The following is a 55,306-nucleotide window of genomic DNA, read 5'->3' on the forward strand; positions in this document are numbered from 1 at the left end:
TCACGTGCAGGTTGTACTCGGGGCCGAGCTGGTTCGGGATCGTGAGCATCAGCGTGTCCGCTGACATTACCGCGTCGTCGGCGCGCAGCTGCTCGATCAGCTTGTCGGGGGTGTCGGCATACGTCTTTCCGAAGGTGGAGCGGAACCCGTCAATGATCCCGATCTGATCCTGGCCGTCGCGTCCGCGAAGGCCGAAATACATCTCGTCCTGCTCCGTGACGATGGGGAAGACGCTGCGACTCACGGAGACGCGCGGGCGACCCGTGTGGCCGGCCTCCGTGTATGCGGTGCGGAACTCGTCGATCTGGCGCGCCTGCAGGATGTGCAGTGGCTCACCCGTTGCCTCGGTGAGCAGCGTTGAGCTCATGAGGTTCAGGCCGGCGGTGCCCGTCTGGCGCGCGGTGTCGATGCTGCCAGCGCCCCACCAGACGTGATCGCGCAGCGTAGCCGACTGCGGCTCAATCGCGAGCCGGCCGAGCGGGCCCATGTTCGGGTCGCTGTCGACGAGCGTCTCGCCCTCGATCGCCCGCATGAACAGGTCGAACTTGTCGCGTGCGAGGTCGGCGCCGCGCGGATCCTCGGATCCGGTGTACCCGAAGGCCTCGTAGCCGCGTACGGCGGTCTCGGGGGATCCCCGGCTCACGCCGAGCGCGAGCCTGCCCTCGGCGATGATGTCGAGTGCTGCGGCCTCCTCGGCCAGGTACAGCGGGTTCTCGTAGCGCATGTCGATCACGCCGGTGCCGACCTCGATGCGCTTCGTGCGCGCGGCCATCGCGGTGAGCAGGGGGATCGGCGAGGCCGCCTGGCGTGCGAAGTGGTGCACGCGGACGTACGCGCCGTTCACGCCGATCTCGTCGGCCCCCTCGGCCAGCTCGATGGTCTGGCGCAGCATGTCGCCGGCGGTGCGCACCCGCGAGCCGGGGACCGGACCGTAGTGGCCGAATGACAGGAATCCGAATGCTCTCATGCTGGGTGCAACGTGCGCGGGCAAAGTGTATTCCCGCGCATGTAGTTTGGGTGGGGCAGCGACCTGCCCGTCCCGTCCCGGCACCCTGGGCCCACCCGGCCGCCAGGCCGCCCGCCGAGACGCGGCACCCTGGCACCACGCGCATGGTACCCGGGGGCGATCCCGCACCGCGAGCGCACTCGTAGCGTCGAAGCATGGACATTCAACCGAGCGGTATGGGCCTCGTTGCGCGCGTCGCGAACCTCAGCAAGCACTACGGCGCGGGCGACCACCGGGTCACCGCACTCAACGACGTCTCGATCGGGATCCGGCGCGGGCAGTTCACCGCGATCATGGGCCCATCGGGATCCGGTAAGTCGACCCTCATGCACGTCATGGCCGGGCTCGACACCCCCACCGAGGGGCGGGTGTGGCTCGGCGACGACGAGATCACGCACCTCGGCGACGCGGAGCTCACCCGGCTGCGCCGGCGCAGGATCGGCTTCGTGTTCCAGGCGTTCAACCTGGTGCCGACACTCGACGTGATGGGCAACCTGCGGCTGCCGTTCGAGCTCGACGGGCGCGGCGTTCCCGCAGCAGATCGGGATCGGATCGATGCGCTCGTGCAGGCGCTCGGACTCGCCGGCCGCACCTCGCACCGGCCGCACGAGCTGTCGGGTGGGCAGCAGCAGCGCGTCGCGATCGCGCGGGCGCTCGCCACGCAGCCGGACGTGATCTTCGCCGACGAGCCGACCGGCGCCCTCGACTCGCGCACGGGCCGCGAGGTGCTCGGCCTGCTCCGCGCCGCCGTGGTCGAGCAGGGGCAGAGCATCGCGATGGTGACGCACGATCCGATCGCCGCGAGCCACGCCGACCGCATCCTCTTCCTCGCCGACGGCCGCATCGTGTCCGACCGCGGCGCGATGACGCCGGAGCAGATCTCGGAAACCATGCTCAGCCTGGAAACGGTCGCGGCGTGAAGACCGGGGCCGGAATCCGCGAGCACGGCGCCACCGTTGTGGTGGCAGCGCTCAGTTCACTCTTCGCCGCGACGCTGATCCTGTTCACCGGGGTGCTCGGCGCGGCGCTCGATCCCGCACTGATCGCTGAGTCAGCGACGTTCCGGATCACGCTCCTCATGGTGTCGGTGGTGTTCATCATCATCGCGCTCTACGTCGGCGCGATCGTCACCGCGAACACCTTCGCGACGATCATCGCCGGCCGCACCCGCACGATCGCCCTGCTGCGACTCGTCGGGGCGAGCTCTCGCGCGGTGCGCGGCCGCGTCGCCGCCGAGGGGCTCGCGATGGGCCTGCTCGGCGCGGTGATCGGTTGGGTGCTCGCCGAGGCGCTCGTCGTCGGCGTGGTGACCTGGGGCCCGGGGCTCGGCTGGCTGCCCGAGGGGCGGGAGTACCCGATCTTCGACCCGCTCGCGCTCGGCGCGATCGCGATTGTCGCGCTCACCACGTGGGCTGCGGCCTGGGCGGGATCCCGCCGCGTTGGATCGGTCTCGCCGATCGCCGCGACCGGCGCCGCCGTCGAGCTCCGCCCCGAGGACGCGCGCGGCCGCAACGGGCGCACCGTGTGGGCGATCATCCTCGTGCTGCTCGGCGTGGTGCTCATCGCGCTCGGGCTGTTCCTCAGCCTCACGACCCCGATCGCTTTGTTCGTGTCGTTCTTCGGTGGGCTGTTCTCGTTCACCGGAATCGCGCTCGGCGCGCACGTCATCATGCCGCCCATCTTGCGGCTCACCGGGAAGGTTTTCGGAGCTGGCCCCACCGGGCGGCTGGCCGCGGCGAACGCGGTGCGCTTCCCCGAGCGCAGTTCGCGGTCGACGATCGGCCTCGTGATCGGGGTGACGCTCGTCACGATGTTCGCGGTGGCGCTCGAGACGTACGCCGCGATGACCCTGCAGGCGTTCGACAACAATCCGGAGCTTGAGCAGGCGCTCACCCAGACGCTCGCGATCACGACCGCGGTGTTCACCGGCCTCGTCGGGTTCTCCGCGATCATCGCCGCCGTCGGCATGGTGAACACGCTGTCGCTCAGCGTGCTGCAGCGCACACGGGAGCTCGGGCTGCTCCGCGCGCTCGGCTTCACCGGCGGGCAGGTGCGCCGCATGGTGATCACCGAGAGCTGCCAGATGACGCTCGCCGCGCTCGGCTTCGGCGTGGTGCTCGGCGTGTTCTACGGCTGGGTGGCCGCGCAGTCGCTCGTCGGCTCGCAGGTCGGCTTCGCCGCCCCATCGATCCCGTGGCCGATCCTTGCCGGCGTCGTGGTGTTCGGCTTCGCGGTGGCGGTCACCGCTGCGGTGGCGCCCGCGCGACGCGCGATCCGGGTTTCGCCGGTGGCCGCGCTCGCGGTCGACTAAGGGAGGGTCGGGCGGGGGCGCTGCGCCGGTTGCACGCTGCGCCAATCCGCACGGAGAAATTCGGGTTTTCGGAGGCATCCCAGAGATTGCCTCCGAAAACCCGAATTTCTCCGTTTGGGTGTGGGGTGCCCCGCGCGGCAGTGACCGTGGGTGTGTTGTGCCCCGCGCGGCAGTGGCTGCGGGACGCCGGGCGCGGCCGCGTGGTGCGCGGCGCCCGCCGCCCCGAGCACCGACCACCCCTTGCGTCTGCCACAGCCACCCCAGCACCCGCCCGGGCTAGGCTGGGGGTATGACCGTTGTGATTGATTCCAGTTTCGATCCCGTCCCCTCCCTGAACCGCTCGGTCGACGTCTCCGTCGCCGACACCGCCGCGGTCGAGGCCGCGCCGGCGCGCGCGTGCTTCGTGCCCGCCGAGGGCGACCTCCCCACGTGCGACTGCCTCGCCGGCCAGACGCGCGACGCGCTCGCCGCAGCGGGGTTCACCGGGGCAAAGAACCAGACTCTCGTGCTCCCCGGCGCGCAGTTGCGCGTGCTCGTCGGCACGGGCGCCGGCCTCACGACGAGCGCCGAGCTGCGTGACGCGGTCGCAGCGTTCACCCGTGCGGCGCGTGAGGCCGCGCACCTCGCCGTCGACCTCACCGCCGTGGTCTCCGAGCAGCTCTCCGCGCGCGACGCCGCGCTCGCCGCGACCGAGGGTGCGCTCCTCGCGCGCTACCGCTTCGAGGCCCTGAAGGGCGAGTCCAAGCACGTCGCCCTCGACGCCCTCACGCTGGGCGTCGCCGAGGCCGACCGCGCCGCCGCCCAGGACGGCGTCGACCGTGCCGTCGTGCTCGCACGCGCGGCCGCCATCTCGCGCGATCTCGGCAACACCCCGCCCCGCCACCTCACCGCGGAGAAGTTCGCGGATCTCGCGGCGAAGCTCGGCCCCGAGTACGGCCTCGAGGTGGAGATCTTCGACCGCGACGCGCTCGTCGAGCTCGGCACGGGTGGCCTGCTCGGCGTGAACGCCGGCAGCACCGACGAGCCGCGCATGATCAAGCTGCGCTACGTCCCCGAGGGCGCGAGCGACGCGACCCCGCACCTCGCGCTGATCGGCAAGGGCATCATGTTCGACTCGGGCGGCATCAGCCTGAAGCCCGCGAACTCGATGGGCAGCATGAAGCTCGACATGATGGGCGCCGGATCGGTGTTTGCCGCCATGCTCACGCTCCGCGAGCTCGGCGTGCAGTCGGCGGTGACCGGCTGGCTCATGTGCACCGACAACATGCTCTCGGGCACCGCGACGAAGATCGGCGATGTGCTCACCATGCGCGGCGGCAAGACCGTCGAGGTGAAGAACAGCGACGCCGAGGGCCGCCTCGTGATGGCGGACGGCCTCGTGCTCGCCACGGAGGAGGAACGTCGCCCGGACGCGATCGTCGACATCGCGACGCTGACCGGCAACGCCATGGCGGCGCTCGGCCTCGGCACCGCGGCGACCCTCGCCAACAACGATGACGTCGCCGCGCAGCTCAAGGCCGCCGCTGAGGCGACGGACGAGCGCGTCTGGCCGCTGCCGCTCGATCACCGCTACCGCGACCAGCTGAAGTCGAACGTCGCCGATCTGTCGAACATCGGCGGCCCGTACGGCGGGGCGATCCTCGCGGCGCTCTTCCTGAACGAGTTCGTTGCCGACTTCCCCTGGGGGCACCTGGACATCGCGCCGACGATGGAATCGGAGCGCGACGATCTGTGGCGCTCCACCGGGTCGACGGGCTTCGGCGCGCGCCTGCTCGCGCAGCTCGCTGACGACTTCGTGGCCCCGCAGGCCGCCGACGACGCGCAGGGAGCGTAGCCATGACCGGCCTGCTGCGCGATCTCGACGCGTACATCAGCGACTTCGCTGATTTCGTGACCGCCGCGCCGACCTCGTACCACGCGGCGGCGCGCATCTCGGAGCTGCTCACCGACGCCGGCTTCGCCGCGCACGACGAGGGTGCTGCCTGGTCGCCCCTCGCTGCTGGCGGGGCGGGCTTCGTGGTGCGCGACGGCGCCGTGATTGCGTGGCGGGCCGGATCCGAACTCACCGCGACGAGCCCCGTCCGGGTGCTCGGCGTGCACACCGACTCGCCTGGCTTCATGCTGAAGCCCCGGCCCGACTTCCGCGCGGATGGCTGGGCGCAGGCCGGCGTGGAGGTGTACGGCGGCCCGCTCCTCAACTCGTGGCTCGATCGGGATCTCGGCCTTGCCGGTCGCGTGGTCACCGCGGATGGCGCCGAGCACCTCGTCTGCACGGGGGCGATCGCGCGGATCCCGCAGCTCGCGATCCACCTCGATCGTGAGGCGAACACCGGCCTCGCGCTGAACAAGCAGCGCCACACGCAGCCGGTGCTCGCCGTCGGCGACAGCGCGGAGGGGGTCACGGTGGCCGGCGTGCTCGCCGACGCCGCGGCGAATGCCGCGAACGCGGCCGGCGTTGCCGCCGCGCCGTTCGCGCCGGGGGACATCGCTGGCGCTGATGTTCGCCTCTTCGATACGCAGCCGCCGCAGCGGATCGGCGTGAGCGGCGAGTTCTTCGCGTCGCCCCGCCTCGACAACCTGAGCTCGACGTTCGCCGGCCTCGTTGCGCTCCTCGAGACGGTGCCGGCGCCGGGCACGATCTCGATGCTCGCGGCGTTCGATCACGAGGAGCTCGGCTCGGAGACCCGCTCGGGCGCCGCGGGCCCGTTCCTCGCGGACGTGCTGGAGCGGCTGCGCGCGGGGCTCGGCGCCACCGCCGATGAGGCGGCACGCGCGCTCTCGGCGTCGTGGTGCGTGTCGTCGGACGCGGGGCATTCCGTGCACCCGAATTACCCGGAGAAGCACGACCCCAACGTCCGCCCGCTCGCGGGCAACGGTCCGATGCTGAAGGTCAACGCGAACCAGCGGTACGCGAGCGACGCGCACGGGGCCGCCCTCTGGGCGCGCGCCTGCGCGCGTGCCGAGGTGCGCACCCAGGAGTTCGTGTCCAACAACACGGTGCCGTGCGGATCGACGATCGGGCCGATCACCGCGGCGCGCCTCGGTATTCGGACGGTGGACGTTGGCGTGCCGCTCCTCTCGATGCACTCCGCGCGCGAGCTCGCGCACGTCGCCGACCTGCACGGCTTGGCGCGCGCGACGGGCGCGTTCTTCGCGGGCGCCTGACGCGCGGCTCCGACACACCGCAGCACCGTCCCCGGTTCGGCACGCGCCGAGCCGGGGACTTTTCTGTGTGACTGCGCATTTCGGATAGCCTGCGCGGCGGCCAGCGTGCATTCTTGTCTCATACCTTCAACCAGCGTCGCGAGAAGGAGACATTGAGTGCGCGAGTCATTTCGTTCGGCCATGCGTGAGTGGCGCACCGGCATCTGCCTGGTCACAGCTGTCGATGCCGAGCGCCGACCCATCGGCCTCGTGTGCAACTCCTTCACCTCCGTGTCGCTTGAGCCGCCGCTCGTGAGCTGGGCGGTAGACCACGGCTCGTCCGCAATCGCCGGCTGGCGTGCCGCGGCCTCCTACGCGCTGCACGTGCTCCCACCGCTCGAGCGGCCGCTTGAGCACCCGCTGATCGCCGCGTTCGCGCAGCGCGGCGGCGACAAGTTCGCCGGGCTGCGCTTCGCCCGCAACGAGAACGGGGACCCGGTGTTCCCGGAGCTCCCCACACGCTTCGACTGCGTACTCCACCAGCGGATCGAGCTCGGCGACCACGACCTCATGGTCGGGCGGCCCACCACGATCACCCACCCCGCACAGAATCGAGAATCATGAACCGCGACATCCTCAATGGCGAAGATTTCAAGCTCGGCCTCTTCTCCCCGAACTGCTCGGGCGGCCTCGCCGTCACCCGGATCCCCGAGCGCTGGAGCGCGAGCTGGGACGACAACCTCGCGCTCGCGCGCGCAGCGGAGGCCGCCGGCATCGACTTCCTGCTGCCGATCGCCCGTTTCATCGGGTACAAGGGCGAAACGAACTTTCACGGCTCCGTGCTCGACCCCATCGTGTGGGCCGCTGGCCTCCTCGCGAGCACGACGCGCATCAACGTGTTCTCGACCGTGCACACTGCCTTCAACAACCCGATGGTGGTCGCGAAGCAGCTCGCCACGCTCGACCAGATCGGCGGGGGCGGCCGCGCCGGCCTCAACGTCGTTGCCGGGTGGAACCTGCCGGAGTACGAGGCGCTCGGCGCCCCGATGCCCGAGGCGCACGACGATCGCTACGGCTTCGCCGCCGAGTGGCTCGACGTGATCGAGCGCGCGTGGGCCGCGGAGGGGAAGTTCCAGTACGACGGGAAGTTCTACCAGCTCACGGACAGCGAAACCGAACCGAAGCCGCGCGGTGGCCGCGTGCCGATCCTGAACGCCGGCTCGTCGACGCAGGGCCGCGACTTCGCCGCGCACTTCTCCGACTTCGCGTTCACGATCATTCCGGACGCCGAGACCGGGGCCGGCATCGTGCGGGCCATGAAGGAGCAGGCGCGCACCACCTACCAGCGGGAGGTCGGCGTGCTGACGCTCGGCCATGTGGTGTGCCGGGAGAGCCGCGCCGAGGCCGAGGACTTCCTGGCCTACTACGCCGACGAGAACGCCGACTGGGGCGCGGTCGACTACCTGATGGGGCTCCAGGGGATGCACGCGCAGTCGTTCACCCCGGAGATGCTGCAGACGATGCGATCCCGCTTCGCCTCCGGGCACGGCTCGCTGCCGATCGTTGGCACCCCGGAAGAGGTCGCCGAGCAGATCCGGGCCGTGAGCGATGCTGGGTTCGACGGCATGACGCTCGCGTTTGTCGACTACACGAACGAGGTGACGCAGTTCGGGCGAGACGTGATGCCGATCCTGGAGCGCATGGGCGTGCGGCGCCCCCGAGCCTAGATGCCGCTCCCGCTGCTCGCCGAGTTCCCCCTGGCCCGCGCCGCCGCGCCGGCCCGGCTTCGTGATGCCGTCGGGAGCCTCACCGGCTACGGGCACGCGGTACTCGGCGGGGAGCGGGAACGCCAGTTCGGGGTGGTGAACGGCCGGCGCATCGGGGCACTGTCGCTCGTGTACGTTGCGTACGCGACACGCGTGCGCGTCGTCGCGCCGCCGACCGGCGAGCAGGTCGTGCTCGTGATCCCGTTCGGGCCGATGCACGTCACCACGGCCGGCCACGCCGAGCGGCACACCGAGCCGTTCGTGCTCTCGGGCTCCGCCGAGACGATGATGCTGCCCGACCCGGAGGCCGGGGCGCTCGTTGGCACGGTGCCAGCGGCGGAACTCCTCGCGGCGTTCCGCGAGGGGTTCCCTGCGGCCCGCGAACTCAGCGTCGACCTCGCGCAGGCGCGGCCGATTCCGGTGCAGGCCGGCCCAGCGCTCCGCCGCGTCTGGAGCGATTTCGCCCGGCGGCCCGAGGCGGATCCCGGGCCGCTGGTCGATCGTCTCCTCATCGGACTGACGCCGCACCTGCGTGGCGGGTCGGGGCTCGGCGGCCCACCGCCCGCCTACCTCGCGCACGCCGTGCGGCACCTGCGTCGCCACCTGGGGGAGGCGGTCTCGCTCGCCGAGCTCGGCGAGGTGGTCGGGATCGGGAGCCGACAGTTGCAGCTCGCGTTCCAGGCGCACCTCGGCTGCACTGCCCAGGAGTACCTGCGGGACGCACGGCTCGACCGCGCCTTGGCCATGCTCCGGGCGGGCGGCGGGGCGAGCGGTGCGCGAAGCATCGCCGCGGTCGCGGCCGAGGTGGGGATCCCGCACAGCGGCAGGTTCTCCCAGTACTTCGCGACGCGGTTTGGGGTGCGGCCCTCCGAGATCTGCGCCTAACACGAAGCAGGGAGCGCGAAGCGCCCAGCACTGCGGAGCCCGATGGAGACCCCAGCGCCGGGCGCTTCGCAGGGAGCCGGCAGCTAGGCCATCGCCGCGCGGAGGCCGGTGAGCTGCTGCTCGAGTGCCGTGCCGTCCTCGTCAGCGAGGGCCGCCTTGCTCAGCCGCGCGAGCACGCCGGCGGCGTCGTCGCGCCCGGCGAGCGCGGGCACCACGGCCAGGAGCTTCGCGAAGCTCTCCGAGCCGTGCGCGTGCGTCTGGCCGTAGCCCTTGAGCACGCGCGCGCTCTTCGCGATCTCGCAGGCGAGGTCGTAGTTGGCCGGTGCGGTCTCGACGATGAGGTCGAGCCACGCGTCGATGGCGATCTGCTCGCGCCCGTAGCGCAGCGAGCGCGGTCGCATCGGCCGCATCGACGCCATGAACCAGAGCATGCTGTAGCCGAACACCGAGGTCGTGTTGACGATCATGCCGTCGCGCGTGATCTTGCCGACGACGCGGGCGAACAGTTTCGAGCGCGACAGCGCACGCCCCAGCGCGGTGGGGAGGGTGTCGGTGATCTCATCGACCTGGGGGTGGAGGAACTCGCGGACCTGCGTCAGCTGGCCGCTCTCGGCCTTCGCCTCGACGCGCACCCCCTCCATGCGCCGGGTGCGCAGCTTCTGCAGCGCGACGTGAATGGTGTCCTGGTACGACATCCAGAGCGCCGTGTGCCGCGCGACCTCGAGCGAGAGCACTGCCGGATCGCTGGCGCCGCGTGCGGCGTCGAACTCGGTGACGCGCGCGACGCGGTCGAGGAACAGGTCGGTGTAGTCCGGGCTCTGGTAGAGCGCGGTGCGCACGCAGCCGTGCACCACCATGGAGCGCGCGGGCTCGGCGAAGGAGGCGACGCGGTCCATGCGGTCGGCGATCTTCGGGCCGACGAGCGCACGGGGGTTACTGCTCGCGAGTTCGCTGTGGCGCCGCGCCTCGGCCTCCGCGGCCTCCTCCGCGGGGTCGCGCGGACGGCGGCGGCCGATCGTCACGCGCATCGGCCCGAGGCCCGACGGCTGCTGCGGGGGAGCCGCCGCGAGCGCGGCCTCCTCCGCCGCGGCCTGCTCGGCGGCCTCGAAGCCGAGGCCGAACGCTTTCAGCGAGCGCTCAACGGCCTTGCCCGAGCGCTTGAGCGACTCCTCGAAGGCCTCGCGGGGAATCGGGAGCGCACCCGAGCCGGCGAGCGCGCCGAACAGGGACGAGGAGATGACGCTCCCCGCCTGGGCGGCCAGCGCATTGAAGTCGGTGGCGATGAGCTGCTTCGCGCCGGCGCGCGCCGAGCCGAGGAGGCTCTCCTCGTCGACGCGGCCATCGCCGAGCGCGATCTTCTCCGTGATCGCGTACACGCGGTTCGTCGAGGCGATGAGTGTCGTGCGGTCGGGCGTGCAGAAGCCGCGCTGCAGTGCCCGCCCCGCCTCCATGAGCTCGGAGGCGATCACGACGTCGACCTCGCCCGGGGTGGGGAAGAGGCTCAGGATCGGCTCGGTGCGCGCGCTGTTCGGCGCTGCCGCGTCGCTTCGCGGGTAGAGCTCGACGTAGTACACGGTCGCGCCGGTGCGCTGCGCGACGCCGGCGACGGAGGTGCTCTGGGTGACGTAGCCGGCGTCCTCGCCGAGCGACACGATCCAGTCGGCGAGCACGCCGCCGCCCTCGCCGCCCATGGCGAGGATCGCGATGGTGATGGGCCTGCGGCCAGCGGTCCAGGTGCTCACGCGGCCACCTCGTACTGGCTCGCGCGGCGCTCGACCGGGCCGGACAGGAGCGAGATCCACGCGGAGCGGATCCTGCCGAGGGTGCGGTCGCCCCAGCTCGGGTTGATCACCACGTCGGTGCGGTAGAACGACGGGCAGAGCGAGGCCGCGTGCGCGTTCGCGCCGCAGACGCCGCAGCCGACGCAGCTGTCGATCACGGTGGCGACGGGGTCGGTGCGCATGGGATCCGGGTTCTCCTTCAGCGTGAGCGACGGGCAGCCGGAGATGCGGATGCACGCGTGGTCGCCCGTGCACGTGTCGGCGTCGACGCCGAAGCGCTGCCGCACCACGCGCTTGCCCGCCTTGATGTCCTGCTGCGCCTGCGGTTTCACGCGGCGCTGCCGGTTGAGCTGGCACTCGCTCTGCGCGATGACCACCTTGGGGCCCTCGGTTTTCGTGGTGAACGCCTCGACGAAGATCTTCTTGAGCTTCGCGACGTCGTAGGTGTGCGTCATCGTTTTCGCCCACTTCACGCCGACGCCGCGGACGGCGCGCTCGATCGGGTTGCGCGAGGAGCGCGAGCCGATCTCCGCCTGCCCGTACGAGGAGAGCACGTCCTGCCCGCCGGTGGCCGCGGCGTACGAGTTGTCGACGACGACGACCACCTGGTCGTTCTTGTTGAACACGGCGTTGCCGATGCCGCTCGTGAGGCCGTTGTGCCAGAACCCGCCGTCGCCCATCACGCCGATCGTCGAGCGGTCGGCGTCGCGCGAGTTGAGCGCGGCAGCGCCGGCCGAGCCGAGGCCGTAGCCCATGGTCGTGCCGCCGAGGTTGAACGGCTCGTTGATGCCGAACAGGTGGCAGCCGATATCCATGCTGACGTGATGCTCCTGCCCGGTTTCCCGCTCCGCGAGCTTCATTGCGGAGAAGATGGGGCGCTCGGGGCACCCGGTGCAGAGCCCCGGCGGGCGCGCCTGCACCTGCGTCGCGTCGACGCGCGGGGCGAACGGGCTCGCCGGGTCGCTGGCCGGCAGGAGCAGCGACGGCATCGCGGCCATGAGCTCCGGCGCGTGCTGCTCGAGGAACTGCGTGACGCCCTTCGTCACGACCTGGGTCGTGTATTCGCCGCCCATGGGGAGGAGGTCCTTGCCGTGCAGCTGCGTCTCGACGCCGGCCTTGCGCAGGATCGAGTGCAGGTTCTGCTCGATGTAGTCGGGCTGCCCCTCCTCCAGCAGCAGCACCGCCTTCTTGTCCCGGCAGAACTCCAGCACCTCCTCGTCCACCACGGGGTACGTGACGTTCATGACGTACATGGGGACGCGGGTGTTGCCGAACGCGTCCGAGCAGCCGACGAGCTCGAGCGCGCGGTTGAGCGTGTTGTAGAGCCCGCCCTGCACGATGATCCCGATGTCGTCGACGTCGCCGTCGAAGAACTCGTTCAGGCCGTGCTCGCGGATGTAGTGGACGGCGGCGGGCCACCGCGTGTGCACCTTCTCGTGCTCGTGCAGGAAGCTCGCCGGCGGCAGTACGATGCGGTTGAGGTCGCGCTGCGGGTTCTCGACGGCGTCCGTGATGGTCATCGGCGGGCGCACGTTGTCCGCGGCGGTGAACGAGCCCTGCAGGTGGCAGGAACGGAGCCGGAGGTCGAGCATCACCGGGGTGTTGCTGGCCTCGGAGAGCGCGAAGCCGTGCTTCACGGTGTTGACGATCGCCGAGATGTTGGGGCGGGGATCGAGGAGCCACATCTGCGACTTCATGGCGAACGCGTGCGAGCGCTCCTGCATGATGCTGGATCCCTCGCCGTAGTCCTCGCCGAGGATCACGAGCGCGCCGCCCTTCACGCCGCCGCTCGACAGGTTCGCGAGCGCATCGGAGGCGACGTTCAGCCCCACCGTCGACTTGAACGTGACCGCTCCGCGGAGCGGGTAGTGCACCGACGCGGCGAGCATGGCCGCCGCTGTGGCCTCCGACGCGGAGTTCTCGAAGTAGACGTCGAGCTCCTCCAGGATGTCGTGCGCGTCGCCGAGCACGTCCATCAGGTGCGAGATGGGGGCGCCCTGGTAGCCGCCGACGTACGCGACCCCGGATTCGAGCAGCGCCTTGGTCACCGCGAGGATGCCTTCCACGTGCAACTCGGTTCCCTCACCGGAACGGAGGAGCTTCACCTCGTTGACAAATGACCGTTCAGCCATAATCCCGCCCTTTCGTGTCACCATTGACGCGCGGTCCCCCAGTGACCGCACTCTCGAATATATCAAAGAATCAGCGATCGTCACACAAGTGAAATAAAGAATTCGCATTTCGGCCGGACGCACGAGGGCTCCCGGCCAGCCGGCCGGGAGCCCTCCACGCACCCCGCCTGGCTACCCCTCCGGGGCGGCGATCCGCGGGCGGAACGGCCACTGCGCCTCGCGCCCACCCGTGACCCCGGCCGGGCGCAGGATCAGGATCAGCACCATCACCGCGCCGAGCACGATGAGTCGGCTGCCCGAGGGCAGCGAGACGACGAGGCCACCGAGCTGCACCCCCTGTTCGAGCAGGCCAAGCCCGTGACTCAGCGCCGAGATCGCGAGCGTTCCGACGACCGCGCCCCAGAGCGAGCGGATGCCGCCGACCACGAGCATCGCGATCGTCGTGAACGTGAAATCGAGCGAGAACTGCGAGGACTGCGCCACGCCGTTGAGCTGCACCCACACGGCCCCGCCCACCGCGGCGAGCGCGCCAGACACCGTGAACGCGACGAGCCGGTGGAACGTCACCCTTACGCCCGACGCCGGCGCCGCCTGCATGCTGTCGCGTGCGGCGCGGAGCATGCGCGCGCTCCGGCTCTGGCCGTACAGCCACGCGAGCGCGATCGCGGCGAGCGCGATGAGGAGGACGGTCTGCAGGTCAAAGCTGCGCGGCAGCCCCGTCATCGACTGCCCGGCCTTCGGGCCGATCTGCTGCCAGTAGGTGAGGATCTGCACCACGAGCATGAGCAGCGCGAACGTCGCGATCCCCGCCTCAAGGCCATTGAGGCGCATGAGTGCCAGGCCGCTCAGGAACGCGAGCAGCCCGCCGACCACCGCGGCAGCGGCGAGCGCAACGAACGGGGCGGCCTGCGCGTCGCGGAGGAACGGGAAGAGCTCCGGCATGATCGACGCCTTGATGGCCGTCGGGATCGTGAGGAGCGACAGCGTCCACGCGCCGACCGCGACGAACGCGATGTGCCCGAACGAGAGCACGCCGCTGTTGCCGATGAACGTCCACATCGCGACGACGATGATCAGGTTCGCGAGCGCGTAGCCGAGATCGATCGCCGCGGTGCCTGAGAGCGCGCTCGCCCCGAACGAGAACAGCCACACGGTGGCGAGCGGCACGGCGAGCGTCCACAGCTTCGCGAGCGGTTCGGGGACGGGAATGCCGGGGATCCGCCGCGGCGTCGCGTTCGATGAGGTGTGCGGGGAGGTCATGTGCGCTCCTTCGGGGTGCGGCCTGCGAAAATGCCGTTCGGGGCGAGCACCAGCACCACGGCGACGAGGAGATAGACGAACGCGATCCGGAAGTCGTTGATCCCCGCAGGCAGGAACGACGTGAACACCGACACGGCGAAGCCGACGAGGAAGCCGCCGGCGACGCTGCCGCCGAGCTTGCCGAGCCCGCCGATCGTCGAACCGATGAGGGCGAAGAGCGTGACCTGCACGCCGAACGTCGGTCCGACGGAACCGGACTGCGCGGTGAGCACGAACGCGATCGCTGCGGCGAGGATCCCGCTCACCGCGAAGGTGAGGGCGATGACGCTGCCCGCGCGGATGCCGAGGATCCGTGCCGCGCGGAAGTCCTCCGACGCCGCCTGCACCTGCAGCCCCATGCGCGTGCGTGTGAGGAAGAACCGCACCGCGAGCAGCAGCACCCCGGCGAGCACGATCGACACCACGGTGAGCAGGTTGACGCGCAGCTCACCGATCCGGATCGAGGTCGTGAGCCCCGGGGCGATGGCCGCCGAGAGGACGTTGGTGCCGAACACGCCGTCGTAGACCCGCTGCAGCAGAATGCTGACCCCGAAGCTCGCGATGAGGAGCGTCGCGGGCGGCTGCGCGCGCAGCCACCGGAACACCGCGGCGTCCATCGTGAGCGCCAGTGCGACCGCGACGAGCACCGAGGCCATGATCGCGAGCGGCCAGGACAGCGGCCAGATGAGGATCAGCGCGTAGCCGGCCGCGGTGATGAGCTCGCCGTTGGCGAAGTTCGCGAGCCGCATGACGCCGAAGACGAGCCCGATCCCGAGCGCGGCGAGCGCGTAGACCGCGCCGGTTGAGACCGCATCGATGAGTGCCTGAATGATATTCACGAGCCGAGATACGCTTTCATGAGAAGGGCGGAGTCGCGCGCATCCTCCGGCGCGAGCGTCATGGAGATGCGTCCCTCGCTGATCACGTGCGTGCGGTCCGCCGCTGCGACGGTTTGCTGCGCGCGCTGCTCCACCAGCAGTACGGCGGTGCCGCGCTCGCGGATCGCCGCGATCGACGCGAACACCGTGTCGACCGCGGTGGGGGAGAGCCCGAGCGACGGCTCGTCGAGCGCCAGCAGCGCCGGCGCGGCGAGCAGCGCCCGGCCGATTGCGAGCTGCTGTTGCTGACCGCCGGAGAGGAGGCCGGCCTGGCGGTCGCCGAACTCCTCGAGGATCGGGAAGAGCGACAGCACCCACGCGAGATCCTCCGCGAGGCCGTCGGCGCTCGCGCGCGCCGTCGAGCCGAGCCGCAGGTTCTCGCGCACGGTGAGGCGGCCGAACACGTTGTGCCCCTCCTGCACGAGCGCGATGCCGCGGCGCGCGATTCGCTCGGTGGGCTGGCCGAGCAGCGTCCGGCCGGCGAAGTCGAGGGTGTCGGCGCTCGCGCGCACCGCCCCGACGAGCGCGAGCATGGTGGACGTCTTCCCCGCACCGTTCGGGCCGATGATGCCGACGAGTTCACCAGCGTCGACGTGGAAGTCGATCCCGGACACCGCGGCGATCCCGCGATACGAGACCCGCAGGCCGGTCGCGGTGAGCAGTCGCCCGCTGGGCTGCGCCGTCATTGTGCGCCCCCGTCCGCGAGCTGCTGCGCCGCGCTGCCGAGGTAGCTCGAGGCGAGCCGCGCGTCGGCGCGCACCTCCTCGGGCGGACCGTCGAGCACGTTCTGCCCGGCTCCGAGCACGAAAATGTGGTCGCAGCTGGAGAACACGAGCGGCATGTTGTGGTCGATGAGCAGCACGCCGACGTTGCGGGCCGCGACCGCGCGCATGGTGCCGCGCAGGTGCTCGGCCTCGCCGTCGTTCAGGCCGGCCGCCGGCTCGTCGAGGAGCACGTAGCCGGGCTGCGTCGCGAGCGCGCGTGCGACGCCGAGGCGCCGCTCGACGCCGTGGGGGAGCCGGTCGGCGTCGTGGAGCATCCACTCCCCGAGCTGCAGCTCGCCGAGCAGTTCGCGTGCGAGGGCGCGTGCGCGTGCGCGTGGCGCACCGCAGGCGATCGCGGTGACCTCGACGTTCTCAAGCACGGTGCAGCCGCCGAAGAGGTGGCCGTGCTGGAAGGTGCGTGCGACCCCGCGGCGCGCCCGCCGCTCGGGACGCATCCGGGTGAGATCGGCGCCGTCGCCGGTGACGCTGCCGCTGTCCGGCCGGTCGTAGCCGGTGAGGATGTTCACGAGCGTGGATTTCCCGGCGCCGTTCGCGCCGATCAGGCCCGTGACGCGGCCGCGTGGGATGTCGATCGTGACGTCTCGCAGGGCCTGCACCCCGGCGTACGCGCGTGAGAGGGAGTCCCCCCGCAGACGGGCTGCGTCTGCGGGGGGAGCGACATCGAGCTGCATGAGGCGGACCCGCGGATTACCGCAGAACCTTTTCGGGCGCGCGGGTTTCGAGGTGCGCGAGCTTCCCGTCGGTGACCGTGAGCACGCGCTGCGGGCGCTCGACGTTCACGTGCAGATCAGCGGAGAAGCTGGTCGGGCCGACGAGCAGGGGTACGTCGGAGAACCCGGTGAACGCCGCGGCGAGCTTGTCGCCGTCCCAGGAGCCGGCCTCGTCGTACGCGAGCTGCACGGCCTCGATCGCCGCGTTGCCCGTCGTCATGCTGCCGTTCTCGGGCCGCGCGCCGTACACTTCCTCGTACTTCGCCGATGCCTCGTTGACCTTCGGGTCGCTGTCGTCGCCCCACACGGAGGGGTAGGTCACCACGTAGTAGTCGGTGAGCCCGGGGATCGCGTCGAGCCAGAACGTGCCGTCCATGCCGAAGCCGGACACCACCGGGGTATCGATGCCGCCGTCGCGGAGCTCCTTCGCGGCCTTTCCGCCGCCCTCCCCGTAGCTGCAGTTGAAGACGACGTCCGGCGCCGTGCCGCCCGATATCTTCGAGACGGTCTCCTTGACGCTGTCGCCCTGCTTGAAGGTGTAGGTCGCGATCTCGGTGCCGCCGAGCTGCGTGAAGCGCTCCGCCGCGGTCTCGCACTGGTTCTGCGTGTACTTGATCGAGTCGTCCTTCAGGAAGACGGCGTTCTTCCACCCCTGATCCGCGGCGAACTCCGCCATGACGCTCGCCTCGCCAGGCACGGCGTTGCCGAGCGAGAAGCCGATGTTCAGGCCGCCCTCCGGGCCGTAGATCGTGTCGCCGACGCACGGCGCGATGTTGAGCACGTTGTTCTGCTCTGCGATCTGGGACGCCGGCACGGCGGTGTCGTAGTCGCACGTGACCATGAGCACCTTCGCGCCGTCGTCGATGAGGCTCTGCGCGGCCGGCGCGTACTTCTCGAAGTCCGAGCCGGTGTCGATCACGGAGAGCTCGACGGGGGTGCCGTCGATGCCGCCGGCGTCGTTCAGCTCGTCGACCGCGATTTTCATCGCGTTGAGTGCCGGGATGTCGAACGGCGACATGAAGCCGGTCTCGGCCATCACGGCGCCGATGAGGATGCTGTCGCCGCCGGCAGCGTCGCCGGTGTCCGTGTCGGGGCTTGCGCTGGGCGCTGCGGCGACGCAGCCGGACAGGGCGAGGGTGCCCGCGGCGAGAACCGCAAGCGACGCGAGAACGGATTTCCGCATGGTGTCATGCCTTCCTGTGATGGCAAGGGCGACTCGACTCTGAGGCTGCCTCACCTGATTGTGCTCTGACGGGTCAGTGACGGCAGTTGGCGAGCGGTGCCATTGGGGCGCGGTGCGCCCGGATGAACCTTGCCAGGTGTCGACAGTGACAGGACAATGTCTATCCCAGAAACGTAACGTTCGTCAATAGAATGTTTGAACTGGGGCAAAATGTGCCATGCACTGGCAGCGGCGATCGCGCTGCTGGCCCCTGGTGTGGGCGGCGTGCGGCGTGCTTCAGGCTCGTGCGCCCCCGTGCGGGTGAGGGGGGGGCGGGCAGGGCTAGGCGTTCACCGCGCGCTCGACGAATGCGAACGCCGGCTGGTCGAGGTGGGTGACGATCTCTTCGATCAGGTGGGTCGCCGGGTCGCCGGCCCAGTCGCTGCGGAGGAGCTCGCGCGGGAGCCCCGGATCGCGCATGGGGAGGATGCGCCAGTCATCGAGTGCGCGCAGGTAGTGCGCGAACGCGTCGCGCGGTGCGATCTCCTCGGGGGCGAGGCGGCGGAGCGGCTGGAAGCCGCCCTGATGCCTGGTCAGGAACTCGCGGTAGCCCGCGTGGATCGCGTCGAGGTCCCAGCTCTCGCGCGCCATGCGTGTGAGATCCTGGCCGCCGGCGTGCCGGCCGACGAACAGGTTGGTGTTGCTCGTGAGCTCTAGGTGGTCGATGAGTTCCAGTGCGTCGGCGGCCATCCGCGCGGGCGCGATCCACACCCCCTGCCCGACGTTGCCGAAGCCGAGCGTTGCGAGCCGCGAGCGGAGGAGATGGCGCTTCGCCCGCTGCTCCTCCGGGATCGAGAACGTCGCGATGCACCAGCCGTCGGCGAGCTGCGCCGGCTGGCGCGAGTGCCAGATCACCTCGTCGCCGGAGGCCAGCGAGGACTGCGCGAGCTCGGTGAGCCGGTAGCCCGTGCGGCCATCGCGCTTCTCGGGGGCGAGCCAGTCGCGCTTCTTCAGGCGCGACACCGCCGTGCGCGTGCTCGACTCGTCAATGTCGAGCTCCTCGAGCAGCGACACGATCCCCTTGATGGGGAGCCAATCACCCGCGCGCCGGGCGAACGCCCCGAGCAGGGTGACGAGCAGGGTGCGAGAAGTATTCGAACTCATGAGCGAAAGGCCTGTCTGCGAAGAGGGAGAGGATGAAACAACACAACTGTTGCGATCATCACAGAATCGTGACAGTTTGTGGGGAAGCCCAACGGAGTGTGCTTGAAAGAAGGAGTCTCCATGACGATTCACCCCACGTTTTCCCACGTTGGCGTTACGGTACCCAATTTACGCGAGGCCGTAGCGTGGTACCGCGATGTGTTCCAGTATTACCTCCTCGCTGGGCCGATTGAGGTGCTGGAGGACGACAGCCCGCTCGGGCGGGCGGCGACCGGGATCTACGGGGCGGGCTTCACGCGCTTTCAGTTCGCGCACATGGCCTCCCCGGACGGCGCCGGCTTCGAGATCTTCGAGTTCGCGGCACCGGCGTACGAGCGGCCGGCCGACAGCTTCGAGTTCTGGCGCAGCGGTGTCAACCACTTCGCGGTGACTGCGAGCGATGTCGCGGCGCTCGCCGCGGAGGTGGTCGCTGCCGGCGGGAAGCAGCGATCGGAGGTCGTCACGATCAACCCGGAGCGCGGCTTCGAGATCGTGTACTGCGAGGACCCGTGGGGCAATGTCTTCGAGGCCTGCTCGCACCCCTATCCCTACATGTGGGGCGGCTAACGGGGCGGGTCGGGGCGCCGGAATTGGCGCCCCGACCCGCCCTGACGCGGCCCGCAGCTACGCGTCGCGCAGCACTGTGGTGACGCGCGCGGTCGAGACGCGGCGCCCCTGATCGTCGTCGATCTCAACGGCGTAGACCGCGACGGACTTGCCGAGTCGGATCGCCGTGCAGGTCGCGGTGACGCGGCCCGACGCCGCGCGGCCCGTGTGGGTCGCGCTGATGTCGAGACCGACCGCGGTGCGGCCGACGCCGGCATGCTCGCACGCGGCAAGCGACGCCAGGGTCTCGGCGAGTGTGCAGTACGCGCCGCCGTGCATCGAGCCGGTGATCTGGCGGTTGCCGGCGACGGGCATGGTCGCGATGGCGCGCTCGGCGCCGATGCGTACAAACTCAATGCCGAGGCGCTCGTCGAGTTCGCCGAGGATCGTCTGTACCGGTCCGGTGTTCGTGGTGATCATGGTGTGCTCCTCACATCATTGTGCGGTGTCGCCCAGGTAGGCGACCCCCTGGATTTCAATGAGGGCCTCGGGCTGCCACAGCTGTGTGACGCCGATGCCCGCCATTGCGGGGTACTCGGATCCGGCCATCTCGCGCCAGATCCGTCCGATCTCGCGCCCGTTGCGTTGATAGTCGTCGACATCGGTGAGGTAGATGGTCACGTCGATGAGGTCGGCCGGCGTACCGCCAGCGTGCTCAAGGGTCGCGAGCACGTTGCCGAACGCCTGCGTGAACTGCTCGATGATCCCGCCGGGCACGATCTGGTAGTTCGCGTCGAGCGCGGTCTGCCCGCCGAGGTAGACGAACGGGCCGGCCTTCACGCCGTGCGCGAATCCCTTGGGGGCGCACAGCTGCGGGGGGTTGATGATCTCTGCTGACAACGTTGTCTCCTTCTGTGGTCCCGCCCCCGAACGGGTGCGGCTGCCGGGTGCGACGGGGTGACGCGGCGAGAATTTCATCTCGCACTTGTGACGTTCGTGAATATTCTGACATACTTGGCACGTGTTCGGCCACCGGATTTGTCGAACTGATCGGGGCACGGTCGCCCCACACGAGCTACAGGAGCAACGATGCACTTGGGGACGATTCGCACCGCAACCGGGCAGACCAGGGCGGCGGTGCGCGACGACGAACACTGGGTTCTTCTGGACGCCCCCGACGTCGGCGAGCTGGTCGCGGCACCCGGGTGGCGCGCGCAGCTCGCGGCGGCGCTCGCGCCGGGCAGCGCGGCGGAGCGGCGCGCCGACGGCGAGCTCGCCGCGCCCGTCGCCCGCCCGGCGAAGATCGTCTGCTGCGGGCTCAACTACCACGATCACATCGTCGAGACCGGGCGCGATATCCCGGAGTATCCGACGCTCTTCGCGAAGTTCGCCGACACGCTGACCGGGCCGAGCGACGACATCGAGATCATCGGCTCGGCGAAGGTCGACTGGGAAGCGGAGCTCGCCGTCGTGATCGGCGCACCGCTCAAGCGCGCGAGCCGCGCGGAGGCCGCGGCAGGGATTCTCGGCTACACCGTCGCCAACGATGTCTCCTGCCGCGACTGGCAGGCGCGCACGCTGCAGTGGTTCCAGGGCAAAGCGTGGGATCGCACCACGCCGATCGGCCCGGTGATCGTCACGGCGGACGCGATCGACCCGGCGGCCGGCCTCGCGATCCACTGCGAGATCGACGGCCACGAGGTGCAGCGATCCAGCACGCGCGAGCTCGTCTTCGACGCCGCGGAACTCGTGGCGTACGTGTCGCAGTTCACCGAGCTGCGGCCCGGCGACCTCATCCTCACCGGCACGCCGGGCGGGGTCGGCCTCGGTGCTTCCCCGCAGCGCTGGCTGCGCGACGGCGAAACACTCACCACCACAATCGAGGGCATCGGCACCCTGCGCAACACCCTGCGCGTCACGCCGCCCCTCGCCGACCCCGAGGAGGCACGCGCATGACGCCGCAGAACGACGCTACAACGGAGCGGTTCCTCGCCGCGATCCAGCTCACCGAGTGCGAGCCAGCAGTGTTCGACCGTGCGTTCGAGGTGACGCCGCAGTACGTCCCGTGGCCGAAGGCGTACGGGGGCGACTCGGTCGCGCAGGCCGCAGCCGCAGCGCTCCGCACGATCGGCGACGACCGGGAGCTGCACTCGCTCCACAGCTCGTTCCTGCGCCCCGTCACGATCGGGGAGCCCGTGCGCTACGAGGTCGAGCTGCTCCGCGACGGCCGAGGCTACTCGACGCGGCACGTCCGCGGATTCCAGCACGGCAAGCCCGTCTTCCTCACGACCGCCTCATTCCAAGTGCCGGAGGACGGCCCCGAGCTCGCCCCGACGGCCCCGGCGGTTCCCGAGCCGGAATCGCTGCCGAGCTCGGCGGACTACCTCGCCGCGCGCGGCGCCGACCAGTCAGCGGCGGGCGACTACTGGGCGCGCGGGCGCGGTTTCGACATGCGGCACGTGCCCGGCCCCGTCTACCTGGCCGTCGACGGGCACGCCGCGCCGCACCAGGCCGTGTGGCTGCGCGCCTTCGCGCCGCTGCCCGACGCGGAGCGCACGCACCAGCTCGCGCTCGCCTACGCGTGCGACTACACGATCCTCGAGCCGACGCTCCGAGCACTCGGGCTGCACTGGCAGAGCCCCGGCCTCGTGACGGCGAGCCTCGATCACAGCATGTGGTTCCATCGCCCGGCCAGGGCCGACGAGTGGGTGCTCTACGCGCAGGAGGCGGTGGGGGCCCAGCGCGGGCGCGGGCTCAACACCGGCCGCTTCTTCACGCGCGACGGCACGCTCATCGCCACCGTCGCCCAAGAGGGCATGATCCGCACACCATAACTTCGACCCCTGCAGCGGCGGCTCCCAGCGTTGGGGCCGCCACCCACCGCACGAAAGGACTCCGCCCATGGGCAAGCGCATCGCCGTCATCGGAGGGGGGCCTGCTGGCCTCTACTTCGCTGTCCTCGCCAAGAAGCTCGACCCGAGCCACGACATCACCATCTGGGAGCGCAACGCGCGCGACGACACGTTCGGCTTCGGCGTCGTGTTCAGCGACGAGACGCTCGGCGGCATCGAGAACGCCGATCCCGAGATCTTCGCCGCAATGCAGCGCTGCTTCGCGCAGTGGAGCGACATCGACGTCCACTTCAAGGGCGAGCGCATCACCGTCGGCGGGCAGGGCTTCGCCGCGACGAGCCGCAAGGAGCTGCTGCTGCTCCTGCAGGAGCGCGCGCTCGAGCTCGGCGTCACGATCCACTTCAGCACCGAGGCGCCCGACGTCGATGAACTGTCGCGCGACTTCGACCTCGTGATCGCGTCCGACGGCATCAACTCGCGCATCCGGCCCCACTACGCCGACTCCTTCGGCCCATCGCTCGATCCGCGCCAGTCGAAGTTCATCTGGCTGGGCCTCGACCGGGCGATCGAGGCTTTCACCTTCCACGTGAAGCACACGCCGTGGGGCATCATCCAGGTGCACGCGTACCCGTACTCCGCGACCGAGAGCACCTTCCTCGTCGAGATGCACGAGGACGTGTGGCGCGCCGCCGGCTTCGACGCGAGCGAGAGCCAGAGCTTCCCGCCCGGCGTCAGCGACGACGTGTCCGTGCAGAAGCTCGCCGAGATCTTCGCCGACGAGCTCGACGGCGCCGAGCTGCTCACCAACAACTCGAAGTGGATCACGTTCAACACGGTGCGGAACGAGCGCTGGAGCCACGGCAACGTCGTGCTGCTCGGCGACGCGGCGCACACCGCGCACTTCTCCATCGGATCGGGCACGAAGCTCGCGCTGGAGGACGCGCTCGCGCTCGCGGCGAACCTGCACGAGCACCCGGCGGACCTCCCCGCGGCGCTCGCGGCGTACGAGGAGGAGCGGCGACCGGTGGTGCTCTCCTTGCAGCGCGCCGCGCAGGCCTCCCTCGAATGGTTCGAGAACATCGGCCAGTACGCGGACCAGGAGCCGCTGCAGTTCGCGTTCAACCTGCTGACCCGCTCGCGGCGCATCACCTTCGAGAACCTCGGGGTGCGCGACGCCGAGTTCGCCGAGCTGATGCAGCGCAACTTCGCGCAGCGCGTTGCCGGCGAGGACGTGCCCGCCATGTTCCAGCCGACGCGGATCGGGCAGCTGGAACTCAAGAACCGGATCATCGTTTCGGCGATGGATCAGTACTCGGCCGAGGACGGCGTCGTGAGCGACTACCACCTCGTGCACCTCGGCAGCCGCGCCATCGGCGGCGCCGGGCTCGTGATGACCGAGATGATCGCGCCGTCGGCCGACGGCCGGATCTCGCCTGCCGACGCCGGCCTCTACACGGACGAGCAGCGGGACGCGTGGCGCCGCGTCGTGGACTTCGTGCACGCGAACTCCACGGCGAAGATCGGCGCGCAGCTCGGCCACTCGGGCAGGAAGGGCTCGACGAAGCGCATGTGGGAGGGCATCGACGAGCCGGTCGAGACCGGCGGCTGGGAAGTGATTGGGCCGTCGGCGATTCCGTACGGCCCAGGCGGCAACCTGCCGCGCGCCGCGACGCGCGCCGACCTCGACCGCATCCGAGACGACTACGCAGCGGCGACGGTGCGCGCCGCGGAGGCCGGCTTCGACCTGCTCGAACTGCACGCCGCGCACGGCTACCTGCTCTCCTCCTTCCTGTCGCCCATCTCGAACCAGCGCGACGACGAGTACGGCGGATCGCTCGAGCAGCGGCTGCGCTACCCGCTCGAGGTGTTCGACGCGGTGCGCGCCGCGTGGCCGGCCGACAAGCCGCTGCTCGTGCGCATCTCCGCGCACGATTGGATTCCCGGCGGCAACACCGACGAGGACGCGGTCGCGATCGCTGCCGCGTTCATCGAGCGCGGCGCTGACGGGATCGACGTGTCGTCCGGCCAGATCGCGAAGGAGGAGACTCCGAGCTTCGGCCGCAGCTACCAGACCCCGTTCGCGGACAAGATCCGCAACCGGGTCGCGGAGAAGGCCGGTGTCCCCGTGATCGCCGTCGGCGCCATCAGCTCGTACGACGACGTCAACTCGCTCCTGCTCGCCGGTCGCTGCGACCTCGTCGCGATCGGCCGCGGCCACCTCTACAACCCGCACTGGACGCTGCACGCGGCCGCCGAGCAGGAGTTCCGCGGGGACGCTGCCGCCTGGATCGACCCGTACCGCGCCGGCAGGCGGAAGCCGCCGACCTCGCGCACCGACGCGATCAGGCCACGCCTTGAGCTGCTCACCGGCGCGGGCGACGAGGACCAGACCCACACGAGGTGGATTGGAGGGAAAACGATTCCCGCCGCCTGATATCGAGCCACCCATCCGCACTAGGATCGCTTCGCGGGACTGAGCACCGGGGCGACGGCAGTGACGCCGTCGCCCCGCCGGCCCGCGGCACCAGACATCTCACCGAGGAGAACACTGTCATGACCACCACCGACCTCGCCGCGGCGCTCGCCGCAGGCCGCCTGCGTATCGTCGACCTCACGAACCAGCTGTCATCGTCAACGCCGACGCTGCGCCTGCCCGACCCGTTCGCCAACCTGATCGATTTCAGCCTCGAAGAAGTAAGCCGCTTCAACGAGCCCGGCCCGTTCTGGATGCATCACAACATTCACACCGGCGAACACATCGGCACCCACCTCGACGCCCCCGTGCACTGGATCAGCGGCCGCGAGGGGCGCGACGTCGCGAGCATCCCCCCGGAGCGCCTCATCGGCCCGGCCGTCGTGCTCGACTTCACCGAGCAGGTCGCGGCAGACCCCGACTACCTCGTGACCGTCGCAGACATCCAGGCGTGGGAGGCAGCGAACGGCGCGCTGCCCGAGAACGGCTGGGTGCTCTTCCGCACCGGCTGGGATCGCTTCGCGGACAGCCAGGAGGCGTTCCTCAATGCGGACGAGACCGGATCGCACACCCCGGGCATGACCGCGGAGACCGCGCTGTGGCTCGCCACCGAGACGAAGATCTCGGGGGTCGGGGTGGAGACCGTCGGCATCGACGCCGGCCGCGGGGCCGAACTCGATCCGCCGTTCCCGGCGCACTTCCACCTGCTCGGCAACGACAAGTACGGCATCACCTCGCTGCAGAATCTCGCCGAGCTGCCCACCACGGGTGCCGTGATCGTGGTCGCGCCGCTGCCGATCGTCGGCGGCGGTGGCAGCCCATCGCGCATCTACGCGTTCGTGGACGCCGCGTAGCGCGCCCCGCGCCCCGGGCGCAGCAATTTGGCCCCCGCGAGCAGCTCGCGGGGGCCAAATTGCTGCGCGCTAGCGGGTTTTCCCCGTGATGATGCGCTGCGCGACGAGGTGCCCGGAGCCGGCGCCGAGGCCCGGGCCTGGATGGGTCGCGGCACCGATGTGCCACACCCCGGCGACCGGGGTGCGGTGCCCGGCAGCCCCGGGGAATGGGCGCCAGCGGAGATTCTGATCGAGCTCAGCGGAGCCGGCGTACGGGTCGCCCGAGATCGCGTTCGGGTTCGCCGCGGTGAGATCGCTCGGGGCGATCACGTCGCTCGCGAGGACCGAGGACCGGGTGCCGGGCGCGAACTCCTCGAGCCGGTCGAGCACGCGCTCGACGTACGCCTCGCGGAGCCCGGCATCATCCCAGCCGCCGCGCACGTCGATGCGCTCCGCGGCGTCGCCCGCCGGCGCGAACGGCACCTCCTGCAGCTGCAGCCAGAGCGTCGCTTTGCCCTCGGGCGCGCGGCTCGGGTCGATGACGCTCTGCTGGCCGACCACGACGGTGGGTCGCGCGGGGAGCAGCCCGGCCTCCGCCTGCGCGCAGGCGATTCCCGTGCTGCCTGAGCCGTCGCTCAGGTGCACGAGCGGCACCTCGCGCAGTGCGGGATCCTCCCACTGGAGCGGCCGATCCAGCGCGAAGTGCAGCTGCATCGCTGCGCGGCCCGGCCGGTAGCTGGCGGCGCGCGCACGCTGCGCGGCGACCTCGGGCGCGCCCCGCAGCAGGTCTCCGTACAGGGCGCCGGGAGCGACGCTCGCGAGCACCGTGTCGGCGGCGATCGTGCCGGAGGAGGTGCGGACGCCGGTGACCTTGCCGTCGGCGACGATGATCTCCTCGGCCTCCTCGCCGGTGCGGATCTCCACGCCTGAGTCACGCAGCAGCTGTTCGAACGCGGTGAGGAACGAGCCCACCCCGCCGGTGACGACGGGAAGCCCGAACTGATGCATCGCCGCGGCGAACACGGGGATCATCATGCCGCCGGTCGCGTGATCCGGGCCGAGGCCCGAGTGCAGCCCCCACGGGGTCCACAGCGCGTCGACCTCCCAGCCGGTGAACGAGCGCCTGAGGTAGCTGCGCGCACTCGTGAGCGCGTCGCGCGCGAGCTCCTCGACGCCGGCGCTCTTGAGCGCGCGCAGCGCCTGCCAGCCCAGCCGGCCGAGGACGCGCGCCGAGCCCAGCTCGGCGCCGAGCGCCCCGAAGATGGTGGGCGCACGCGTGCCGAACTCGGCGAGCATGCTCAGGTACGCGTCCCGGTCGGCCGCGTGCGCGAAGCCGGCGGCGGTCCGCTCGGGATCCCGGTACGCGATCGTGGTGCGGCGCTCGCCCTGCACGGTGGCGGTGCTCGCGGTCACCGCGGTGTCGCTGTTGCTGTACGCGAGCCCGCGCGCGGCGAGCTCGGCCCCGAGCTCGCCGTACGCCGCGCTCGACACGAAGAGCGGGTGCCATGAGGAGTAGGTGTCGTGGCGGAAACCGGGCAGCGTGCGCTGCGCATCGGCGGCGATGAAGCCGCCGATGCGGTCAGCGCGCTCCAGGAGCACGGTGTCGATCCCCGCGCGCGCGAGTTCCGCTGCGGCGACCATGCCGTTGATTCCGCTGCCAATGACAACCGCGCTCATGAAGCCTCCGTGCTCTGGGTGGTGGTGTCATGATAGCTGCCGCCGTGGAACACGAGCGGGGCCGCGGCGGCGTGTGCGTACTGCCTGATCTGGCCGATATAGATGACGTGATCACCGGCCTCGTGGCGCGCCACCGTCTCGCACTCGAACGTCGCGAGCGTACCCTCGAGCACGGGCAGCCCGGCGAGCCCCTCGCGGAGCGCAACCCCGTCGAACTTGTCGGACGCGCCGGTGGCGAACTGGCGCGAGAGGTGCTGCTGATCGTTCGCGAGCACGTTGATCGCGAAGTGGGACGCGGTCTCGAACGCCGGCAGGCTGCGCAGGTGCCTGCCCGGGCACCACAGCACGAGCGGAGGGTCCATGGAGAGCGAGGTGAACGAGTTGGCGGTCACCCCGATCCGTTCGCCGTCGGGGGTGACCGTGGTGACCACGGTCACCCCCGTGGCGAACTGGCCGAACGCGCTCCGGAGATCTCGCGGATCGAACGCGTCGGAATCAACGATGGTGTTCATTGCGGCCCCCTCGGTGCGGACGGACGCTGCGGTCTGTGTGAGTGACATGGTGGATCCGATCGTTCAGGCCGCTGCCGCGGCCGTGGCCTCGGCGCGCTGGGCAACCTCCGCGAGGTAGCGCTCCGCGCCGTCCGGGGTGAGGAAGTAATCGCCGAAATCCACCGGGTCGGTGAAGCCGTTTGCGAAGCGGTGCGCGATCTCGGGGTACTCCGCGCCGGCCGCGAGCAGCTGCAGCACGTGCGGCGGCGGCGGGGCGAGCAGCGCGTTCGTCCAGTCCGCGACGGGCTTGATGCGCGCCCAGTAGCGCTCGAACGCGTTCTGCTGGAACGCCCGGTCGTACGGCAGCCCCTCGTGGTCGAGGATCGCGTCGAGGTAGCTCTGCGCGCACTTCGACGCGTTGTTGGAGCCCTGGCCGGTGATCGGGTCGTTGAGCACCACGACGTCGGCCATGCCGAGCACGGTGCGGCCCGAGGGGAGCTGCATGACCGGGTGGCGCACGGTGGGGGCGAAGCGGCCCTGCAGCACGCCGAGCTCGTCGGTGAGCTGCACGTCGCCGGCGCGCTCGGCCTCCCACGGCAGGTACTCGCGCAGGAAGTCGAGCGAGGCGTCGAGGTGCTGCTCGGGCGTGAGGCCCTGCCAGCGATCGAGCGGACCGCCAGGAACGCCCTCGAACACGAAGATGTGGCAGTCGCCGCCGATCGTCGCGGCGGGGAACACGAAGAACTCGCCGACCCCCGGCACGAGATTGAAGCTCACGCGCGAGAAGTCGGGCGACGGGGCGAAGCCGGTGACGTAGGTGAGCGCGAGGGCGCGCTGCGGCTCCGCGTACGTGCTGCGCTGGGCGTCCCGCTCGAACGCGCGTGCGATCTCACCCTTGCCCGCTGCGACGATCACGAGCTCCGATTCGAGCGAGTAGCGTTCGAGCGCGGCGATGTCCGCCTGCTCGTACACGACCTCGCCGCCGTTCTGCGCGAACAGCTCGATGAGGGCGGGGAACTTGATCCGCTGATCGATCGCGTACGCGGGGGAGTCCAGTTGCCCGGCCCAGCTGAACAGCTGCTCTCCCGGCTGCTCCGGGTGGGGAACGGTGAACCCGATGCCCTCGACGGGTGGCGCGTCCGGCCACAGGTCGACGCCGACGGCGCGCTCGTACTCCAGCGCCTTCGAGAACATGCACTGGCTGGAGGCGACGCGGCCGGCGCGAATCTCCTCGGGCGTGCGGTCCGAGATGAGGCGAACGTGGTAGCCGTGCATCAGCAGGCCGAGGCCGAGCTGGATACCGGACTGGCCGGCACCGACGATGGTGATGTGTCGTTGGGACATGAGGAGCCTTTCTGAATGGTGCTGCGTGTGCCTGGTGCTCGCGCGCGTGCGCGCGAGAGGAGAATGCGTCAGGGGGCGAGGAGCGGGATTGCTGGATCGCGCTGCTCGGGCCCGAGGGCGGCGTAGCCACCGTCCGCCGCGTAGTCCGCGCCGGTGACGAAGCTGGCCGCGTCCGAGGCGAGGAAGGAGACCACGCGGCCGACCTCCTCCGGCCGGCCGAGGCGTCCGAGCATGTGGAAGCTCGCGGCCACCCGGTCGGCGTGCTCGAGGTCGCCGCCGGAGACCTCCTCGATGACGTTCGACCAGGTCCAGCCCGGGCTCACGGAGTTGACCCGGATCCCGTCTGGCGCGTAGTCGAGCGCCTGGAGCCGGGTGAGCTGCACGATCGCGGCCTTGCTCACCGGGTACACCCACCGCCCGGTCTGCGCGACCGACGAGGAGATCGAGCTGAAGTTGATGACGGCGCCCGCGCCGCTGCGCGCGAGGTGCGGGCGGGCGATCTCGGCGAGCCGCGCGCCGCTCACCACGTTGATGTTCAGTCCGGTGAGCCAGTCGGCCCGCGCGGTCTCCGCGCCGTTGTCGAGGTAGCTCGCGGCCAGGTTGACGAGCACGTCGAGTCTGCCGTGACGCTCGATGATGCCGTCGACGAGTGCGGTGAGCTCGGCGTCGTCGGTGATGTCGCAGCGCTGCGCGTCGAAGCCCTCCGGCAGGGCCGCGAGCCCGGCCTCGTCGACGTCGGCGATGACCACCGCCGCGCCGTCCGCGCGGAGCACCTCGGCGACGCCTCGACCGATTTTCGTCGCGCCGCCGGTCACGAGTGCGACGCGGTCGGCAAGCGGGAGTGATCCGCGATGAGGCATGGCAAATCTCCTGTTCTTCATTGAACGAGTGTGGGTATGCTTACCCTCAATCAAACGCGCGGGGGATCGGCGGGACTATCCAAAATGCGCCGACCCTATCCGTTTGACGTAGAACGTCGCCGTGGACGGAGGGACCGGGTATGTCGTTGCGCGTCCGGGAGTTGCTCCCGCGTCCCGATGAGCTGCTGACGTCGCGAGCGACCACGCGCGCGGCAGCGGTGGACGAGGCGCACCACACGATCTCCCAGCTCTTCTGCGAGCACGGGCTCGCCCCGCTCGAGTCGCGCGAGGTGCGGATGACGCTCCGCTCGGCGCACGACGGCGGCACCGGGATCGACGTGCTCGACTACGGCGAGGCCGTGCGCATCAGCGTGCCGAATGGGCTCCAGGACTTTCACCTCGTGCAGATCCCGCTGCGCGGCCGCGCGACGATGGAGGTGGGAAACGCGCTCGTGCACTCCTCGCCGAGCGTTGCGACCGTCCCGCCGCGTGACCGCGCGTTCGCGATGCGCTGGAACGCCGGGGTGCCGACCCTGATCTTCTATGCTGAGCGCGAGCGCCTGCGCGAGGTCGCGCGCTCCATGTACGGGGTCGACGACGCCCGGCTGACGCTCGGCCTGCACATGCAGCTGGACTCCCCGGCGGGGCACGACTTTCTCCGCGCGCTCCTCGAGCATCACGGGCAGCTGGAGCGCCCGGCCGCCGACGGCGCGTACGTGCGCCGGCTCTCCGCCGAGCTGCTCCTCGCGCGCTTCCTCGGCGCGGTCGAGAACTCCGTGAGCCGCGCGCTCGGGGTGTGGTCGAGCGCCGCGCCCGTGCGGGTCACGCCGGGCGACGCGCTGGTGCGCCGCTTCGAGGAGGAGATCGAGAGCGGGGTCGCGAACGGCGCGACCGTGCTCGACATCGCCGCCACCCTCGGCGTGCCGCTGCGCACCCTGCAGTCGCACGTGCGCGCGGTGCGCGGCACGACACCGTCCGCACTGCTCCGCGACGCGCAGCTCCGGCACGCGCGCGTGCTCCTGACCGGCGCCGATCCGCTGCGCGACACCGTGACGAGCATTGCCCTGCGCGCCGGGTTCACGCATCTCGGCCGGTTCGCAGCCGAGTACCGGCGGCGGTTTGGTGAGTCGCCGACCGACACCCTGCGGCGCTAGACTCGCGCTCACTATGGCCGGCACCCTGCACTCCGTCGCGAACGCGCTCGACATCCTGCTCCTGCTCCGCGCGCGGGGGCCGCTCCGGCTGTCCGAGATCGCCGCGGAGCTGGGGGTGGGCACCTCGACTGCCCACCGCCTCGTGGCGACGCTGCGCGATCGGCGGTTCGTGCGGCAGGAAACGGGCGGCAAGCGGTACGAGCTCGGCAGCGCGATGCTGTTCACGTCGAGCGTCTCGGCGATCGAGCACTGTGTGGCGGTGAGCGAGCCGGTGATGCAGGAGCTCCGGCGCAGCACCGAGGAGACCGTGCACCTCACGGTGCTGCGCGGCGCGGTGTGCCTCTTCGCCGCGTCGGTGGAGTCGCAGCGGCAGGTGCGCGTGACCAGCAGGGTGGGGCAGGGGCCGCCGGCGCACACCGCGGCCGGCGGCAAGGTGCTGCTCGCCGCGCTCGACGCCGAGCGGCTCGATGAGCTGTTCCTCGCCGGGCCGCTCACCCGGGTGACGCCGCACTCGGTCACGGATCCCGAGCTGCTCAGGCGTGAGCTCGCCGCGGTCGCTGAGCGCGGCTACGCGCGAAACCTCGGGGAGTCGGAGGCGGACATGTACGCGCTCGCGGTTCCAGTGCATCGGCCGAGCGGCGAGGTGGCCTGCAGCCTCACCGTCGCGGCGCCGCTGTCGCGCATGGCGCTCAGCGCCGACCGGGAGCAGCTGAGTGCGCGCGAGCGTGAGCTTCTTGTCCAGCTCACCGCGGCCGCGACGCGGATCGGCTCGATGCTCGCGTTCTAGTTTCCCGCTATGAGGAATTTCTGAGTGCCGTTTCCAATCAGAGGTAGCGTGAGAGCACCTCCCCAGCAACGGGCCGCACCGGAGCCGCCCGTGGGAGGCGAGCGAAAGGACGCATCATGGCTGACGCACTCGACCCTCTCGGTCGTCCGTTCAAGCGCATCAGCGTGCAGCGAAAGAACGAGCTGCCACTGGCACCAGGCCAAACCGCGAAGGCGAAGCGGTACTCGGGGGTCGCGGTGGAGAACACCGACGTGGTCGGGCTGTGGTTCGGCCGCGTGCACACCGGAGTCGGCGAGCACTCCGACCCCCACCACCACGGCGAGGCCGAGACCGGCGGCTTCGTGCTCCAGGGACGCGGCTACATCCGCTACGGCGAGCGATACGACGAGATCACCTACTTCGAGGAGGGGGACTTCGTCTACGTTCCCCCGTTCGTGCCGCACATCGAGGGCAACGCGAGCCGCTCGGAGGAGCTGATCTGGCTGACCACGCGGAACCCCGACAACATCGTGGTGAACCTCACCGATCAGGACGTTTCCGATCTTGAGATCGACTACCGCGACTAAGCGCGAGCGCCGAGCGCCGGTCACGGGAGCATCCCGCGGCCGGCGCTTTCTGTGCGGGAGCCTGACGCTTTCGCGGCGATCCCTGTCCGGTTCCGGGATTGGTTCGCTAGGATCATGGCATGAGTGAGATGCAGCATGCGGGGGCCGGCGGTGTCGCCCTCTCCAATGACGTGCTCGCACCCAGCGTGCAGCGCATCGGGAACCGTGACATCGAGATCACCTTCCTCGGGAAGAACGCCGCGGGACAGAACACCTGGATCATGTGGAACTCCGCTGAGCCGTACCTCATTGGCATGCTGTCGCAGGGCAAGATGGGCTACCACTTCGAGCAGCGCACCAGCTCGGGCGTGCTCGTGCACGAGAACATCTCGCTGAGCCGCGTCCAGCGCGCGATCGGCGGCTAGCGCGCAGCGATCCCGCGCTGCTGCGTCTGCTCACCGCCGCGCAGCTGGCTCACGCCTCGGCGCCGCGCCACCCGCCCGCTCCGCCAACGGCGCGCTCGATCGCGCGCTCGTAGTTCTCCTTCACGATGTCGTAGTGCGCCCACGACTCGACGGCACTGACGCTCGTGAGCGCCCGCAGCTCCTCGGTGGCGCGCAGCAGGTGCGCGGCCGATGGGCCCTCGAGCGTCGCCACGTAGTCGAATCGGCCGTGTGTGCGTGCCGCGAAGTCCACGTCGGGGGAGCGGAGGAGGAACTCGCGGATCGGGGCGGCGTCGCCCCGCGCGGTGATACCGAGCCCGATCGCGATGCGCGAGCGGGTGAGCTGCCCCGAGGTGATCGCGGAAATGCGGATCACGCCGGCTGTGACAAGTCGGTGCACGCGCGCACGCACCGACGAGGGTGAGAGATGCACGGCATCGCCGAGCGCGCGGAAGCTCATCCGGCCATCGCGCTGCAACAGCCTGATGAGCTCCGTATCGAGCGCGTCGATCGTCGCCGGGCTGCGGCGGTCTGCGACGAAGAACCCGCTGAGCACGTCGACGTAGGTCGTGACGAGCAGGGAGCGCACCCCGGGGATCGCCCGCACCGCGTCGAGCACCTCGTGGAGCTCCGCGGAGTCGCGGTGGCGTGACTCGAACACGAGGGGCATGCTGCCGCTCGTGAGCGACACGAACACGCTGTTGGGGATCGCGGCGATGCGGTCAGCGACGGGGCGGAGCGGACCGTCGACCGCGACCGCGGCGTGCGTGAGCACGTGGTGGCCGACCACCTGCGGGTCGAGCGCCGCGACGACCCGCACGCCCTCGTGCTCAGTGAGGCGGCGCAGCCGCAGTGAGGCGGCGTCGCGCGAGATGCCGAGCCCGGCGGCCAGATCGTTGATCGAGGCGCGCCCGTCCTCCTGCAGCGCGCGAATGAGCGCGGCATCGATCGCGTCGAGACCTGATTCGCGCGGCTGCGCACGCCTGGGGTGCATCGTCCCAGGATACGCGGGATTGCGAGAATCGGCGCGCAGAACGTTGGCAGAAGAGCGATTATTGCACTGGAGATCGCAATTCTTGCGAACTCTGTTCGCATATCAAGTGCTAAGGGGCGTATTGGCTCCCGTTTCGCGATCGCGCGGTGGTGGCTTTCGTTCTACAGTTCATGGTGCGCGCCGCACCCGGTCCCGCGGCGCCCCAGTCGAGCAAGGGAGCTTTGCATGTCATCGTCCACAGCCAGCGCGCCGGTCTTCACGCACCGGCGCGCGCTCCGATCTGGCTTCGCTGCCATGGTCGGCACCACGATCGAGTGGTACGACTTCTACGTCTACGCGACGGCCGCTGCGCTCGTGTTCCCCGTCGTGTTCTTCCCCGAGCTGGATCGCGGCCTGGCGACGCTGGCGTCGTTCGGTACGTACGCGGTCGCGTTCTTTGCTCGTCCGCTCGGCGGCATCATCTTCGGCCACATCGGTGACAAGATTGGCCGCAAGCCGGCGCTCACGATCACGCTGCTGCTCATGGGTATCGCGACGACGCTCGTCGGAGTGCTGCCCGACTACAACACGATCGGGATCATGGGCCCGATCCTGCTCATCGTGCTCCGCGTGTGCCAGGGCCTCGCGGTCGGCGGCGAGTGGGGCGGTGCGAGCCTCATGTCGGTCGAGAGTGCGCCGGCGAAGTTCAAGAACTTCTACGGCGGCTTCACCCAGATCGGGAACCCGCTCGGCGCGCTCATGTCCTCTGGTGCCTTCTGGATCCTCGCGCTCATGGGCGACGACGTCCTGTTCTCCTGGGGCTGGCGCGTGCCCTTCCTGTTCTCGATCGTGTTGATCTTCGTGGGCATCTGGGTGCGCTACCGCGTCGAGGAGACGCCCGTGTTCGAGGAGAAGGTGGGCGGCCAGCAGCAGTCGACGCCGCTGCTCTTCGCGCTCAAGAACAACTGGTGGCCGATCCTGCTCGGCTTCTGCATCGTCGCGATCTCCTCGGGCGGCTACGTGGTCGCAACGACGTTCGTGCAGAGCTACGCGACGAGCCCAGAGGTGGGCCTTCCGTACGAGACGATCCTGGGCGCGATGACGATCGCGTCGCTCGTCGAGGCGATCGTGACCCTCCCGCTCGCGCTGCTCGGAGACAAGATCGGCGGCAAGTGGGTCATGTACCTCGGCATCATCGGCTCGTTCGCCGCGGTCGTGCCGCTCGTGCTCTTCATTGAGGGCCACAACGTCGCGATGATCTACCTCTTCGTGTCCATCGTGCGCCTCGCGCTCAGCGGCGCCTGGGCTCCACTCTCGACGATCATGACGCAGATGTTCCGGCCGCAAGCGCGCTATACCTCCATGTCGCTCTCGTACGGCATCGGTGCGGCGGTGTGGGGCGGCCTGTCGCCCGCGATCGCCACGGCGCTGCTGAACGCGACCGGCAACTTCTGGTCCGTGATCGCGTTCTACGGCCTGCTCTCGGCAGTTGCCCTCTTCGGCGTGTTCTTCGCGCCGCAGCACTCAGACACCGCGCCGGTCACCGGATCGTTCCGGCCCCGGCTCGACACCACCGCAGTCCCCACCACCGAAGGAAAGTAAGCACCATGCGCTCGCTCGCCACCTATGACGCACGTAACTCGGCCCCGACGATTGTCACCGCCGAGCGAATCCTGACGGTCGACGAGAGTCGACCGGAGGCCGAGGCCATGCTCACCGCCGAGGGCATGATCCTCGCGGTCGGCACGCTCGCCGAGTGCGAGCAGGTGGCGGCGAGCGCTGGTCTCGCGCCCGTGCACGTCGACCACGCAGAGGCGACGATCGTTCCTGGCTTTGTCGATGCGCACGCGCACCCCCTGATGTATGGGCAGCTGCTCACCTGGGTGGACATCACCCCGGCGAAGGCAGCGAGCATTCCCGAGATCATCGAGCTGATGCGCGAAGCCGCGAAGCAGCTGCCCGCCGGCGTGCCCCTGCGGGGCTTCGGCTACGAGCAGCGCAACCTCGCCGAGCAGCGTCACCCCACCCGACACGAGCTCGATCAGATCGCCACGGATCGCGAGGTGTACATCATGAACGCCTCCGGCCACGGCGGCGTGGTCAACACGTTCACGTTCGAGAAGTTCGGCGTCACGAAGGACACCCCAAACCCGGAGGGCGGCGAGTTCTTCCGGGACGCGGACGGCGAGCTGACGGGTGAGCTCTCGGACGCCGCCTGCAACGTGCTCACCGGCCTGCACGGCGTGAAGGTTGGCCACCACGGACCCAATTTCCACCTGGGCGACGAGCCGGCTGAGCACCAGCGCCAGCTCGACCTCGTGCAGCGGGAGTTCCTCCGCGGCGGCGTGACCGCGATCGGCGATGCGCAGGTGTCGAAGCGCGAGTTCGCCGCCTACCTCGAAATGGCGGATCGCGGAGCGCTCAACATGCGCGTGTCCATGTACTTCCTGTCGCACCTGCTCGACCAGGTGGTGGATCTCGGCTTCACCGGCCCCTTCGGCAATGCGTTCCTCTCGGCGGCCGGCATCAAGCTCTACGCTGACGGCACGCTCGGCGGCTGGACCGCCTACTTCCCCGATGGGTATCTCGGGGATCCCTGCCGCACCGGTCAGCTCTACCACGAGCCACGCGAGTACACCGAGCTCGTGCGCAAGGCGCACGGGGCAGGCCTGCAGACCGCGACGCACGCGCAGTCGCCCATCGCGATCAAGATGGTGGTCGACGCGATTGAGCAGGCGCTCGCCGACCGCCCGGACGCGGACGCCCGGCACCGCATCGAGCACTGCGGGCTGCCCACCCCTGAAGACATCACCCGCATGGCTGAGCTCGGCATCCGCCCGGTCAACCAGACCCAGCACTACTACAACTGGGGCGAGGGCGTTGAGCAGGCGATCGGTACCCCCGGCGAGCGTTTCAACCCGCTCGGCGAGTTCCGTGACGCTGGCGTGCCGATCACGATCTCCTCGGACGCGCCCGTCGCGGAGCCCCGCCCGCTCGAGGCGATCCAGGCCGCCGTGACCCGCGTGACGCGTCGCGGGCACAAGCTCGGCGAGGACTCGCTGCGCATCTCCGCGGCGGAGGCACTTCGCGGCCACACGCTCGAGGGTGCGAAAACGCTCGGCCGCGAGGCCGAGTTCGGCTCGCTCGAGGTGGGCAAGCGCGCCGACTTCGTCGTGCTGGGGCAGAACCCGCTCGACACCGACGGCGCAGACATCGCCGCGATCCCGGTCCGCGAGACCTGGGTCGACGGCGCAGTGAAGTTCCGCGCGGAGGGGGAGTAACCATGACGGCGCAGACGACGGCAAAGCGCACCACCGGGTGGCTGGTCATCGAGACGATCAAGAACTACGGTGTGGACGCCGTGTTCGGGATCCCCGGAACCCACAACCTCGAGTTCTACCGGCCGCTCGCGGAGTTTGGGATCCGTGCGGTCACCTCCCGCCACGAGCAGGGCGCCGGCTACGCGGCCGACGGTTGGTCGCTCCAGACGGGCATGCCCGGCGTCGTCATCACGACGAGCGGGCCTGGCCTCCTCAACGCGCTGAGTGCCGCTGGCACCGCGTACGCCGAGTCGCGCCCCATGATCATCCTCGCGCCAGGGCCTGCGCGCGGGAAGGAATTCGCCGACGTCGGCACGCTGCACGAGACCAAGGACCAGCTGAGCGCTGCCGCGGCGATCGTCGAGCGCGCCCGCCGGGTACAGACGGCGATCGAGGCCGTCGCGGCCGTGCACGAGGCGTTCGAACTGTTCGCCACGACGCGCCCTCGCCCCGTCTACATCGAGGTGCCGCTCGATCTGCTCGAGGAGGAGATCGGTGACGAGGTGCCGGCGACCGCGCTCGCAGCGCGCGACTTCGCCCCCATCGCGGCGCCCGCGGCCGACGTGGTCGCGGCGGCTGCCGCCGCACTCGCCGGGGCCCAGGACCCCGTGATCCTCGCGGGCGGCGGCTCGCGCGCCGCGACTGCGGAGCTGCGGCAGCTCGCCGAGCGGCTGAGCGCCCCCGTGGTCACCACGCTCAACGCGAAGGGCGTGCTCGATGAGACCCACCCGCTCGCACTCGGCTCGAACCTGCGGCTCGCGGCCGCGCGAAATCGTGCACGTGATGCGGACGTACTCCTCGTTGTCGGGGCGAAGCTCGGCGAGGCGGAGCTCTGGGTCGACGCGCTCGAGGCGCGTGGCCGAGTGATCCGAATCGACCTGCTCGACACGCAGATCCACAAGAACCAGGCCGCGGAGATCGGGATCGTGGCCGACGCCGCGGCGGCGCTCGCCGCGATCGGTGCGGCGCTCGAGACTCAGGACCTGTCAGCGCGCGAAGCCGCTGCCGAGACCGCCGCCGCGAGCGTTGTGGCGAGCCGTGCGGCGGTCCGTGCGGAGTCGGCGGAACTCGATCCCGTGAACACCGCACTGGGCGAGCTCATCGCGAGCGTACTGCCGGAACACGCGATCGTCTCGACCGACTCCTCGCAGATCGCCTACTGGGGCCTCCTCAACGCGATCACCGCGAGCGTACCGAACTCCACCCCCTATATGGGCACGTACGCCACGCTCGGCTACGGCCTACCCGCCGCGATCGGCTCGCGCATCGCCTGCCCGGAGCGGCCGGTGTTCACCGTGCTCGGGGACGGCGCGCTGATGTTCTCCATGCAGGAGTTCATCACGGTCGTCGAGCAGGGGCTCGACGTGACCGTGATCGTGGTCGACAACGGCGGCTACGCCGAGATCAAGCAGAATGAGGCCGACGCGGGCATCGCGCCGGTCGGTGTGGTGCTCACGCAGCCCGACTGGGTGGCCGTCGCCACCGCGTTCGGCGGAGCCGGGCAGCGCGCCACGAACGCCGCGGAACTGACCGCAGCGATCAGCGCCGCCGGCGCGGCAGGCGGGCTGCAGCTCATTCACCTGCCACAGGACTCCTTCGATCTTGGATCGGGGGTGGCCGCGTGAGCCCGCTCGCCGTCTACACGGACACGGACGACACCGACGTTTCGGCGGGCGTCGCGCTCCTCGAGGCTGCCGGCTACGAGGTCCGCGTGCTCGAGACGCGGGACCCCGCAGCGATCATCGCGGGAGCCCATGATGCGGAGGTACTGCTGCTCGGCTACGCGCCGATCACCCGCGAGATCATCGAGGCGCTGCCGAAGCTGAAACTCATCGCCCTCATGTCGATGGGGTTCGACTTCGTCGACCTGGACGCCGCGAGCGAGCACGGCATCTGGGTCACCAACGTGCCAGGCGCCGCCACCGAGGAGGTCGCGACGCACGCGCTCGCGCTCCTGCTCCACGCAACGCGGCAGCTGCCCTTCTACCTGGGCTCCGCCACCCCGGAGCGGTGGAACGAGCGCGCGGAGACCGCCCCGCCCCGACTGAGTGAACTCCAACTCGGCATCGTCGGACTCGGCAAGATCGGGCGCGAGTTCGCCCGCGTCGCCGGCCCGTTGTTCGGGGGCATCATCGGCTACGATCCGTTCCTCCCCGACACCCCCGAGGTGCGCGCCGACCTCAAGGTGCTCGGGATCCGCAGGGCCGAGCTCGCCGAGGTGCGCGACCGCGCGCACGTGCTCTCCCTGCACCTGCCGCTCACCCCCGACACCGAGCACCTGCTCGACGCTGAGTTCATCGCGGCCATGCCGCCCGGGACCGTGGTGCTGAACGTGTCGCGTGGCGGCCTCATCGACAGCGCCGCGCTCGCCGCAGCGCTCGACGCCGGACAGCTCTCCGCGGCGGCGCTCGACGTGCTCGATCAGGAGCCGCCGGCCGCCTCCCACCCGCTGCTCGGTCGCGCCGATGTGGTACTCACCCCGCACATCGCGTACTTCTCCTCCTTCACCGAGGGGGAGTACGTGCGCGTGCAGGCTGCGAACGCCGTGGCGCTCGCGGAGACCGGACGCCCAGAGTCCCCCGTCAACCGGCCGGCGAACGTGCCCGCATAGTTGTCGACCCTCACACACCGCACTGCCCTGAAAGGACCCATCGTGACCGCACTCACCGCCGAGGCCAAGCGCACCGCGCAGGCGTGGATCGACGACCACCTCGCCGAGCTCACCGCGTGGCACACCCACATCTGGGAGCTCGCCGAGCCGGCCTGGCGCGAGTACCGCTCGCAGGCGTGGTACGTCGACCGGCTCCGCGCGGAGGGCTTCGAGGTGGAGGACGGTTCCGCCGGCATGCCCACCGCGTTCAGCGCGGTGTGGTCGAACGGCGACGGCCCCACCATGCTCACCTACGCGGAGTACGACGCCGTGCCGGGCAACAGCCAGGCCGCCACCACCTCCGAGGCACCACGTGAGGGACTCAGCCGCTTCGCGCCAGGCCACACCGATCCACACTCGGTGCTGGGGATCTCGACGCTCGCCGGCGTGCTCGCGACGAAGCACGCGATGACGGTGCACGGCATCGGGGGCACACTGAAGTACACGGGAGAGCCCGCCGAGAAGATGCACGGCTCGAAGGTGGTGCACGGCCTGCGCGGCTACTACGACGACGCCGACGCGATCGTGTCGTTCCACCCGTTCTACATGCTGCCGCTCTGCAACACCGCGCGCTGGGACACGCAGTGCGGCGCGTACTACAGCAAGGTGTACTCCTTCGTCTGCGACGAACCGGAGACCTGGCAGCTCTCGAGCGCGGACCCAAACTCCCCGATCCCCGCTTCCCACTCCGCGGCGCGCGCGCCCGGGGCCAACGTCGCGCTCATGCAGATGTACACCGCGTCGCGCACCATGCTCGACTCGATGCTGCCGGCAACAGGCGGGTGGAGCTTCTCCGACGCGATCCTGAGCGATGGCCAGGCGACGGCGGACAATCTGCCGCAGCGCGTGGCGCGCATCCAATTTTCGTGGCGCACGCCCGATATCGAGATGGCCGAGCACATCCTCACGATCCTCGACCGCAACGCGCAAGCGGCGGCCAGCATGGCGCACTGCGCCGCGGAGGACCGCTGGATCGCGCGCAGCCGCCCCGGTCGCACGAACCACGTGATGAGCGAGACCCTGTACGCGAACCTCACGGACGTCGGCGCCCCGAGCTACGGGCCGGAGGCGATCGGGGTGGCGCAGGAGATCCAACGCTCGCTGGGCCGCGAGGCTACCGCGCGGCCGTTCCTCGCGGAGACCGAGCAGCTCATCGCCCCGCAGGAGGCCGAGCGCCTGCTGCGCGAGCACATGCCGGCCTGGCAGCGCAACTGGACGAGCGACGACTACGTGGAGATGAGCCACTACGCGCCGCTCGTGCGGTTCTACGTGTCGCGACCTGCGCTCCAGCCGGTCCCGGGGGAGGGACCCTACCCCGGCTGGGTGATGAACGCGCTCGGCGGGATCCCGGAGACGATCGCCCCCACCATCGTGACCGCGGGCAAGACCGTGTCCGGCACGTTCCTCGACCTCCTCACGCAGCCTGAAACGCTCGCCGCCGCGCAGCGGGAGTTCACCGAGCGCGTCGCCGCGGAGCCCATGCCGGCGCTCCTGCCGGCCGACTTCGAGCCGCCGATCGACCTGCCGTGGCCCGACTACTCCGGGGCCGGTGAACACCGCCACTGGTGACCCAACGCGGGTGTCACCCAGCCGCAAGACAGAGGGCCCAGCGCAATGCGCTGGGCCCTCTTTCGTGTACCCGCGCCCGAATCTGCGTATTTTTCCCGGATCCGCTCCGCGAGGCACGCGCCTAGCGTTGGCGGCATCACGCGGCTGCGGGCGTCAGATGTAGCTCTCGGCGGCTGTTGGCCGTGAGATCGGGGACAGGACAACGGAGTGCTGCCTCCGAATCCCACAGGAGAAGGCAGCACGGCCATGAGACACCATCGAGCCCAACAGTCGCCACAACCGAGCCCGCAGCACCGCATGCGGCGCAGGCACTTCATTGGCAGCGTCTTCCGCGGGCGCGGGGCACCGCTCCGCGGCGGGGCAGCACTCCTCGCTGCGGTCGCGCTCCTGTTCCCCGCGTTCACCTCACCGGCGTTCGCTGAGGAGCTGGTACCTGCGCAGGATCCGGCGCTCACCGCGCAGGCGGCCCCGGCCCCCGAAGCCCCGGCAGAACCGGCCCCGGCAGCCGCGCCAGCGCCCGCGCCCGAGCCGGCCCCCGTCGCGGAGCCGGCGCCAGCGCCCGCACCGGAGCCGGCTCCGGCACCCGAACCGGTCCCGGTTCCCGAACCCGCGCCGGTTCCCGAACCCGCGCCCGCTCCGGAACCCGCGCCCGCCCCGGAGCCAGCTCCCGAGCCGCAGGCGGCGCCGGCACCGGCAGCCGAGCCGGCCCCCGCCCCGGAACCCGCGGCGGATCCGGCTCCGACCCAGAGCGCCGCGAAAGCCTCGGCCCCCGAGGTGCAGACCCTCGGCAGCGGTGGGCCCAAGAAGGACAAGGTCACCCTCTGCCACGCGACGAAGTCGACGAAGAACCCCTGGGTGGTGATCACCATCGCGCCGGACGGCTCAGCCCACGGGCACGCGGGTGCGCACCACCAGGATGCGCGCGACATCATCCCGCCGTTCACATACACGGTGCGTGGCGAGACCCTGCAGTTCCCCGGACAGAACTGGGACGAGACCGGGCAGGCGATCTTCAACGCCGGCTGCTCGAACCCGCCGCCTCAGGTGGATCCCGCGCCGTCGGTGACGTTGACGCCGGGGGAGTGTGTTGCTGAGCAGGACTTCCCGCCGGTGACCGCGATGTTCGCGAACCTGGTGTCGGGGCAGCCGTACAGCTACCGCGTGAACTCGGGCAGCGTGGAGACGTTCACCGCGAGCGGTGCGACGGAGAGCGTGTCGCTTGGGTCGATTGACAGCGAGAGCGTATCCATCGAGGTCTGGGGCACTGGTGAACGGGCCGCGACCGGGAAGGTGATGCAGTCGGTGCAGGTTGAGCGGTGTGCTCCTCCCGAGGACGTGAAGGTGACGCTGTGTCACGCGACCGAGTCGGACTCGAACCCGTGGAACAAGATCACCGTTGCTGCTGAGGCTGCGTACAACGGGCATCGGGGTGCGTCGCATCACGATGGTCGGGACATCATCCCGCCGTTCGAGGCGATGATCGCTGGTGAGATGGTCACGTTCGAGGGTCAGAACTGGGACGAGGCTGGGCAGGCGATCTTCGAGAACGACTGCGAGCAGCTTCCGCCCGAGGTCGATCCCGATCCGATGGTGCAGCTCAGCACCGGTGAGTGCCCCGTCGCCGGCGGTTCCGCGCCCGTGACGATTGAACTCTCGGACCTCGTGGTCGGTGAGCCCTACTCCGTCGAGGTGGACGGTGTGGAGATCGCTGAGGCAAGCCCCATGGACTTCGTCGCAGATGCAACGACGCGCAGCATCACCGTCACCCCGAATGGCGAGGGCACGCTCCTCGTCATGGTGCAGGGCACCGGTGAGCACGCTGGCGACAGTGCAGAAGCCACGATCTCCGTGAGCGAGTGCCCGGAGCCCGAGGCCCCAGCGCTGCTGCTCGACGTTGAGCAGTGCATGGCGTTCGGGGACGGCCTGCCGGAGACGATCACCGCGGAGCTCAGCGAGCTGGTCGCCGGTGTCGACTACAGCGTGACGATCCAGTCCGGGAGCGCGACGCCGTACCTGAGTCGCACCGTGCAGGTGGAAACGGGCAGCACGCTCGACGTTCCGCTCACCATCTCGGGAGCCGGCACCTACACGGTGAAGGTGACCGTCGGTGAGGAATCGGTGGAGCAGGAGATCACCGTGACCCCCTGCCCGGCTGGCGCGTACGACCTGTCGCTCGTGAAGACCGCGAGCGTCGGCGAGGATGGAGCGGTCGCCGAACTCGGTGACACCATCCGCTACACGCTCGCCGTGACGAACGCCGGCCCGGACGCCGCGTTCAAGCCGGTCGTGACCGACGAGGTGCCAGCAGGCCTCACGCCGGTCGCTGGCTCGGAGAGCGCGAGTGGCGGCTGGGTCGTGGCGATCGCTGGCAACACCGTGACCGCCAGCTACGACGGGGCCTTCGAGGGAGAGGCAACCATCTCCTTCGACGTGACGGTCACCGCGACGCCGGCGAGCGGCTCGGTGACGAACGAGGCCTGCGTCGCAGCCGACGGACCGGCTGAGCCCGAACCGTCGCCTGAACGCGCGGCTGGCGATACCACCCCGACGCTCGCGGTCCTCACGGGTGAGGAGCAGCCGGGCGGCGGCGATACGAACGCCGAGAACGACTGCGGCTCCGTGACCACAGAGGTCCGCGCGGTCTCCGTTGCGGGCAGCGCGGTCTGCATCAACGACACCCCCTGGTTCACCTACAACATCACGCCGAGCGGCACCGCGGACACCGCGACGCTGCCGATCGTGATGATCTGGTGGACGCCTGAGGCGTTCGCGAACCGGGACGCGTCGATCTCCGCGGGTGATCCCGCAGCGATCCTCGCGGACGGTGCCTCACAGGTCGATCCGATCGCCTACCCGGCCGGCTGGCAGAGCGGCGACGCGGTGACCGGCCAGATGCTGTGGCCGGGAGCCTCGGTCGATGCACAGGGCAACCCGACCGGGTGGCCGGGCTGGACCCTCGGCAGCGATGGCGTGTGGTTCCTTGACCCGAGCGCTCCGCACTACGACCTCCGCGCGGAGGCGATCGTGGAGATCCGGATCAATCCGACCGCCAACCAGGCAACCGTCTACCCGCCGGCCACGCCGAACTGCGCGGCGCAGCCGCCGCAGCCCCCGGTGACGCCGGAGCCCCCGGCACCGCCCACCACCCCGGGTGGCGTGGTCCCGGGTGTCGCCCCAGCGCCGATCCCCGCGGCAATGACGCCGGTGCACCAGGAGCTCGCGAAGACCGGTGCTCCCGCGAACGGCTCGGAGCGGCTCGGTGCGGTCGGCCTGGCACTCATCGCCGGTGCGACGCTCGTCTGGAGTCTCAGCAGGCGGCGCCGCAGCGCCCACTAGGGAGGAGGAGTTGATCGCGGCCCCGCGGGCGTATCGCCCCGCGGGGCCGCGGTCTGTTCTGGGGGAGTTGCCCCATCAGTTTTCCGTGATCCCCACGGCGTTTCGCGAAGCCGGGGTGCGGGTGTACGCTGAGTGCAGGCGGGTGCGACACGCCAGGGATGCAGTGTTTTGGGTCCCTGATTTGCGCGCCCGGACTGAATCAGCATAGTATTTCATCTCGGTAGCAAGCGGAAAGAAAAAGCCGCTTCGGCCCCATCGTTTAGCGGCCTAGGACACCGCCCTTTCACGGCGGCAGCACGGGTTCGAATCCCGTTGGGGTCACTGAAACCGAATATAATTGAATAACACACTATGGCCCTGTAGCGCAGTTGGTTAGCGCGCCGCCCTGTCACGGCGGAGGTCGCGGGTTCAAGTCCCGTCAGGGTCGCCAGGTGGAGAAGCCCTTCCTCGGAAGGGTTTCTTCGTCTCAGGCGGTCACCCAGTGTGAGTGCCTGGCTCTGTAGCTCAGTTGGTAGAGCGTTCGACTGAAAATCGAAAGGTCACCGGATCGATGCCGGTCGGAGCCACGAAGGAACATTACACCTTCACCGAACCCCCGCGTAGCTTCTACATCGCGGGGGTTCTTTTATTGTGGCTGACCGGGTGTTTTGCATCTTGGCATTGAGCGACCGACGGGGGTTCAGTGCAAAATCGAAAGGTTGCTCCCAGGTCTATCAGTCGGGAACCCCGCACAAACCCCGCACATTCAAAACAAGCCGTTGAGCCCTTTCTGCATGGTCTCGGCGGCTTTCTTGCTTCCCGTCTGCTTCGCCATGTAGATGTCCTGCGTGATTGAGGGGTTCGCCTGGCCCAGGTACTCGGCAATGTCGCGAGCAGAAAGGCCGGCTGCGTCGAGCATCGTTGCGACCGTCTTGCGGAAACTGTGGGTTGATAGCTCGGGGTAGCCTAGATCATCTCGGCGATCACGGATCTCACGCTGTGTATTGGACGGGTCTCGCAGCTTCATGAGAGGCGTTGGGAAGAGCAATGCGGTCTGACCCTCAAGTCGGTTGCGTCGACGCTCCAGAAGCTTCACTGTGGACTTTGGGAGTGGAGTGGTGCGCGCTGAAGCTGCCGTTTTAGGGAACAGCTGCCGCTGCATGCCGATCTTTGGGAGACGCTTCGCGATTGCATCCACAGTCGCCGTACCGGCTTTGAAATCGACCGACGAGACCTCGAGCGCGCACGCCTCGGCGACGCGCCACCCTGTGGACAGCATGAACTCGATCAGCTCCACCGTGTCCCACTCTTTCAGGAGGGCATCATTTTGCACCTTGGAGATGAAGCCAGGAAGCTCAGCGAGAGGGATTGCCTCGCTCCCCTTCTTCTTGCGATGCGAGATTCGCTCCAGCTCGCGCACAGGATTGCGCGAAATCGCGCCGTTGCGTACCGCGAGGCCCATCATGCCGCTCAGTGAGGAGCGGCAATTCTTCGCAGCGCCCGGACCGTTCTCTTTCTCGATGCGAGTCAGGAACTTTTGCAGCCGCTCAGGAGTGGCCTCGGCGACGGACATGTCACCGATTTCTTTGCCAATGTGCGCGTTCACTGCGTAGCCGTAGGTCTCGAGCGTGCCCTCTGACCGGCCTGCGTCACGTTTGGCGGCCAAGAACAATTGCCCCAGTGCGCGAAGTGTTGTGGTGGGCCTTAGCTCGCCGCCGCGATCCGCTTCAATTGTTGTGAGAGCTGTCTTGAGAGCGTGCTCCGCTTTGCTCTTGGAGCTGCTGAACCGCTCGACCTGACGCAACTTACCGTCGCTGAATCGGTAGCGGGTTCGAGCTCGGACCTTCCCTGGCGCGATCTCGTCGACCTTGATGACACCGTGGGTGCCGATCGGGTTACGTGGTCTGGACATCTTCGATATGCCCTCTCTCCTTCGCGAGGCGAACCCAGTGGGAGGCCGTGCTCGTAGGTAGTTTGAACGTGTCTTCCACGAGCTTGGTGGATTTGCGTCCACGGCTCTGGCCGTACTCAAAGATGATCGCAACGAGTTCCAAGGTCTCTGGATCTGGTTTTAGTCGACCTTCCGTTGTGAGGCGATTCTGGATGAGTTGAAACACACTTTGCACGCTCCCGTACTTCGTCTCTGAGTCCAGTCGGACCGTTTGGTCAATGACCCCCTCGATAATGCGAGCGAGTGGCACCTTGCGTACAGATGCGCCCGTGATGGGCTCGCCGTCCTCGAATCGCCTGAATGCAACAAATCCGGCTTCGTAAGTCTTGCTCTGCGCATTCCAGTGAAGCGTGAATTCCGTTCGGTGGGGGAAGTCATCCGCACCAGGACCGTAGGAAACCATGAGCTTTGCTGGGGCAGAAATGTTCTTTGTGATCTGAATTCGGTCAAATGCATCAGTGGATACCTGGGCTAGAGAAGGTGTCCTGCTGGCCGGGGTGTCTAGTTCATCGCGCCTCATGATTACCCAGTAAAGCACAACACGCTAATTGGTGGATCTTGCAAAGTTATCCAAGCTCCGGTAGAACTGTATTAATGCATCGTGCAGAACCCATCAAATCGCAGAAGGAGTACAAGATGTCCACGACAGAAACAGCAGCAGAGAGAAGGGCACTCCTTGACGTTCATGCCCTGTCTGCTCAAATCGGGATGACCACCAGCACTATCTACAGGAAGCGATCAATGGGGGAGTCGCTGCCGAAGGCACTAAAAATTGGAGGTTTGGTGCGGTGGCGACAGGGTGATGTGGATTCCTGGCTGGATCAGCAGATGGAGGACGCGTAATGGCTCTGCCATTGGGGACAGCAGTTGCAAATTTTGCCGTTAATCCTGATCACAGGACAGGCAGTCAGAAGGAAGCTGAAGTCGAGGCTGCCAACGCGGCAAGGCGTCGGCACTACGACCGAGCAGGTCAGCTTCCATCAGCGCAGACTTACCGCGATCCCGTTCAGGACGAAGTCTTCCGAAACATGATGAACGGCCGCCGCAAGATGAAGATCACCACGACTGATGAGAACGGCATCAACACGACCGTGTTCTTCGACGAAGCGGCATCGCTCGAACTCATTGACTACATGGCTGCAGCCATGAGCATCAAGGAGACCCGGAGCCGCAAAGGCTTCCGAGCTTCCCTAAGCAGCAACAACCCCGCTATTGGATCTAACGCCAATCAGGCCAGTAGCGGGGTCCACATCGAAAACACATTTCACTAGGAGGCATTTTCTATGTCAGTAGCTATTCTCTCGCATGATCGCGAGAACACCAACACCGCCTTCAATACGGAGATCCAAGTCGGCAGTCTCACTGTCATGGTCGAAAGCCAGAGCGTGAGGACCATCACGCCAATCGGGACGCTCACCTTCACTCCCGAACAAGCTTGCACGTATGCTGCGGCGCTCCAGGCCGTCGCTGTGCACGTCATGGAGCAGAATGAGGAGGTGGCAGCATGAGCATCTCGTCGCTGACTGTTGAGAAGCTGAACTACCTCATCGCGAAGAGTGGCCACTCGCACCAGACGCTCGCGGTCGTCGCAGAAATCCCGCTCCCTACCCTTGTGCGAAAGCTCAACGGTGAGGGCGACTTCACGGTCGGGGAGCTTGCCGGCATCACTCGCGCGCTCGGGACAACAATGTCCGCTCTTTTCGCTCCGGGAACGATCAAAGAGGACAAGCCCTGCACCGTGCCGGCGTGTGTTCGTAGCACGCACAAGTACGAGAACGGGTACCGCGTTGATTACTGCCGCCTCGCCCGCATTGAGGACGAAGGTTTCAACGTGAACGGCCACCTCGACGAAAAAGACGAGTGGGCGGCATGGGTAGATCCCGACGACATTGCCGACGGGTGGGCAGGGGTCGCTCAGGTGCGGAAGCTTCTGACGGCGTTTGAACAGATGCAGAGGGCCTGCGATGCGCTGAACGGCCATGCCATCGAACGCCGCACCGCGCCTGGCCAGCCTGCGGCTGAGGAGCTGCAAGGGGTGGGGCTGTGACTGAAATGTCGACAGACGGGATCGTCAACAAAGACCTCAGCCACTCAGCCTCTTTCACGCCACCTGGAGACAGCAGCATGACCATCAACCAGACCACCCCCGCGTCCTCCCCGCTTGACACGTTGAAAGCGCTCGCGCTCCGAAACATCGAACAGCTTGAGTACGTCCTTGACCAGCTCGGCGGTGGCAGCGCCGATGTCCCTGAAACTCTGCTCGAGTTCATTGACTTGATGCGCGACGCACAGTACCGAGCCCTCGGTGAACACGTCCCAGTTGCCAAACACCCTGAGTGGGACCACCTGCACCTCCTCTCCGACGAGGCATACACGTACGACGATGGCAGTTCAGTCCGGGGCGCCTTCGAAACCAGGGGCGTGATCTCAACCCACTACCCCCGCTACGACGGTACCTACGAAGAGGCACACGCGCGCCACCTGGAAGCTGTTCGCGAGTTCCACACGCCTCCACTGCGGGCACTGGACAAGCAGGGCCATGATGGCCCGCAGGCAGGTTAGCGCAGCCGCCGAACACACCCTCACACACTGGCTCGACCAGGTCTCACAGGGGCAGCTCCCACTCCAGGAGCTGCCCCTGTGTGTCTCCGCATGGTTCCATGCGGGTGAAGCAGCAGGGCGTGTATCTCGGCAACCAGAAATCGACCAGCTCAACCATCTTCTCGACGTGTACTGGGCGCGCGCGTTCCTCACCAACGACGAACGCCGCGAACGCATCCTGCAACGCCTCGACCGAGGACTCACCAACGCCACCGAGGAGCAGTGGCAACAGATCGAACACGACCTCGCGGCGATCACACGATCGCGACAAGTCGGGGTAATTGGGGCCGGGCTTGAACCGGCAGAACGGAGGCAGGAATGCCCGCAGGCGAAGAAAGATTCTGGGCCGCACGGCCTGAGCTCGCCGCGATCAAACAGTGGGCACAGGCGCGCCGCGTAGCCCCCTGGGCCGTGCTAGGCGTCGTGCTCGCCAGAGTCATCACCCACACGCCCTGTGACGTGCAGCTCCCGGCGATTGTCGGCGGGCCAGGGTCCCTCAACATCTTCGTTGGCCTGGTAGCCCGATCAGGCGGAGGGAAAGGGGCGGCGATCGCCGTGGGCGGCGAAGCGCTCGAGATTGGCCCGAGCATCCTCCGAGTTGCCCGCGCCAACCTCGGGTCCGGTGAGGGCATCTCGGCCGCATTCGTCGGCCGTGAGAAGACGGACGACGGCAGCGAGATCACTCAGCACACTGACAGCGTCTTGTTCGAGGTCGCGGAGGTCGACACCTTCGGAGCGGTCTCGGGCCGGACAGGGGCAACACTCATGCCGGAGATCCGGAAGCTCTGGTCAGGGGAAGCGCTCGGATTCCAGAACCGAGACTCGGCACGCACCCTCCCTGTCGAGGCACACAGCTACCGGGCAGCGATGATCGTCGGCGTGCAACCTACCCGGTCCGGCGCGCTCCTCGGTGACGCGGACGGCGGCACCCCGCAGCGGTTCCTTTGGATGCCTGCCACCGACCCGTCAGCGCCGAACCGCGCACCAGCACCACCCGAGCCGATCCGATGGTCACTGCCAGGGGAAGACCAGATACCGACTGTGTCCGGTCGCCGGATCATGCAGGTGTGCGATGCAGCATGGGATGCGATCGACGGTGCCCAGATCGCCCGCCTGCGCGGCGAAGGGGATGCGCTCGACGGTCACGCCCTCTTCAGCCGCTTGAAGGTGGCCGCTGCACTCGCTCTACTCGACGGCCGCGGAGGGGTAGCTGAGGGTGACTGGGACCTCGCGGGAATCGTGATGCGGGTCTCGAATCTCACCAGGCAGGCCTGCGGCGACGCTCTCCGCGATGCGGCAGCGAAGGTGAACGAAGCCCGAGCCGAGGCACGGGCAGAGGCCGCGGTCGTCACCGCGGACCATACCGAGGTGGTGGCGCTCGGGAAAGCGAAAGACCGAATCCTGGGGAAGCTCTCGTCATCGTGGATGGCGGTTGCGCCGATCAGAAGCAACCTGTCGACGAAGCTCCGCAGCTACTGGGATCAGGCAGTGTCCGAGATGGTCGCCGCTGGCGTGGTTGAGGTGCTGACCGATGAGTATCAAGGGCGTCCGCGCACTCGGATGAGACTCTCCACACCGCCAGGACTGGCGAATCCGCCAGCACTGCCCGCCAACCCTGATCTTCCGCGGAATCATGCGGATCTGAGCGGTGGCAAAGCAGACATGGCAGAAACGCCAGCACTGGCGACAAACAGTAATCCCGCCAGCACAGAGCCCGAAGAGGAGGCGGCCGCATGAATCCAGTAACCGTGATCAAGACCACAGGTTCCCAGGAACCCGAGATTGGCCCTGCGTCCGTGAGGCGAAAACGCTACCGGGTGCAAGCTCGTCCGGCTGAGTGGGGCAATGCGGACGGCACGACTAGCCCGCTCGTGAAGCTCTATGGCGGCACCCGGGCACCCGTCGCCGTTGACTACAGCGAGATCCCGCGTCTTATTGTCGAGCTCGCCGAGCTCCTCTACGAGCACCAACGAACCTCCCGGAAGGAGGAAGCATGAAGACCTATAAGAACCACCGCTGTAGCCGGCAGCACCAAAAGCCAGAAACCTTCATCCGCTGCGCGCTCCCCACCCACGCCTGGGTGAAAGGCACCGGCAGTTTCGCTCTCATCAGTTGGTGCGGGCGACCAAGCGTCAGCCTTTGGGAGACCAACGCCGTAGCAACTGTGATCCTCGAAGATCTCAACGCGACCGGCTGCAGGAGCAGATGCCGAGGACGACACGAGATCGTGCAAGTGGCCATTGGGCCGGAGACACGAGCGGGCGCAGCATGGGGATGAGCCACAGACAATTCAAGGTCTCACCCAACATGGGCAAAGGCGCGGACGGACAACCCATACCCATGATCAAGATCAAGACGCGTAGCGGGTACGTCTACATCCACTACGCGCAAGCTCGAGCGATCGTCGACGAAGTGCACGACCTCTGCGACGCATACGAACGCGAACAGCGCACACAACCCGTTCACAACTGACCGCGTAACACACACAGAGCCCCGGTCTCATGGCCGGGGCTCACCCATACAGAGAGCAGAAACCGCATGAGCAGCAGCACAAACCAGACATGGGACGACTACTTCAACGAAGTCGAAGCCGAGATCGGGGTCGCACCCGAAGCCGAACAGCACTCCCCGGAAGAGCAGCGCTACACCGCGAAGAAGGAAGCCCGCGACCTCGCAAACAAGCTCCGCATCGCCGGCCCCTCAGGGCTTCCCAGAACCGGGAATCTCCCCGAGCCGCTCGGCCCCAACGCAAGCGGCAAAGACATCGCCGCCCGAATCAACCTCTAACCCCCGAAACGGAGAACACCACAGTGGCTCTGAACATTGCACAGGCAAAGGAACAGCAGGACGTCAGCGAACTCGAGGCCGAACTCCTCGACCTCAACCGAGAACGTGAAGACTACCTGCACTCAGTCAGCGATCGATACGCGCCCGTCCCGATCCGCACCCTCTCCGAGATCCGCGACGCAATCGAGATCGCACAAGCACGACTCGACGCTGCCAAGAAAACAGCCGACAAGAAAAAGAAGCAGACGGCAACAGCAGACACAGTGCGAGCGACACTCTCTGACGCAGTTTCAAAGACAACTGCTGCACGCACCCGAGTCCAGGAAGCCGCACAGGCTGTTGACGCGGCCATCGCCGCGCTCCGCAACGAAACCCGCGCACACAACGAGATCATCAGCAACACCCGCAGCGCGCTGCTCCAGTACGGCATCCCTACCGAAGGAGCCGAACTCGACAATGAACCCATCGAGATCGACACAACGCAGATCAGCCACGGAGATACAACCCTCCGCGCTTACTCGCCCCGCGCAGTCAGCAACTACCTGACTGCTACATTCACCACTACTGATCAGTTCCCTGAAGAGCCACAGGGCTGGTCACTCATCCGAGGCTCCTACGCGGCCGGCAATTACTGGCGGCACGGAGCACACATTAACTAGTGTTGCCAGTCGCGGCGGTCCTGACTGAACTGCCGCCTCGTGAGGTCATGGTAAAAACGAGACTAGGATCTCGGTAAGTGAGGAACTAGAAAGGAGTTGTTTCAAATGGCATTTCCGCTGAAGCTCGCTTCACATCTGACTGGAGCAACTCCTTTCCAGCTCCGCAAGTGGCGACTCGAGAATGTACTTGTGCCTGAGGTTTCCGAAAGTCGGCCACCGCTTTATTCTTTCCGGGATCTTGTTGCATTGCGGTCGATGGTCTTTTTGCGTGCAAAGACATCCTCTCAACGGCTGATGAAAGCGATGAGCAGCCTCGAACAGCTGAACATGGTCCACCTGGTAGAGCATCCTGCTGAGTATCAGTTTGGGACCGACGGGAAACGAATCTATGTTCGCGCGCCAGACGATGGCGAGAACGCTGTTGATCTGACTGGGAACGTAGGCAACACACTAGTCAGATATACCTTCGAAGAGCTCTTTGACGAGTTCCTCGATTTCAAAGACCGGCCGGTAGTGAATTTCCGAAATCCTGCGCCGAGTATCGAAGTGAATCCACGACGGCTTGGAGGGTGGCCGACAGTCGAAGGGACGCGCGTGTCCTTTGACGCGGTCGCCCGAGCCATCGACGGTGAGGACCTGACTGTAGAAGAAGTCGCCGAGGTCTATCCAAGCGTGACACCCGCGCAGGCGCTTGAAGCGATTAGCTTCAATGAGCGGGTTGAGGCGGTGGCAGTCTAACCTTGCTGACGCTATGCCTTGATGAGAACATCAACCATCATTTCGCTAAGTCCCTGAAAGCTGTCTTCAGGCGAGTCTCTTTCGTATCGGTCCGAAGCCTCGGGCATATCGGCATGGAAGATCTTGACCTTTTCAGGGCTCTACAGGGCGATGGGGTGAATGGGTTGATCTCTCTCGACCAACGGCAGCTCTTCGATCCTCGCGAACGAGAAAGTTTGCGCAACGCAGGACTGCACTGGATTGGTACTGAGATGCCCGAAGCCAGAGGGTACGAATTCAGTGCAGCAATCAATATGTCTCTGCTGAACGGGCTGACTGTGTTGCTCGACGAAGGCTTCGATAGCCAACCGCATCAGTACTTCCTGGCCAGCACCAAGTCATCGCACCGGGCGCTAGTAACTAAGACTGCCATTTAGATGACTCACCCCGGCGAGCTCTAACCCCACCACCACACACCAGGGGGGAGCCCCCACCACAATCCACTCAGGACCGACGGGGCTAACAAACAAGAATTTGCGTGCGGTTTTCCTTGTTTTTTGGGGTGTTTTGGGCCTGGGTTTGGCATGGTGGTGCGGTTTTGGGGCGGATGGCCTGGGTCTGTGGTGTTCGTTTTTGGTCTGTTTTTGGTCGTTTCTTCTGTGAAAGGGGGTGAATATGCGTAGTTCGTTTGTGAGTTCTGAGGCGCGGAAGTTGTGGCGTGAGACGACGAAGGCGTACGCGATGATGCCGCACGAGAAGCTGGTTTTGCGTGGTGCGTGCACGGCGCTCGACAAGATTGCGCTGCTTGAGGCGGAGCTGCAGGGTGCGTCTTTGACGGGTCGTGGCTCGATGGGGCAGGAGGTAGCGAATCCGCTATTGGGGGAGTTGCGTGCTCAGCAGGCGGCGTTTGATCGTGCGGTGAAGCAGCTTGATCTTCCTGAGGAGGGCGAACGGGCGGGGCGTTCGGCGGTGAACCGTTCGACGTCTGCTCGTGATGCTGCGAATGCCCGTTGGGGGTTGCAGTAGCTGCAGGGTCCGGGCCTTGTGCTCGTGTTTTGGGGAGTCTCGTTTGAGGCTCCCTTTTGTGTTTCTGAAGTAGGAGAGGAGCAGTGATGCTCGAGAAGGAAGACCTTGAACGATTGATGGCTGAGTGCCGAAAGGTGGGTGTGGCTGATGTGAAGGCGCTCGAGGCGGGATGGAGCGATCTGGCGCAGAGCTATCCCGGGGAAGGCGCCGATTTTATGGAGAAGCTAATGGCGTTTCTACGGGTCGCTGCGGAAGCGACGCGTGAGATGGACCGGCTGAAGGGGGAGGATCTCTGATGGCGGACCGGACAGTCAAGGTAACACTCACCGCGCAGGCCCAGGGGTACATCGCGGCGATGGAGAAGGCGGCACAGGCCACGCGTGAGGCTGGCAGCGAGACGGAGAAGTTGGCTCAGAAGCAGCAGGCCTTCGAAGAGATGGGCCGTGTCGGGATGGCTTCTGGCGCGTTGCTCGCGGTGGGGTTGGGGCTCGTGTCTAAGGCTGCGATTGATTGGGATTCGGCGTGGGCTGGTGTCACCAAGACTGTTGACGGTTCTGCGGAGGAACTCGCGGAGGTCGAGGCCGGCCTTCGTGGGCTTACGAGCGTGCTCCCTGCATCGCACACGGAGATCGCTGCAGTGGCGGAGGCTGCTGGTCAGCAGTGGTGCCCCG

At 68.3% G+C, this 55,306-nt stretch carries 54 protein-coding genes, 3 tRNA genes and 1 pseudogene; 39 read left to right on the forward strand and 19 right to left on the reverse strand.

All coding sequences use genetic code 11. The features are described from left to right. Positions 1 to 967 (reverse strand): LLM class flavin-dependent oxidoreductase (locus EGM46_RS10705; protein WP_125100145.1); only part of this gene is annotated, 967 nt, incomplete at its 3' end. Positions 968 to 1,161: 194 nt separating this feature from the next. Between EGM46_RS10705 and EGM46_RS10710 the strand changes: the two genes are divergently transcribed. The 7 genes from EGM46_RS10710 (at position 1,162) to EGM46_RS10740 (ending at position 9,112) form a co-directional block, all read left to right on the forward strand. Beyond that, positions 1,162 to 1,926: an ABC transporter ATP-binding protein gene (locus EGM46_RS10710; protein WP_125100146.1), complete on the forward strand. Its 765-nt coding sequence runs from the start codon at positions 1,162 to 1,164 to the stop codon at positions 1,924 to 1,926. Further along, on the forward strand, positions 1,923 to 3,317 hold the full coding sequence (locus EGM46_RS10715) for an ABC transporter permease (protein ID WP_125100147.1): 1,395 nt from the start codon (positions 1,923 to 1,925) through the stop codon (positions 3,315 to 3,317). Before EGM46_RS10710 ends, EGM46_RS10715 begins: the two co-directional genes overlap by 4 nt. A gap of 289 nt (positions 3,318 to 3,606) precedes the next feature. Then, positions 3,607 to 5,151, forward strand: coding sequence for a leucyl aminopeptidase family protein (locus EGM46_RS10720; RefSeq protein ID WP_125100148.1), 1,545 nt, complete (start codon positions 3,607 to 3,609; stop codon positions 5,149 to 5,151). A 2-nt stretch (positions 5,152 to 5,153) separates the two neighbouring features. Beyond that, positions 5,154 to 6,482 carry a M18 family aminopeptidase gene (locus tag EGM46_RS10725; protein ID WP_125100149.1) on the forward strand — a complete coding sequence of 443 codons (1,329 nt, stop codon included), beginning with the start codon at positions 5,154 to 5,156 and terminating at the stop codon, positions 6,480 to 6,482. A gap of 156 nt (positions 6,483 to 6,638) precedes the next feature. Further along, entirely contained in the window at positions 6,639 to 7,085 is a 447-nt protein-coding gene (locus EGM46_RS10730; protein WP_125100150.1) for a flavin reductase family protein, read from the forward strand. Next, positions 7,082 to 8,188, forward strand: a complete 1,107-nt coding sequence (locus EGM46_RS10735) for an LLM class flavin-dependent oxidoreductase (RefSeq protein WP_125100151.1) — start codon at positions 7,082 to 7,084, stop codon at positions 8,186 to 8,188. Before EGM46_RS10730 ends, EGM46_RS10735 begins: the two co-directional genes overlap by 4 nt. Beyond that, a complete protein-coding gene (locus EGM46_RS10740; protein WP_125100152.1) occupies positions 8,189 to 9,112 on the forward strand; it encodes a helix-turn-helix transcriptional regulator in 924 nt (307 codons plus the stop codon). Positions 9,113 to 9,195: 83 nt separating this feature from the next. Here the strand turns inward: EGM46_RS10740 and EGM46_RS10745 are convergent, their stop codons facing one another. The 8 genes and pseudogenes from EGM46_RS10745 to EGM46_RS10780 all read right to left on the reverse strand — a co-directional run bounded on the left by EGM46_RS10745 (position 9,196) and on the right by EGM46_RS10780 (position 19,023). Next, on the reverse strand, positions 9,196 to 10,854 hold the full coding sequence (locus EGM46_RS10745) for an indolepyruvate oxidoreductase subunit beta family protein (protein WP_125100153.1): 1,659 nt from the start codon (positions 10,852 to 10,854) through the stop codon (positions 9,196 to 9,198). 422 nt (positions 10,855 to 11,276) lie between these two features. Beyond that, a pseudogene (locus tag EGM46_RS10750) lies at positions 11,277 to 13,133 on the reverse strand (thiamine pyrophosphate-dependent enzyme); the annotation flags it as partial. A gap of 63 nt (positions 13,134 to 13,196) precedes the next feature. Next, positions 13,197 to 14,285, reverse strand: coding sequence for a branched-chain amino acid ABC transporter permease (locus tag EGM46_RS10755; protein ID WP_125100155.1), 1,089 nt, complete (start codon positions 14,283 to 14,285; stop codon positions 13,197 to 13,199). Continuing rightward, the gene (locus EGM46_RS10760) at positions 14,282 to 15,163 is read right to left on the reverse strand and encodes a branched-chain amino acid ABC transporter permease (protein ID WP_125100156.1); all 882 of its coding nucleotides are present in this window, start codon (positions 15,161 to 15,163) and stop codon (positions 14,282 to 14,284) included. Before EGM46_RS10760 ends, EGM46_RS10755 begins: the two co-directional genes overlap by 4 nt. Further along, a complete protein-coding gene (locus EGM46_RS10765; RefSeq protein WP_125100157.1) occupies positions 15,160 to 15,888 on the reverse strand; it encodes an ABC transporter ATP-binding protein in 729 nt (242 codons plus the stop codon). The genes EGM46_RS10760 and EGM46_RS10765 overlap by 4 nt, the downstream gene beginning before the upstream one ends. Continuing rightward, the gene (locus EGM46_RS10770; protein WP_164512872.1) at positions 15,885 to 16,583 is read right to left on the reverse strand and encodes an ABC transporter ATP-binding protein; all 699 of its coding nucleotides are present in this window, start codon (positions 16,581 to 16,583) and stop codon (positions 15,885 to 15,887) included. Before EGM46_RS10770 ends, EGM46_RS10765 begins: the two co-directional genes overlap by 4 nt. A gap of 91 nt (positions 16,584 to 16,674) precedes the next feature. After that, positions 16,675 to 17,880, reverse strand: coding sequence for an ABC transporter substrate-binding protein (locus EGM46_RS10775; protein WP_125100159.1), 1,206 nt, complete (start codon positions 17,878 to 17,880; stop codon positions 16,675 to 16,677). 321 nt (positions 17,881 to 18,201) lie between these two features. After that, the gene (locus EGM46_RS10780; RefSeq protein ID WP_125100160.1) at positions 18,202 to 19,023 is read right to left on the reverse strand and encodes a PaaX family transcriptional regulator; all 822 of its coding nucleotides are present in this window, start codon (positions 19,021 to 19,023) and stop codon (positions 18,202 to 18,204) included. Positions 19,024 to 19,143: 120 nt separating this feature from the next. On the opposite strand from EGM46_RS10780, the gene EGM46_RS10785 reads away from it, so the two are divergent. Continuing rightward, the gene (locus tag EGM46_RS10785) at positions 19,144 to 19,629 is read left to right on the forward strand and encodes a VOC family protein (protein ID WP_125100161.1); all 486 of its coding nucleotides are present in this window, start codon (positions 19,144 to 19,146) and stop codon (positions 19,627 to 19,629) included. Positions 19,630 to 19,686: 57 nt separating this feature from the next. Here EGM46_RS10785 and EGM46_RS10790 read toward each other — a convergent pair whose 3' ends face one another. Both EGM46_RS10790 and EGM46_RS10795 read right to left on the reverse strand, forming a co-directional pair. After that, positions 19,687 to 20,088, reverse strand: a complete 402-nt coding sequence (locus tag EGM46_RS10790; protein WP_125100162.1) for a PaaI family thioesterase — start codon at positions 20,086 to 20,088, stop codon at positions 19,687 to 19,689. A gap of 15 nt (positions 20,089 to 20,103) precedes the next feature. Beyond that, complete coding sequence (locus EGM46_RS10795) at positions 20,104 to 20,508, reverse strand: RidA family protein (RefSeq protein ID WP_125100163.1); 405 nt, start codon at positions 20,506 to 20,508, stop codon at positions 20,104 to 20,106. A gap of 189 nt (positions 20,509 to 20,697) precedes the next feature. On the opposite strand from EGM46_RS10795, the gene EGM46_RS10800 reads away from it, so the two are divergent. The 4 genes from EGM46_RS10800 to EGM46_RS10815 all read left to right on the forward strand — a co-directional run bounded on the left by EGM46_RS10800 (position 20,698) and on the right by EGM46_RS10815 (position 25,787). Then, positions 20,698 to 21,564 carry a fumarylacetoacetate hydrolase family protein gene (locus EGM46_RS10800; protein ID WP_125100164.1) on the forward strand — a complete coding sequence of 289 codons (867 nt, stop codon included), beginning with the start codon at positions 20,698 to 20,700 and terminating at the stop codon, positions 21,562 to 21,564. After that, complete coding sequence (locus EGM46_RS10805) at positions 21,561 to 22,442, forward strand: acyl-CoA thioesterase (RefSeq protein WP_125100165.1); 882 nt, start codon at positions 21,561 to 21,563, stop codon at positions 22,440 to 22,442. The genes EGM46_RS10800 and EGM46_RS10805 overlap by 4 nt, the downstream gene beginning before the upstream one ends. A 67-nt stretch (positions 22,443 to 22,509) precedes the next feature. Beyond that, a complete protein-coding gene (locus EGM46_RS10810) occupies positions 22,510 to 24,894 on the forward strand; it encodes a bifunctional salicylyl-CoA 5-hydroxylase/oxidoreductase (RefSeq protein ID WP_125100166.1) in 2,385 nt (794 codons plus the stop codon). 119 nt (positions 24,895 to 25,013) lie between these two features. Then, complete coding sequence (locus tag EGM46_RS10815; RefSeq protein ID WP_125100167.1) at positions 25,014 to 25,787, forward strand: cyclase family protein; 774 nt, start codon at positions 25,014 to 25,016, stop codon at positions 25,785 to 25,787. Between the two features lie 69 nt (positions 25,788 to 25,856). Here EGM46_RS10815 and EGM46_RS10820 read toward each other — a convergent pair whose 3' ends face one another. The 4 genes from EGM46_RS10820 to EGM46_RS10835 form a co-directional block, all read right to left on the reverse strand. Then, positions 25,857 to 27,443: a phytoene desaturase family protein gene (locus EGM46_RS10820; RefSeq protein WP_125100168.1), complete on the reverse strand. Its 1,587-nt coding sequence runs from the start codon at positions 27,441 to 27,443 to the stop codon at positions 25,857 to 25,859. Beyond that, entirely contained in the window at positions 27,440 to 28,003 is a 564-nt protein-coding gene (locus EGM46_RS10825; RefSeq protein WP_125100169.1) for a flavin reductase family protein, read from the reverse strand. The genes EGM46_RS10820 and EGM46_RS10825 overlap by 4 nt, the downstream gene beginning before the upstream one ends. Before the next feature lie 15 nt (positions 28,004 to 28,018). Next, positions 28,019 to 29,278: a styrene monooxygenase/indole monooxygenase family protein gene (locus tag EGM46_RS10830; protein WP_125100170.1), complete on the reverse strand. Its 1,260-nt coding sequence runs from the start codon at positions 29,276 to 29,278 to the stop codon at positions 28,019 to 28,021. A 68-nt stretch (positions 29,279 to 29,346) separates the two neighbouring features. Further along, positions 29,347 to 30,138, reverse strand: coding sequence for an SDR family oxidoreductase (locus tag EGM46_RS10835; protein ID WP_125100171.1), 792 nt, complete (start codon positions 30,136 to 30,138; stop codon positions 29,347 to 29,349). Positions 30,139 to 30,278: 140 nt separating this feature from the next. On the opposite strand from EGM46_RS10835, the gene EGM46_RS10840 reads away from it, so the two are divergent. The 4 genes from EGM46_RS10840 (at position 30,279) to EGM46_RS10855 (ending at position 33,049) form a co-directional block, all read left to right on the forward strand. Then, a complete protein-coding gene (locus EGM46_RS10840) occupies positions 30,279 to 31,292 on the forward strand; it encodes an AraC family transcriptional regulator (RefSeq protein ID WP_125100172.1) in 1,014 nt (337 codons plus the stop codon). A 13-nt stretch (positions 31,293 to 31,305) separates the two neighbouring features. After that, positions 31,306 to 32,079, forward strand: coding sequence for an IclR family transcriptional regulator (locus tag EGM46_RS10845; protein WP_125100173.1), 774 nt, complete (start codon positions 31,306 to 31,308; stop codon positions 32,077 to 32,079). A gap of 116 nt (positions 32,080 to 32,195) precedes the next feature. Next, a complete protein-coding gene (locus EGM46_RS10850; protein ID WP_125100174.1) occupies positions 32,196 to 32,645 on the forward strand; it encodes a cupin domain-containing protein in 450 nt (149 codons plus the stop codon). Between the two features lie 119 nt (positions 32,646 to 32,764). Next, a complete protein-coding gene (locus tag EGM46_RS10855; RefSeq protein WP_125100175.1) occupies positions 32,765 to 33,049 on the forward strand; it encodes a hypothetical protein in 285 nt (94 codons plus the stop codon). 49 nt (positions 33,050 to 33,098) lie between these two features. On the opposite strand, the gene EGM46_RS10860 is transcribed toward EGM46_RS10855, so the two are convergent. Beyond that, on the reverse strand, positions 33,099 to 34,061 hold the full coding sequence (locus EGM46_RS10860; RefSeq protein WP_125100176.1) for an Lrp/AsnC family transcriptional regulator: 963 nt from the start codon (positions 34,059 to 34,061) through the stop codon (positions 33,099 to 33,101). A gap of 225 nt (positions 34,062 to 34,286) precedes the next feature. Between EGM46_RS10860 and EGM46_RS10865 the strand changes: the two genes are divergently transcribed. From EGM46_RS10865 to EGM46_RS10905, 9 genes are all read left to right on the forward strand, one after another. Continuing rightward, positions 34,287 to 35,642, forward strand: a complete 1,356-nt coding sequence (locus EGM46_RS10865) for an MFS transporter (protein ID WP_125100177.1) — start codon at positions 34,287 to 34,289, stop codon at positions 35,640 to 35,642. A 5-nt stretch (positions 35,643 to 35,647) separates the two neighbouring features. Next, on the forward strand, positions 35,648 to 37,321 hold the full coding sequence (locus EGM46_RS10870) for an amidohydrolase (protein ID WP_125100178.1): 1,674 nt from the start codon (positions 35,648 to 35,650) through the stop codon (positions 37,319 to 37,321). A gap of 2 nt (positions 37,322 to 37,323) precedes the next feature. Beyond that, positions 37,324 to 38,985, forward strand: a complete 1,662-nt coding sequence (locus EGM46_RS10875) for a thiamine pyrophosphate-binding protein (protein ID WP_125100179.1) — start codon at positions 37,324 to 37,326, stop codon at positions 38,983 to 38,985. Further along, complete coding sequence (locus EGM46_RS10880; RefSeq protein WP_241156295.1) at positions 38,982 to 39,971, forward strand: C-terminal binding protein; 990 nt, start codon at positions 38,982 to 38,984, stop codon at positions 39,969 to 39,971. Before EGM46_RS10875 ends, EGM46_RS10880 begins: the two co-directional genes overlap by 4 nt. A gap of 42 nt (positions 39,972 to 40,013) precedes the next feature. Continuing rightward, complete coding sequence (locus tag EGM46_RS10885) at positions 40,014 to 41,579, forward strand: amidohydrolase (protein ID WP_125100181.1); 1,566 nt, start codon at positions 40,014 to 40,016, stop codon at positions 41,577 to 41,579. A 246-nt stretch (positions 41,580 to 41,825) separates the two neighbouring features. Further along, positions 41,826 to 44,915 (forward strand): DUF11 domain-containing protein, encoded by a 3,090-nt coding sequence (locus EGM46_RS10890; protein ID WP_125100182.1) that lies wholly within the window; start codon positions 41,826 to 41,828, stop codon positions 44,913 to 44,915. A 248-nt stretch (positions 44,916 to 45,163) separates the two neighbouring features. After that, positions 45,164 to 45,236, forward strand: a tRNA-Glu gene (locus tag EGM46_RS10895). A gap of 32 nt (positions 45,237 to 45,268) precedes the next feature. Beyond that, positions 45,269 to 45,345, forward strand: a tRNA-Asp gene (locus tag EGM46_RS10900). 63 nt (positions 45,346 to 45,408) lie between these two features. Next, a tRNA-Phe gene (locus EGM46_RS10905) sits at positions 45,409 to 45,481 on the forward strand. Positions 45,482 to 45,660: 179 nt separating this feature from the next. Here EGM46_RS10905 and EGM46_RS10910 read toward each other — a convergent pair. Continuing rightward, positions 45,661 to 46,806, reverse strand: a complete 1,146-nt coding sequence (locus EGM46_RS10910) for a site-specific integrase (RefSeq protein ID WP_125100183.1) — start codon at positions 46,804 to 46,806, stop codon at positions 45,661 to 45,663. Beyond that, a complete protein-coding gene (locus EGM46_RS10915) occupies positions 46,790 to 47,365 on the reverse strand; it encodes a hypothetical protein (RefSeq protein ID WP_125100184.1) in 576 nt (191 codons plus the stop codon). Before EGM46_RS10915 ends, EGM46_RS10910 begins: the two co-directional genes overlap by 17 nt. Before the next feature lie 116 nt (positions 47,366 to 47,481). Between EGM46_RS10915 and EGM46_RS10920 the strand changes: the two genes are divergently transcribed. Genes EGM46_RS10920 through EGM46_RS10940 form a run of 5 tightly spaced genes read left to right on the forward strand, consistent with a single transcriptional unit; the run spans position 47,482 to position 49,407 of the window. Then, complete coding sequence (locus EGM46_RS10920) at positions 47,482 to 47,688, forward strand: helix-turn-helix transcriptional regulator (RefSeq protein ID WP_164512873.1); 207 nt, start codon at positions 47,482 to 47,484, stop codon at positions 47,686 to 47,688. Next, positions 47,688 to 48,116 (forward strand): hypothetical protein, encoded by a 429-nt coding sequence (locus EGM46_RS10925; protein ID WP_125100186.1) that lies wholly within the window; start codon positions 47,688 to 47,690, stop codon positions 48,114 to 48,116. The genes EGM46_RS10920 and EGM46_RS10925 overlap by 1 nt, the downstream gene beginning before the upstream one ends. A 12-nt stretch (positions 48,117 to 48,128) precedes the next feature. Next, a complete protein-coding gene (locus tag EGM46_RS10930; protein WP_125100187.1) occupies positions 48,129 to 48,353 on the forward strand; it encodes a hypothetical protein in 225 nt (74 codons plus the stop codon). Beyond that, positions 48,350 to 48,892 carry a hypothetical protein gene (locus EGM46_RS10935; RefSeq protein ID WP_125100188.1) on the forward strand — a complete coding sequence of 181 codons (543 nt, stop codon included), beginning with the start codon at positions 48,350 to 48,352 and terminating at the stop codon, positions 48,890 to 48,892. The genes EGM46_RS10930 and EGM46_RS10935 overlap by 4 nt, the downstream gene beginning before the upstream one ends. Then, positions 48,889 to 49,407, forward strand: coding sequence for a hypothetical protein (locus tag EGM46_RS10940; RefSeq protein ID WP_125100189.1), 519 nt, complete (start codon positions 48,889 to 48,891; stop codon positions 49,405 to 49,407). The genes EGM46_RS10935 and EGM46_RS10940 overlap by 4 nt, the downstream gene beginning before the upstream one ends. 43 nt (positions 49,408 to 49,450) lie before the next feature. On the opposite strand, the gene EGM46_RS14735 is transcribed toward EGM46_RS10940, so the two are convergent. Next, positions 49,451 to 49,687, reverse strand: a complete 237-nt coding sequence (locus tag EGM46_RS14735; RefSeq protein WP_164512874.1) for a hypothetical protein — start codon at positions 49,685 to 49,687, stop codon at positions 49,451 to 49,453. A 77-nt stretch (positions 49,688 to 49,764) separates the two neighbouring features. Here EGM46_RS14735 and EGM46_RS10945 point away from each other — a divergent pair, with 77 nt between their 5' ends. The 9 genes from EGM46_RS10945 to EGM46_RS10980 all read left to right on the forward strand — a co-directional run. Further along, positions 49,765 to 51,183: a hypothetical protein gene (locus EGM46_RS10945; RefSeq protein ID WP_125100190.1), complete on the forward strand. Its 1,419-nt coding sequence runs from the start codon at positions 49,765 to 49,767 to the stop codon at positions 51,181 to 51,183. 134 nt (positions 51,184 to 51,317) lie between these two features. Then, entirely contained in the window at positions 51,318 to 51,443 is a 126-nt protein-coding gene (locus EGM46_RS15120) for a hypothetical protein (protein WP_277425221.1), read from the forward strand. Between the two features lie 541 nt (positions 51,444 to 51,984). Then, on the forward strand, positions 51,985 to 52,233 hold the full coding sequence (locus EGM46_RS10950) for a hypothetical protein (protein WP_125100191.1): 249 nt from the start codon (positions 51,985 to 51,987) through the stop codon (positions 52,231 to 52,233). 23 nt (positions 52,234 to 52,256) lie between these two features. Further along, positions 52,257 to 52,892: a hypothetical protein gene (locus tag EGM46_RS10955; RefSeq protein ID WP_125100192.1), complete on the forward strand. Its 636-nt coding sequence runs from the start codon at positions 52,257 to 52,259 to the stop codon at positions 52,890 to 52,892. A gap of 105 nt (positions 52,893 to 52,997) precedes the next feature. Beyond that, a complete protein-coding gene (locus tag EGM46_RS10960) occupies positions 52,998 to 53,630 on the forward strand; it encodes a DUF433 domain-containing protein (RefSeq protein ID WP_125100193.1) in 633 nt (210 codons plus the stop codon). 113 nt (positions 53,631 to 53,743) lie between these two features. Beyond that, positions 53,744 to 54,046: a hypothetical protein gene (locus EGM46_RS10965; RefSeq protein WP_125100194.1), complete on the forward strand. Its 303-nt coding sequence runs from the start codon at positions 53,744 to 53,746 to the stop codon at positions 54,044 to 54,046. A gap of 304 nt (positions 54,047 to 54,350) precedes the next feature. Then, a complete protein-coding gene (locus tag EGM46_RS10970) occupies positions 54,351 to 54,635 on the forward strand; it encodes a hypothetical protein (RefSeq protein WP_125100195.1) in 285 nt (94 codons plus the stop codon). Between the two features lie 83 nt (positions 54,636 to 54,718). Continuing rightward, a complete protein-coding gene (locus EGM46_RS10975) occupies positions 54,719 to 54,931 on the forward strand; it encodes a hypothetical protein (protein ID WP_125100196.1) in 213 nt (70 codons plus the stop codon). Then, positions 54,931 to 55,306 (forward strand): hypothetical protein (locus tag EGM46_RS10980; protein WP_206427559.1); only part of this gene is annotated, 376 nt, incomplete at its 3' end. The genes EGM46_RS10975 and EGM46_RS10980, both read left to right, overlap by 1 nt.

Origin of the sequence: Leucobacter chromiireducens (assembly GCF_003917135.1) — a bacterium.
GTDB classification, from domain to species: Bacteria; Actinomycetota; Actinomycetes; order Actinomycetales; family Microbacteriaceae; genus Leucobacter; species Leucobacter chromiireducens_A.

Excerpts from the sequence above, each read along its gene's own strand:
- EGM46_RS10865 (WP_125100177.1), top strand. The coding sequence starts at position 34,287 with ATGTCATCGTCCACAGCCAGCGCGCCGGTCTTCACGCACCGGCGCGCG.
- EGM46_RS10785 (WP_125100161.1), top strand. The coding sequence starts at position 19,144 with ATGACGATTCACCCCACGTTTTCCCACGTTGGCGTTACGGTACCCAAT.
- EGM46_RS10950 (WP_125100191.1), top strand. The coding sequence starts at position 51,985 with ATGAGCAGCAGCACAAACCAGACATGGGACGACTACTTCAACGAAGTC.
- EGM46_RS10960 (WP_125100193.1), top strand. The coding sequence starts at position 52,998 with ATGGCATTTCCGCTGAAGCTCGCTTCACATCTGACTGGAGCAACTCCT.
- EGM46_RS10725 (WP_125100149.1), top strand. The coding sequence starts at position 5,154 with ATGACCGGCCTGCTGCGCGATCTCGACGCGTACATCAGCGACTTCGCT.
- EGM46_RS10860 (WP_125100176.1), bottom strand. The coding sequence starts at position 34,061 with ATGCACCCCAGGCGTGCGCAGCCGCGCGAATCAGGTCTCGACGCGATC.
- EGM46_RS10805 (WP_125100165.1), top strand. The coding sequence starts at position 21,561 with ATGACGCCGCAGAACGACGCTACAACGGAGCGGTTCCTCGCCGCGATC.
- EGM46_RS10850 (WP_125100174.1), top strand. The coding sequence starts at position 32,196 with ATGGCTGACGCACTCGACCCTCTCGGTCGTCCGTTCAAGCGCATCAGC.
- EGM46_RS10930 (WP_125100187.1), top strand. The coding sequence starts at position 48,129 with ATGTCAGTAGCTATTCTCTCGCATGATCGCGAGAACACCAACACCGCC.
- EGM46_RS10765 (WP_125100157.1), bottom strand. The coding sequence starts at position 15,888 with ATGACGGCGCAGCCCAGCGGGCGACTGCTCACCGCGACCGGCCTGCGG.
- EGM46_RS10970 (WP_125100195.1), top strand. The coding sequence starts at position 54,351 with ATGATGCCGCACGAGAAGCTGGTTTTGCGTGGTGCGTGCACGGCGCTC.
- EGM46_RS10820 (WP_125100168.1), bottom strand. The coding sequence starts at position 27,443 with ATGAGCGCGGTTGTCATTGGCAGCGGAATCAACGGCATGGTCGCCGCA.
- EGM46_RS10710 (WP_125100146.1), top strand. The coding sequence starts at position 1,162 with ATGGACATTCAACCGAGCGGTATGGGCCTCGTTGCGCGCGTCGCGAAC.
- EGM46_RS10825 (WP_125100169.1), bottom strand. The coding sequence starts at position 28,003 with ATGTCACTCACACAGACCGCAGCGTCCGTCCGCACCGAGGGGGCCGCA.
- EGM46_RS10915 (WP_125100184.1), bottom strand. The coding sequence starts at position 47,365 with ATGAGGCGCGATGAACTAGACACCCCGGCCAGCAGGACACCTTCTCTA.
- EGM46_RS10925 (WP_125100186.1), top strand. The coding sequence starts at position 47,688 with ATGGCTCTGCCATTGGGGACAGCAGTTGCAAATTTTGCCGTTAATCCT.
- EGM46_RS10870 (WP_125100178.1), top strand. The coding sequence starts at position 35,648 with ATGCGCTCGCTCGCCACCTATGACGCACGTAACTCGGCCCCGACGATT.
- EGM46_RS10815 (WP_125100167.1), top strand. The coding sequence starts at position 25,014 with ATGACCACCACCGACCTCGCCGCGGCGCTCGCCGCAGGCCGCCTGCGT.
- EGM46_RS10790 (WP_125100162.1), bottom strand. The coding sequence starts at position 20,088 with ATGATCACCACGAACACCGGACCGGTACAGACGATCCTCGGCGAACTC.
- EGM46_RS10875 (WP_125100179.1), top strand. The coding sequence starts at position 37,324 with ATGACGGCGCAGACGACGGCAAAGCGCACCACCGGGTGGCTGGTCATC.
- EGM46_RS10720 (WP_125100148.1), top strand. The coding sequence starts at position 3,607 with ATGACCGTTGTGATTGATTCCAGTTTCGATCCCGTCCCCTCCCTGAAC.
- EGM46_RS10800 (WP_125100164.1), top strand. The coding sequence starts at position 20,698 with ATGCACTTGGGGACGATTCGCACCGCAACCGGGCAGACCAGGGCGGCG.
- EGM46_RS10845 (WP_125100173.1), top strand. The coding sequence starts at position 31,306 with ATGGCCGGCACCCTGCACTCCGTCGCGAACGCGCTCGACATCCTGCTC.
- EGM46_RS10740 (WP_125100152.1), top strand. The coding sequence starts at position 8,189 with ATGCCGCTCCCGCTGCTCGCCGAGTTCCCCCTGGCCCGCGCCGCCGCG.
- EGM46_RS10920 (WP_164512873.1), top strand. The coding sequence starts at position 47,482 with ATGTCCACGACAGAAACAGCAGCAGAGAGAAGGGCACTCCTTGACGTT.
- EGM46_RS10910 (WP_125100183.1), bottom strand. The coding sequence starts at position 46,806 with ATGTCCAGACCACGTAACCCGATCGGCACCCACGGTGTCATCAAGGTC.
- EGM46_RS10830 (WP_125100170.1), bottom strand. The coding sequence starts at position 29,278 with ATGTCCCAACGACACATCACCATCGTCGGTGCCGGCCAGTCCGGTATC.
- EGM46_RS10835 (WP_125100171.1), bottom strand. The coding sequence starts at position 30,138 with ATGCCTCATCGCGGATCACTCCCGCTTGCCGACCGCGTCGCACTCGTG.
- EGM46_RS10965 (WP_125100194.1), top strand. The coding sequence starts at position 53,744 with ATGGAAGATCTTGACCTTTTCAGGGCTCTACAGGGCGATGGGGTGAAT.
- EGM46_RS10935 (WP_125100188.1), top strand. The coding sequence starts at position 48,350 with ATGAGCATCTCGTCGCTGACTGTTGAGAAGCTGAACTACCTCATCGCG.
- EGM46_RS10780 (WP_125100160.1), bottom strand. The coding sequence starts at position 19,023 with ATGAGTTCGAATACTTCTCGCACCCTGCTCGTCACCCTGCTCGGGGCG.
- EGM46_RS10810 (WP_125100166.1), top strand. The coding sequence starts at position 22,510 with ATGGGCAAGCGCATCGCCGTCATCGGAGGGGGGCCTGCTGGCCTCTAC.
- EGM46_RS10945 (WP_125100190.1), top strand. The coding sequence starts at position 49,765 with ATGCCCGCAGGCGAAGAAAGATTCTGGGCCGCACGGCCTGAGCTCGCC.
- EGM46_RS10755 (WP_125100155.1), bottom strand. The coding sequence starts at position 14,285 with ATGACCTCCCCGCACACCTCATCGAACGCGACGCCGCGGCGGATCCCC.
- EGM46_RS10855 (WP_125100175.1), top strand. The coding sequence starts at position 32,765 with ATGAGTGAGATGCAGCATGCGGGGGCCGGCGGTGTCGCCCTCTCCAAT.
- EGM46_RS10775 (WP_125100159.1), bottom strand. The coding sequence starts at position 17,880 with ATGCGGAAATCCGTTCTCGCGTCGCTTGCGGTTCTCGCCGCGGGCACC.
- EGM46_RS10840 (WP_125100172.1), top strand. The coding sequence starts at position 30,279 with ATGTCGTTGCGCGTCCGGGAGTTGCTCCCGCGTCCCGATGAGCTGCTG.
- EGM46_RS10890 (WP_125100182.1), top strand. The coding sequence starts at position 41,826 with ATGAGACACCATCGAGCCCAACAGTCGCCACAACCGAGCCCGCAGCAC.
- EGM46_RS10735 (WP_125100151.1), top strand. The coding sequence starts at position 7,082 with ATGAACCGCGACATCCTCAATGGCGAAGATTTCAAGCTCGGCCTCTTC.